The 57,671-nt window shown below is 72.0% G+C and carries 51 protein-coding genes and 4 pseudogenes (1 of these 55 running past the window's edge); 40 read left to right on the plus strand and 15 right to left on the minus strand.

What is annotated here, in order from left to right; genetic code table 11:
• Positions 1-145 precede the first annotated feature (145 nt).
• The 3 genes from P3T27_RS29535 (at position 146) to P3T27_RS29545 (ending at position 3,452) form a co-directional block, all read left to right on the plus strand.
• A complete protein-coding gene (locus P3T27_RS29535; protein WP_280683933.1) occupies positions 146-607 on the plus strand; it encodes a hypothetical protein in 462 nt (153 codons plus the stop codon).
• A 175-nt stretch (positions 608-782) separates the two neighbouring features.
• The gene (locus P3T27_RS29540; RefSeq protein ID WP_280683935.1) at positions 783-1,505 is read left to right on the plus strand and encodes a dihydrofolate reductase family protein; all 723 of its coding nucleotides are present in this window, start codon (positions 783-785) and stop codon (positions 1,503-1,505) included.
• 159 nt (positions 1,506-1,664) lie between these two features.
• On the plus strand, positions 1,665-3,452 hold the full coding sequence (locus P3T27_RS29545; protein WP_280683937.1) for a prolyl oligopeptidase family serine peptidase: 1,788 nt from the start codon (positions 1,665-1,667) through the stop codon (positions 3,450-3,452).
• On the opposite strand, the gene P3T27_RS29550 is transcribed toward P3T27_RS29545, so the two are convergent.
• Positions 3,430-4,764, minus strand: a complete 1,335-nt coding sequence (locus P3T27_RS29550; protein ID WP_280683939.1) for a helix-turn-helix transcriptional regulator — start codon at positions 4,762-4,764, stop codon at positions 3,430-3,432. The two genes, P3T27_RS29545 and P3T27_RS29550, sit on opposite strands and share 23 nt — an antisense overlap.
• A gap of 269 nt (positions 4,765-5,033) precedes the next feature.
• Between P3T27_RS29550 and P3T27_RS29555 the strand changes: the two genes are divergently transcribed.
• The 10 genes from P3T27_RS29555 (at position 5,034) to P3T27_RS29600 (ending at position 16,317) form a co-directional block, all read left to right on the plus strand.
• A complete protein-coding gene (locus P3T27_RS29555; RefSeq protein ID WP_280683941.1) occupies positions 5,034-6,014 on the plus strand; it encodes a hypothetical protein in 981 nt (326 codons plus the stop codon).
• A gap of 66 nt (positions 6,015-6,080) precedes the next feature.
• On the plus strand, positions 6,081-7,577 hold the full coding sequence (locus P3T27_RS29560; RefSeq protein WP_280683943.1) for an amino acid permease: 1,497 nt from the start codon (positions 6,081-6,083) through the stop codon (positions 7,575-7,577).
• Complete coding sequence (locus P3T27_RS29565) at positions 7,574-8,977, plus strand: glutamine synthetase family protein (RefSeq protein ID WP_280683944.1); 1,404 nt, start codon at positions 7,574-7,576, stop codon at positions 8,975-8,977. The genes P3T27_RS29560 and P3T27_RS29565 overlap by 4 nt, the downstream gene beginning before the upstream one ends.
• 89 nt (positions 8,978-9,066) lie before the next feature.
• Positions 9,067-10,584 carry a Mur ligase domain-containing protein gene (locus tag P3T27_RS29570; protein ID WP_280683946.1) on the plus strand — a complete coding sequence of 506 codons (1,518 nt, stop codon included), beginning with the start codon at positions 9,067-9,069 and terminating at the stop codon, positions 10,582-10,584.
• Positions 10,585-10,613: 29 nt separating this feature from the next.
• Positions 10,614-11,135, plus strand: a complete 522-nt coding sequence (locus tag P3T27_RS29575; protein WP_280683948.1) for a hypothetical protein — start codon at positions 10,614-10,616, stop codon at positions 11,133-11,135.
• Positions 11,132-11,383: a hypothetical protein gene (locus P3T27_RS29580; protein WP_280683950.1), complete on the plus strand. Its 252-nt coding sequence runs from the start codon at positions 11,132-11,134 to the stop codon at positions 11,381-11,383. Before P3T27_RS29575 ends, P3T27_RS29580 begins: the two co-directional genes overlap by 4 nt.
• Before the next feature lie 75 nt (positions 11,384-11,458).
• Complete coding sequence (locus tag P3T27_RS29585) at positions 11,459-11,797, plus strand: hypothetical protein (protein WP_280683952.1); 339 nt, start codon at positions 11,459-11,461, stop codon at positions 11,795-11,797.
• Between the two features lie 38 nt (positions 11,798-11,835).
• Positions 11,836-13,737, plus strand: coding sequence for a glycoside hydrolase family 15 protein (locus P3T27_RS29590; RefSeq protein WP_280683954.1), 1,902 nt, complete (start codon positions 11,836-11,838; stop codon positions 13,735-13,737).
• Positions 13,737-14,051 (plus strand): hypothetical protein, encoded by a 315-nt coding sequence (locus tag P3T27_RS29595; protein WP_280683956.1) that lies wholly within the window; start codon positions 13,737-13,739, stop codon positions 14,049-14,051. Before P3T27_RS29590 ends, P3T27_RS29595 begins: the two co-directional genes overlap by 1 nt.
• 70 nt (positions 14,052-14,121) lie before the next feature.
• Entirely contained in the window at positions 14,122-16,317 is a 2,196-nt protein-coding gene (locus P3T27_RS29600; RefSeq protein ID WP_280683958.1) for a DEAD/DEAH box helicase, read from the plus strand.
• A gap of 169 nt (positions 16,318-16,486) precedes the next feature.
• Here the strand turns inward: P3T27_RS29600 and P3T27_RS29605 are convergent, their stop codons facing one another.
• Entirely contained in the window at positions 16,487-17,635 is a 1,149-nt protein-coding gene (locus P3T27_RS29605; RefSeq protein WP_280683959.1) for a helix-turn-helix domain-containing protein, read from the minus strand.
• Positions 17,636-17,638: 3 nt separating this feature from the next.
• Complete coding sequence (locus P3T27_RS29610) at positions 17,639-18,070, minus strand: NUDIX hydrolase (protein WP_280683961.1); 432 nt, start codon at positions 18,068-18,070, stop codon at positions 17,639-17,641.
• Between the two features lie 177 nt (positions 18,071-18,247).
• Here P3T27_RS29610 and P3T27_RS29615 point away from each other — a divergent pair, with 177 nt between their 5' ends.
• The 18 genes from P3T27_RS29615 (at position 18,248) to P3T27_RS29700 (ending at position 36,139) form a co-directional block, all read left to right on the plus strand.
• Entirely contained in the window at positions 18,248-19,099 is an 852-nt protein-coding gene (locus P3T27_RS29615; RefSeq protein ID WP_280683963.1) for a TauD/TfdA family dioxygenase, read from the plus strand.
• A 105-nt stretch (positions 19,100-19,204) separates the two neighbouring features.
• Positions 19,205-19,375 carry an FxLD family lanthipeptide gene (locus tag P3T27_RS29620; protein ID WP_280683965.1) on the plus strand — a complete coding sequence of 57 codons (171 nt, stop codon included), beginning with the start codon at positions 19,205-19,207 and terminating at the stop codon, positions 19,373-19,375.
• Positions 19,376-19,631: 256 nt separating this feature from the next.
• Positions 19,632-22,496, plus strand: coding sequence for a lantibiotic dehydratase (locus P3T27_RS29625; RefSeq protein WP_280683966.1), 2,865 nt, complete (start codon positions 19,632-19,634; stop codon positions 22,494-22,496).
• A complete protein-coding gene (locus P3T27_RS29630) occupies positions 22,493-23,752 on the plus strand; it encodes a lanthionine synthetase C family protein (RefSeq protein WP_280683968.1) in 1,260 nt (419 codons plus the stop codon). The genes P3T27_RS29625 and P3T27_RS29630 overlap by 4 nt, the downstream gene beginning before the upstream one ends.
• Positions 23,753-23,767: 15 nt before the next feature.
• Complete coding sequence (gene fxlM, locus P3T27_RS29635; protein ID WP_280683970.1) at positions 23,768-25,855, plus strand: methyltransferase, FxLD system; 2,088 nt, start codon at positions 23,768-23,770, stop codon at positions 25,853-25,855.
• A 5-nt stretch (positions 25,856-25,860) separates the two neighbouring features.
• Positions 25,861-27,015 carry a hypothetical protein gene (locus P3T27_RS29640; protein ID WP_280683972.1) on the plus strand — a complete coding sequence of 385 codons (1,155 nt, stop codon included), beginning with the start codon at positions 25,861-25,863 and terminating at the stop codon, positions 27,013-27,015.
• 161 nt (positions 27,016-27,176) lie between these two features.
• A complete protein-coding gene (locus P3T27_RS29645) occupies positions 27,177-28,553 on the plus strand; it encodes an NUDIX hydrolase (RefSeq protein WP_280683974.1) in 1,377 nt (458 codons plus the stop codon).
• Positions 28,554-28,609: 56 nt separating this feature from the next.
• Complete coding sequence (locus P3T27_RS29650) at positions 28,610-29,056, plus strand: NUDIX domain-containing protein (RefSeq protein WP_280683976.1); 447 nt, start codon at positions 28,610-28,612, stop codon at positions 29,054-29,056.
• Positions 29,053-29,940, plus strand: coding sequence for an aminoglycoside phosphotransferase family protein (locus P3T27_RS29655; protein WP_280683978.1), 888 nt, complete (start codon positions 29,053-29,055; stop codon positions 29,938-29,940). Before P3T27_RS29650 ends, P3T27_RS29655 begins: the two co-directional genes overlap by 4 nt.
• A gap of 44 nt (positions 29,941-29,984) precedes the next feature.
• On the plus strand, positions 29,985-30,467 hold the full coding sequence (locus tag P3T27_RS29660) for an NUDIX domain-containing protein (RefSeq protein WP_280683980.1): 483 nt from the start codon (positions 29,985-29,987) through the stop codon (positions 30,465-30,467).
• A gap of 2 nt (positions 30,468-30,469) precedes the next feature.
• Positions 30,470-30,688: a hypothetical protein gene (locus P3T27_RS29665; RefSeq protein ID WP_280683982.1), complete on the plus strand. Its 219-nt coding sequence runs from the start codon at positions 30,470-30,472 to the stop codon at positions 30,686-30,688.
• 29 nt (positions 30,689-30,717) lie between these two features.
• Complete coding sequence (locus P3T27_RS29670) at positions 30,718-31,194, plus strand: GNAT family N-acetyltransferase (RefSeq protein ID WP_280683985.1); 477 nt, start codon at positions 30,718-30,720, stop codon at positions 31,192-31,194.
• Positions 31,191-31,703, plus strand: a complete 513-nt coding sequence (locus P3T27_RS29675) for an HIT family protein (protein ID WP_280683987.1) — start codon at positions 31,191-31,193, stop codon at positions 31,701-31,703. The genes P3T27_RS29670 and P3T27_RS29675 overlap by 4 nt, the downstream gene beginning before the upstream one ends.
• Before the next feature lie 2 nt (positions 31,704-31,705).
• On the plus strand, positions 31,706-31,954 hold the full coding sequence (locus tag P3T27_RS29680) for an NUDIX hydrolase (protein WP_280683989.1): 249 nt from the start codon (positions 31,706-31,708) through the stop codon (positions 31,952-31,954).
• Entirely contained in the window at positions 31,954-32,220 is a 267-nt protein-coding gene (locus P3T27_RS29685) for a hypothetical protein (RefSeq protein ID WP_280683991.1), read from the plus strand. The genes P3T27_RS29680 and P3T27_RS29685 overlap by 1 nt, the downstream gene beginning before the upstream one ends.
• Before the next feature lie 40 nt (positions 32,221-32,260).
• Positions 32,261-34,261 (plus strand): ABC transporter ATP-binding protein, encoded by a 2,001-nt coding sequence (locus P3T27_RS29690; RefSeq protein ID WP_280683992.1) that lies wholly within the window; start codon positions 32,261-32,263, stop codon positions 34,259-34,261.
• Positions 34,262-34,721: 460 nt separating this feature from the next.
• Positions 34,722-35,531 (plus strand): PIG-L family deacetylase, encoded by an 810-nt coding sequence (locus P3T27_RS29695; RefSeq protein WP_280684134.1) that lies wholly within the window; start codon positions 34,722-34,724, stop codon positions 35,529-35,531.
• 35 nt (positions 35,532-35,566) lie between these two features.
• Positions 35,567-36,139 carry a hypothetical protein gene (locus tag P3T27_RS29700; RefSeq protein WP_280683994.1) on the plus strand — a complete coding sequence of 191 codons (573 nt, stop codon included), beginning with the start codon at positions 35,567-35,569 and terminating at the stop codon, positions 36,137-36,139.
• A gap of 43 nt (positions 36,140-36,182) precedes the next feature.
• Here P3T27_RS29700 and P3T27_RS29705 read toward each other — a convergent pair whose 3' ends face one another.
• The 4 genes from P3T27_RS29705 to P3T27_RS29720 all read right to left on the minus strand — a co-directional run bounded on the left by P3T27_RS29705 (position 36,183) and on the right by P3T27_RS29720 (position 41,259).
• Entirely contained in the window at positions 36,183-37,778 is a 1,596-nt protein-coding gene (locus P3T27_RS29705; protein WP_280683996.1) for a serine/threonine-protein kinase, read from the minus strand.
• A 736-nt stretch (positions 37,779-38,514) separates the two neighbouring features.
• Entirely contained in the window at positions 38,515-40,296 is a 1,782-nt protein-coding gene (locus tag P3T27_RS29710) for a serine/threonine-protein kinase (protein WP_280683998.1), read from the minus strand.
• A 27-nt stretch (positions 40,297-40,323) separates the two neighbouring features.
• A complete protein-coding gene (locus tag P3T27_RS29715) occupies positions 40,324-40,632 on the minus strand; it encodes a hypothetical protein (RefSeq protein ID WP_280684000.1) in 309 nt (102 codons plus the stop codon).
• A 204-nt stretch (positions 40,633-40,836) separates the two neighbouring features.
• The gene (locus P3T27_RS29720; RefSeq protein WP_280684002.1) at positions 40,837-41,259 is read right to left on the minus strand and encodes a hypothetical protein; all 423 of its coding nucleotides are present in this window, start codon (positions 41,257-41,259) and stop codon (positions 40,837-40,839) included.
• Positions 41,260-41,380: 121 nt separating this feature from the next.
• Between P3T27_RS29720 and P3T27_RS29725 the strand changes: the two are divergent.
• Positions 41,381-42,469, plus strand: a pseudogene (locus P3T27_RS29725) (integrase core domain-containing protein); the annotation flags it as partial.
• 180 nt (positions 42,470-42,649) lie between these two features.
• Here P3T27_RS29725 and P3T27_RS29730 read toward each other — a convergent pair.
• Entirely contained in the window at positions 42,650-43,516 is an 867-nt protein-coding gene (locus tag P3T27_RS29730; protein WP_280684136.1) for a terpene synthase family protein, read from the minus strand.
• Positions 43,517-43,867: 351 nt separating this feature from the next.
• Between P3T27_RS29730 and P3T27_RS29735 the strand changes: the two genes are divergently transcribed.
• Positions 43,868-44,611, plus strand: a complete 744-nt coding sequence (locus tag P3T27_RS29735; RefSeq protein ID WP_280684004.1) for a phytanoyl-CoA dioxygenase family protein — start codon at positions 43,868-43,870, stop codon at positions 44,609-44,611.
• Here the strand turns inward: P3T27_RS29735 and P3T27_RS29740 are convergent.
• Positions 44,571-44,876, minus strand: coding sequence for an AAA family ATPase (locus P3T27_RS29740; RefSeq protein ID WP_280684006.1), 306 nt, complete (start codon positions 44,874-44,876; stop codon positions 44,571-44,573). The genes P3T27_RS29735 and P3T27_RS29740 overlap by 41 nt on opposite strands.
• A gap of 354 nt (positions 44,877-45,230) precedes the next feature.
• Positions 45,231-45,386 (minus strand): annotated as a pseudogene (locus P3T27_RS29745) (pirin family protein); the annotation flags it as partial.
• Between the two features lies 1 nt (position 45,387).
• Here P3T27_RS29745 and P3T27_RS29750 point away from each other — a divergent pair.
• Positions 45,388-46,227: pseudogene (locus P3T27_RS29750) on the plus strand (carbohydrate-binding protein); the annotation flags it as partial.
• A gap of 107 nt (positions 46,228-46,334) precedes the next feature.
• Here the strand turns inward: P3T27_RS29750 and P3T27_RS29755 are convergent.
• Positions 46,335-47,018 (minus strand): hypothetical protein, encoded by a 684-nt coding sequence (locus tag P3T27_RS29755; RefSeq protein WP_280684009.1) that lies wholly within the window; start codon positions 47,016-47,018, stop codon positions 46,335-46,337.
• Positions 47,019-47,224: 206 nt separating this feature from the next.
• Positions 47,225-47,887, minus strand: coding sequence for a hypothetical protein (locus P3T27_RS29760; RefSeq protein ID WP_280684011.1), 663 nt, complete (start codon positions 47,885-47,887; stop codon positions 47,225-47,227).
• Positions 47,888-48,079: 192 nt separating this feature from the next.
• On the opposite strand from P3T27_RS29760, the gene P3T27_RS29765 reads away from it, so the two are divergent.
• The 6 genes and pseudogenes from P3T27_RS29765 (at position 48,080) to P3T27_RS29790 (ending at position 54,856) form a co-directional block, all read left to right on the plus strand.
• Entirely contained in the window at positions 48,080-49,318 is a 1,239-nt protein-coding gene (locus P3T27_RS29765) for a cytochrome P450 (RefSeq protein ID WP_280684013.1), read from the plus strand.
• 301 nt (positions 49,319-49,619) lie between these two features.
• A complete protein-coding gene (locus P3T27_RS29770; RefSeq protein ID WP_280684015.1) occupies positions 49,620-49,865 on the plus strand; it encodes a hypothetical protein in 246 nt (81 codons plus the stop codon).
• Between the two features lie 760 nt (positions 49,866-50,625).
• Positions 50,626-51,717, plus strand: a complete 1,092-nt coding sequence (locus P3T27_RS29775; protein ID WP_280684017.1) for a YncE family protein — start codon at positions 50,626-50,628, stop codon at positions 51,715-51,717.
• 529 nt (positions 51,718-52,246) lie between these two features.
• Positions 52,247-52,867 (plus strand): hypothetical protein, encoded by a 621-nt coding sequence (locus P3T27_RS29780; protein WP_280684019.1) that lies wholly within the window; start codon positions 52,247-52,249, stop codon positions 52,865-52,867.
• 431 nt (positions 52,868-53,298) lie between these two features.
• Positions 53,299-54,417 (plus strand): annotated as a pseudogene (locus P3T27_RS29785) (penicillin-binding transpeptidase domain-containing protein); the annotation flags it as partial.
• A gap of 79 nt (positions 54,418-54,496) precedes the next feature.
• Positions 54,497-54,856 (plus strand): penicillin-binding transpeptidase domain-containing protein, encoded by a 360-nt coding sequence (locus P3T27_RS29790; RefSeq protein ID WP_280684021.1) that lies wholly within the window; start codon positions 54,497-54,499, stop codon positions 54,854-54,856.
• Positions 54,857-54,991: 135 nt separating this feature from the next.
• Here P3T27_RS29790 and P3T27_RS29795 read toward each other — a convergent pair whose 3' ends face one another.
• The 3 genes from P3T27_RS29795 to P3T27_RS29805 all read right to left on the minus strand — a co-directional run.
• The gene (locus tag P3T27_RS29795; protein WP_280684023.1) at positions 54,992-56,131 is read right to left on the minus strand and encodes a nucleotide disphospho-sugar-binding domain-containing protein; all 1,140 of its coding nucleotides are present in this window, start codon (positions 56,129-56,131) and stop codon (positions 54,992-54,994) included.
• 31 nt (positions 56,132-56,162) lie between these two features.
• On the minus strand, positions 56,163-57,518 hold the full coding sequence (locus P3T27_RS29800) for an ATP-grasp domain-containing protein (RefSeq protein WP_280684025.1): 1,356 nt from the start codon (positions 57,516-57,518) through the stop codon (positions 56,163-56,165).
• A 137-nt stretch (positions 57,519-57,655) separates the two neighbouring features.
• Positions 57,656-57,671: the 3' end of a PEP/pyruvate-binding domain-containing protein gene (locus P3T27_RS29805; RefSeq protein WP_280684027.1), read on the minus strand. The gene runs 2,150 nt beyond the window's last position; 16 of the gene's 2,166 nt are visible here — the last part of the coding sequence; the start codon falls outside the window, past its right edge; it ends in the stop codon at positions 57,656-57,658.

A 57,671-nucleotide genomic window follows, 5' to 3' on the forward strand; every position in this document is an offset into this window, starting at 1 on the left:
GACTCGCACCGGCTGGCTGCCTTGAGCTTGACGCCCGGTTACATCCGAACCTCCTCTCACCTGCTCGAATGCCCGAGCTGCTGGACGTACGTTTGTTCTTTAACCTCAGGCTGACAGCCCCCTGGTGATCGGCTAGGGTCCGGCCGTGGCGATCCCAGACCTCATACCGATTCAACACGAGCCGGACTTCCGCACCGAGACGATCGGCCGCTTCGACGGCGGCCTGTTCTTCGCCTGGATCACTGGCGGATTCCCACCCGGCTACAAGCACGGTCCCGACTGGGGTGATCACAAGCGCTGGTATGCCATCCTTCACCGCTTCGATCACAGCGGAAACTACGTCGACTCCGACATCTGGTGCCCGGGTCCCGGACCTGGCCATGGAGTGGATGAGCGGCTGGCTGAATGGCTGGATGCTCTGCCTGGCCGCGAGTACTGCGACATCGCCATCCGCCCCTTCCAACTCACGGTCGACGGGATCCTCTTCGGTTTGGTCCCTGAATGCCACGGTGAGTATCCCGACGGCGAGGAAGAAGACGACTGGGCCGAGTTCTACCCAGGTGGTTTGGGGTTCAGCCCGCCATGGGACGGTCTCTACGACACCTGAGCCCTGGGAGTGGCCAGGCTTTGGCTGACCACGGGGTTTTTTCCGTTCTCTGGACAACGGAACGGCCTTGGGGCGTCGGCACCAGCCGCGTCCCGTTCCGGTGTCGCGGCTTGCCGGCCAGCTCCATTCAAGGTCCGCCCAGTACTGGGCGGCACGGTGATCACCATGAAGTGTGATGACCAGAGCCCTGTTGTCCCGAGAGAACGGACCGCCGATGGCCTCCCGCCCCTTCGTCCTGTTGAGCGTCGCGACCTCCGTCGACGGTCACATCGACGACGCCTCCCCCGAGCGTCTGCTGCTGTCCAACGCGGAGGATTTCGACCGCGTCGACCAGGTCCGCGCCGAATCCGACGCCATCCTCATCGGCGGAAACACCCTGCGCAGCGACAATCCCCGTCTGCTGGTCAACAGCGACAAGCGCCGCGCCGACCGGACCGCGGCCGGCAAGCCCGAGTACCCGCTCAAGGTCACCATCTCCGCCAGCGGCGACCTGGGCCGGGACCTCAAGTTCTGGCACTTCGGCGACAAGAAGGTCGTCTACACCACCGACGCTGCCGCGCCGAAGCTCCGGGAGACGCTCGACGGCCTTACCGACGTCGTGAGCACCGGCCCCACCGTCGACTTCGGCGCGGTGCTCGACGATCTCGCTACCCGCGGGGTCGAGCGCCTCATGGTCGAAGGCGGCGGGCAGATCCACACCCAGTTCCTCTCCCAGGGGCTGGCCGACGAGATCCACCTCGCCATCGCCCCGCTGCTCGTCGGCGACGCCGCCGCACCACGCTTCCTCCACCCGGCGGACTACCCCGGTGGAAGCAGCCGACGGATGGGACTTCTGGAAGCCCGGACGATCGGCGACGTCGTGCTGCTGCGGTACGCCCCCAAGCCTGCGTCCAACTGATCTTCGGGTTCGTCACGCCGGTCGTTGAGCCCCCCGTGCGGGCGAGCCACCGCTGTTGGCTTCGAAGGGTTCCTCGGCCCACGGCCGGGTACGGTGGCTCTCCAGGCGGCGGATAGCCTACGAGCAGCCAGCAGCGCATGCTGAGAGGACCGCGACTGTATGACCGACGTCATCGGGCTCCCGCCCGAGTGGGTGGCCCGGAAGGTGGTGGCGTACGACGAGCTCCGGTCGGCGTCGGGCTCACTGTGGTGGCTGCAGTCGGATCCCGATCACGGCGGATGCCGCCGGGTCATGCGCGCCGACCGGTCGGGCACAGCCGTCGCGGTGACGCCCCCCGACCTCTCAGTCGGAGGTCAGCTCCACGCCTACGGTGGCGGCGCCTTCGCAGTGACATCGGAGGGAGTGTGGTTCGTCGGTGACGACGGTTCCCTCCTCCGGCACGCGGCTGGCCGCGTGCCGGAGCGGATCGACTCTGTCGTCGGGTCCACGCAGTACGGAGACCTCGCTCCGGCACCGGGCGGCGGTCTGCTCGCGATTCGCGGGGACGACACCGTGGACGAGATCATCGCCGTGTCCCGGGCCGGGCACCCCCGGGTCTTGGTTCGCTCCCGCGGGTTCCTCGGCTCTCCTCGGCTGGCGGCAGGAACCCTGGCGTACGTGGAGTGGCAGCGCGACCAGATGCCGTGGGACAGCACTCGCCTCGTGCTGGCCGACGTTCGATCGGACACCGTCGGGCCAACGCGCGTTGTGGCGGGCGGCTCCGGGGAGTCGGTGGTGCAGCCGTCGTGGGGACCGGACGGCCTGTTGTACTTCGTGTCGGACCGGACAGGGTGGTGGAACCTGTACCGGCTGCGCGATGCCGTGGTGGAGGCAGTCGCGCTGATCGAGGCGGACTGCGCACCGGCGCCCTGGGAAGGCGGCTACCAGTCGTACGGTTTCACCGGAGACGGCACCGTCGTGCTGACGGTGATGGACGGGCTTGCCACCGAGCTGCTCGCCGTCGACTCCGAGGGTCGTCGGCGGCGGCTCGGTTCGAATCTCACGTCCGTGAAGCCGTACGTCACCGTCGACGGCAGCCTCCTGGCCGTGGTCGGCTCCACGGCCAGCAGCCCACCGGCCATCTGGTCGGTCGACCTGGCAGCACAGACGGACGCCCATGCCCTCCCGATGGGTAAGGCTTCCGAGGTCCCTGTGCCCTGGAAGCCGGTTCCCCCCGCGGTTGAGACCATCGCGGGTCCGGGTGGGCCGGTGCGCTTCCTGCTGCACCTGCGACCCGGGGACACGCGACCGAGGCCTCTCCTCATCCGGGCCCATCCCGGTCCGACGGACGACGTCCCCCTACGGCTGGACTGGGTCACTCAGTATTTCGTCAGCCACGGCTTCATCGTCGCCGAAGTTCTCTACCGAGGCAGCACGGGTCAGGGACGCGTCTTCCGACAGTCGCTGCACGGCCACTGGGGCGCCTACGACGTCGACGACTGCGCAGCCGTCGCAGAGCATCTCCTGACGATCGGCCAGGCGACTCCTGGAGCGGTGTTCGTCAGCGGGGCGAGCGCGGGCGGGTACACGGCGCTCCAGGCGGCATGCCGTCCGGGACCGTTCACTGCCGCGACAGCCATCTCGGCGATCATCGACCCCGCGCGGTGGGAGCTGTCTGTTCCGGCGTTCCAGCGTCCGCACGCAGCTGTGCTGCGAGGCCCGGCCAGCGCGGTGAAGCCCGAGCGAGTCCGCTGCCCCGTGCTGGTGATCCACGGCTCCGCCGACACGATCACGTCTGCGGAGGAGGCCATGCACTTCGCCGAGGAGCTGGCCGGCCGAGGCGGTGACCATAGCAGCCTGCTGTTAGAGGGCGGCGACCACTACCTGTCGGCGCCCTTGGCACGGGAGCAGGCGCTCCGCGCCGAACTCGACTTCTACCGGCGCATCATGAGCCGCCTGCCAGCATGACCGCCAGCCTGTCGGCGTCCGGCAGCACGGCCCGGGCGAACTCGCGCAGTTCCCGGACCGCGACGTAGTCGGCGTGTGTCTGCAGGTCGGCCAGGATGCCGGCCACCCGCTCGATACACCGTCCTGATCCTGTCCGGGCGGCGTAGACGACGGCATCGCGGCCGACCGCGCATGCCTGGTCGACGTCCCCGCTGCGCAGCCAGGTCGCGGCGAGCAGAGCCGCGTCGATCGCGCGCCGACGGACTTTGTCCTTGCCGACGCCCCCGAGCGCGTCGGCGAGCTGGATCCTGGCGTCCGGCGCACGGCCGAGGTCGTGGAGGCAGTGCGCGGCCTCGTCCGCGAGGTAGGCGTGGGTGAAGTAGCGGATCCAGGTGGGTTCGTCTTCCACGCTGGCTGCGTCGAGGAGCTTCTCCGCTTCGAGGATCAACTGGGTCGCCTCGCCTTCCCTGAGCATTCTGGCGTTCGCCCGGGCGACGACGGCGGTGATGGCCGCCCGTGTGGCCGGGCTCGCGGCGGTACCGGCTGCGGCGCGGGCGGAAGAGGCCCACCGCAGGGCGGTCTCCGGGTTCCCACGGTGCAGGGCGAGGTGCCCGAGGTTCACTGCCACGAGGTAGGCACCGTACGCCCGATCGCCAGTTGCCGTCGTCAGGGCCAAGGCGCGCTGGTAGTACTCCTGGGCCCGGTCGGGGTTGCCGATGTCGACGGCCTGGTACCCGGCAAGCTCGCAGAACCCGACCGTGAGCTGGGCACGTTGAAGCGCGACCTGTTCATCGACGGCAGGCCGGCGCAGAAGGCCTTCGAGTTCGGTGTCGATGTAGGAGCTGACCTGCCGCCAGTGCTGACGGGCCCCGTGCGTGTGGTCGAGCTGGCGGAACATGCCGAGCATACCCTCCGCGACAACGACATCTTCATCCGTCACCCACAGCGACAGAGCGGGAGCTGAAGTCTTCGAGTTGACGGATGCCCAGTCGCCGATCAGGGCGTCTACCGTGGCGAGCCGCGGTCCAACATCGCCCACGTTGGACGTGGCTCCTTGCCCGCTGATACCTGGTCCTGGCAGCGAAAGCGCATCCGCCGCGAACTCGCCCCTCCCTGCCTCTACTTCCGATCGGGGAGCGCAATCAGCATCCGGGTTTCCGAAGACGGCGGAGCGCAACTCGTCCTGGGAGACCTCCAGCAGTCTGGCGAGCTTCGGCATCTGCCACGGGCGCGGCGTCGCCTTGCCATTCTCCCACCGGTGGATTGTCGTCCGGTCCACATCCATCGCCGTCGCCAGCTGTTCCTGGGTGTAGCCGGCAGCCCTGCGCAACACGGCGAGCCGTCCCCATCGCGTCATTACGCCCCCAGAGAATTTGGCTCGCTGACTTCGCAGGTCATGGGCAGATTTTCAACATCAACGCCACACGATGCAACAAGTCTGCACTGTCACACGGGCTTTGGCTGGTGGTTCCGTATGACCCGCCCAAGTTCGGCAGCGGCGGTCGGACCCGCCCATCGCACAGGCTCGGGCCCTCGGACTTGCCCAGCCCTCCCGCCCGTGTTTCCGGCGCGATAGGCATCACCTCAGAAAGGACCCCGGCCGTGAACACAGCTTTCACCCTTGATCCAGGTCGGTTCGTCCAGCACCCTGCCGGCCACGACGGCGAGCTTCGCGGGGCGGTGGAGGAGCTGCAGCGCGGCCGGTGGATGGCAGCCCGCGCCCTGTTGGCCGCCACGTGGGGCAACTGGCCGGCGTGGACCTCCCGCACCCAGATCCTCGCCTCGGTTGCCGCGCACACCGACGTCCTGGACCACTGGGCGGCGGCGGACCCGGCGAACACCGGCTTGGTGACTCTGCGGGCGCGGGTTGCCGTGGAGCAGGCCCTCATGACCCGGTCTCAGCCAGCGGACCCGCGAAGGGTCGCGTTGCTGGAGCAGGCGGCTAGGGAGATGTGCTGGTGGGCCGCCTCCACTCTCGCCGACGACCCGGTGCCGTGGATCGGCCTCCTCACGCTGGCTTCGCTCGACCCGACACAGATCCGTCCCGAGCACCGGGTTCCGGGGCCCGACCAGATGATCCCGCCGGGTCCGTGGGGCCTGTTCGACCAGGTCCGTCGGGCGGATCCGTGGAACCGGGAGGCGTTCCACCGCGTGCTCAGGGTCTGGCTCGCACGGGGTGAGAGCGGCGCCGCGACCAACTTCCTGGCGACCTACCTGACCGGCGCGCCGGAAGGCTCGCCTCTTCACGCCCTTCCGCTGTACCTGCATGTCGATCGCTACCGCCGGGCGGAGCGCAAGGACGCGGTCCTCCTGCAATGGACGGGGGACGACGTCGTCCGCTCCACGGTCCTCCAGGCCTACGAGAACTGGCGGGCGGCGCCCGGCGAGCAGGGCCGGTGGCCGGTGACGGACGAACACCACCTCGCCCACGCTCTCTGGGCCACCCGCCATCCCCGGCAGGCCGCCCAGGTGTTCGCGGCCCTGACGCCGTTCGTGTCCTCCCAGCCCTGGGTGAGCCTGGCGCCCCGGCCGAACGACGCCCTGCGACAGGCCATGGCCCAGTCGTTCGCCGCCACCCGTTGACCTCCTCCGCCCTGCTGGCCGGCCGGGCACTCCCAACACCATCGACTCTCCTACGGAGGTCCCCCCATGTCATGGTCCCACCGATCCGCCCCCGCCCGCGAGGACGACGACCATCTTCGGTCGCTGGGCTACGAACCCGAACTGGTCCGCCGGATGGGCGGATTCGGGAACTTCGCCGTCAGCTTCTCGGTCATCTCGGTGCTCAGCGGCTGCATGACGCTGTTCGGGTTCGGGCTGGTGACCGGCGGTCCGGCCGTGATGATGTGGGGCTGGGTTGGCGTCGGCCTGGCCGTGCTGCTGGTGGGCCTCTCGCTGGCCGAGGTCACCAGCGCCTACCCCACGTCCGGCGGCCTTTACTTCATGTCCCAGCGCCTCGGCGGCCCGCGCTGGGGCTGGGTGACCGGCTGGCTCAACCTGCTGGGGTTGCTGGGCGGGATAGCGGGCATCGACTACGGCGCCGCCTCGTTCATCGCCGCGTTTGCCGGGCTCCAGTGGGGCGTCGTGCCGACCCCGGGCCTGATCCTCACGATCTTCGCCGGGGTCCTGGTGCTGCACGCCCTGCTGAACGTGGTCGGTGTCCGGGTGGTGGGCCTGCTCAACGGCGTCTCGGTGTGGTGGCACCTGCTGGGTGTGGCGGTGATCGTCGGCGTGCTCGCAATCGTCCCCTCCCACCACCAGGACGCCAGCTTCGTGTTCGGGCACTTCGTCAACCAGACCGGCTGGTCGAACCCGGTCTACGTGAGCGCCATCGGGCTGCTGTTGGCCGGCTACACGTTCTGCGGCTACGACGCGAGCGCGCACCTTTCGGAGGAGACGAAGGAGGCGAGCCTGGCCGCTCCGCGCGGCATCGTGCGGTCGATCTGGGTCTCGTTGCTGGCTGGGTTCGTGCTGCTGGCCGGCCTGCTGTTCGCGGTGCAGGACTACTCCGGCACGGCGGGTGCGGCGGTGCCGCCGGCGCAGATCTTCCTGGACGCGGTCGGGACGACCGGCGCGAAGCTGCTGCTGCTGGTCGTGATCGGCGCGCAGTTGTTCTGCGGGTCGGCCGAGACCACGGCCGCGAGCAGGATGGTCTACGCGTTCTCCCGGGACAACGCGTTGCCCGGCTCGGCGACGTGGCGCCGCGTGTCTCCCGACGGGGTGCCGGTGGCAGCGGTGTGGCTCGCGGTGTCGGTGGCGTTCGTGCTGGCGGTGCCGTCGTTGTGGTCGCCGGTCGCGTACGGGGCGGTGACCGCAGTGAACGTGATCGGGATGACACCCAGTTACATCATCCCCGTGTACCTGCGGTTGCGGCAGCGGGACCGGTTCGTCCCGGGCCCGTGGAGCCTGGGGCGGTGGAGCCGCCCGGTCGGGATCGCCGCCGTGGCGTGGGTGGTGGTGCTGACGGTGCTGGTGTGCCTGCCGCAGCGCTACCCGGTGACCGTCGAGACGTTCAACTACGCGCCCGTCACGCTGCTGGTCGTCCTCGCCCTGGCGGGAGCGTGGTGGCGGATGGCCGGCTCGAAATTCTCCGTGCCGGTCGTCGAGGACCCGCACCTGGCCCGGATCGAGGAGCAGATCGTATGAGGCCCACGATGCCCACCGCCCGTCCCCCGGCGGACCAGTCCACCCACCCCGTCGGGCCGGTCGGCCAGCTGCCGGAGCTGGTGGAGGCCTTCGGCCTCGACACCGTGGTGCTGGCGGCCGTCGACGTGCAGGGACGACTCAAGGGCAAGGAGTTCGACGCCGGGGTGCTGCTGGCGCGCCTCGCGTCGGGCCGTCTCGCCCCGGAGATGTGCGGGTACGTGATCGGCACAGACCTGGGCATGACGCCCCCGGCCACCGGCGAGTTCTCGTGGGAGTCCGGCTTCGGCGACGTCGCGCTGCTGCCCGACCTCGACCGCGCCCGCGTGATCCCGTGGGAGCCGGGCACCGCCATCGTGTTCGCCCGCCCCGTCGACGGAGACCGGCCGCACCCGCTGGCCCCGGCCACCATCCTGGACAAGCAGCTCGCCCTGCTCCAGAACCTTGGCTACGAAGTGCGGGTCGGGATCGAGACCGAGTTCGTCGTCTACCAGGGCACGGGCACCGACTTGACCGCGGCCGACTGGCGGGGGCTGCGCCCGGTGACGTGGGACAACCGCGACTACGCCCTCGACCGGCCGGTGACGGCGGCCGGCTTCTCGCGGTCGCTGCGGCAGGCCCTGGCCGAGGCCGGACTGCCCGTCGAGGCGGTCAAGTTGGAGAGCGCCCCCGGTCAGATCGAGGTGACGTTCCCGTACGGTCCGGCCAGCGAGGCCTGCGAGCAGCACGTGCTCTTCAAACACGCCACCAAGGTGGTGGCGGAGCAGCAGGGGTTGGCGGCGACGTTCATGGCGGCCCCGGCGGCCGGTGTTGGTTCCGGGATGCACCTGCACCTGTCGCTCTGGTCCGCGGACGGCGAGGCTCTGCTGGTCTCCGCGGAGGACGAGCACGCCCTGTCGGTGCTGGGTGAGCGGGCCGTCGCCGGGCTGCTGGAGGTGCTGCCGCAGGTCGCGCCGATGTGGGCGCCGTACGTGAACAGCTACAAGCGCCTCGGGGGCGCGTTCGCGCCGTCCAAGCTCGTGTGGGGGCGCGACAACAGGTCCTGCGCGGTGCGGGTGGTCGGCCACGGACGCGGTCTCCACCTGGAGGTCCGCCTGCCCGGCGCGGACGCCAATCCCTACCTTGCCGTGGCCGCCGCCGTGGCCGGCGTCCGCCACGGCATCACCGGCGACCTCAAGCTCTGCGAGCCCGTCACCGGCAACGCCGACTGGGACGAGGACCTCCCGGTGGTGCCCCGCCACCCCTACTACGCCATCGACGTGTTCGAGACCAGCCGCGTCGCCTCCGAGCTGCTGGGCGAGCGCGTCGTCGCCCACCTGGCCTCGCTCGCCGACCTGGAGGTCGACCACCACGCCGCCCGCGTCACCGACGCGGAGCTGGCGCGCGGTTTCGCCCAGGCCTGAGCCCCGGGCCGGTCGCGGCGCCACACCCCCGGGCCCGCGACCGGCCCGGTTCCACCCCACCCCGTTCCTGACCATGCTGGAGGACTCTTATGGACACCGCCGTCCATTCCCGTGCGAAGAAGGGCGGGAAGACCGCCGCCGGGCCCGATCTGCTGGCCAAGGCCCACCTGGTCGGCGCCACCGCGTCCGGAGTGGAGGGCCTGGCGCTGTGGCTGGCCTCCCGTGGCTTGGACGTCACCGGCAGCATCGACCCCGCCGACCAGGACGGCCCGGCCGCCGACCGGCTGCGCTCGGCCGGCGTGGAGGTCACGGTCGGCTTCGACGCCGGGCACGTCCGCACCGACCGCACGGCCGTGGTGTGGCCGGGGGTGGTGGTCGCCCCGCACCCCGAACTCGACCGGGCCCAAAAACTTGGGCTGCCGGTGCTCGCCCGCGCGCACGCGCTCGCCGAGGTGTGCGCGGGCTTCGGGCGGCCGTTGGTGGCCGTCGGCGGCAGCCACTCCACGGCGACCGCGTCGGCGGTCCTGGCCGCCGCCCTGGACGACGGCCGCACCGGCTGGATCCTCAACGCCCCCGACGTCGGCGGTAGCCCCGGCCAGGGAGGAGGCCGTCGCCTGGTGGTGGACCTGTGCCCGGACACCGACGGCCACGAGGCCGCGCCCCCCGGGGCGTGGGGCCACCGCCCGCACAGCCCGAACCGGTACCGGCGGCCGTCCCCGTCGACGGTTCTGATCACCGCCACCGCGGCGAACGCCCCGCACTTCGCGGACAACATCGAGGCTCTGGACGCCGCCACGAACCTCGCCCGCGCCGCCGCCACGGTGGTCCTGCCGACCTGGGAGAAGGGCCCCAGGATCGTGCACGAGAGGCTCACCGACCGCCCCGGACCCGCGGTGGTCACCGTCGGCCTCGACGAGAGCGCCGACGTGTGGGTCCTCAAGCCCCGGTGGCTCGGCACCGGGTACCTCCTCACGCTGCGCCACCAGGGCGAGCAGCACCAGTTCGTCGTGAAGATCGCGGGCGACCATCACGCTCTGGCCGCCTGCGCCGCCATCGCCACCGCCCTCGTCGCGGGCGAGAGTGCCGAGGCCGTCGCCGAGCGTCTGGCCCGCTTCGGCGGCGTGGAGCGCTCCTTGACCGAACTCGGTACCCGGGCGCGGGTCACCGTGTGCGACTCCCGCGCCCGGCACCCCCAAGAGGTCGCCAGGGACGTCGAGGCCGCCCGGATGCTCACCGAGGGCTCGGTCGTCGCCGTCCTGGAACCGGATGGCATCGCCCGCACCAGCGCGCACGCCGCCGAGCTGGGCGCCGCCCTCGCGGCCGCCGACCGGGCCGTACTGCTGCCGGCCGCCACCCCTCTGACCGTGCTGCACCAGGCGGACCCGCTGGACGCCGTCGCCACCGCCGCCGTCGAAGCCCTGGGCTCCGACACGGTCCATCGGGTCCGCTCGGGCCCGTGCGAGCGGGACATCGAACAGCTCGTCACCGGCCTCGCCGAGCCCGGCGACCTGGTACTCGTCATCGGCACCGGTGACGCCGCCCGCCTCGGCCCCCGCCTGCTGGAACACCTCGCCCAGGCCGCTACCCCGACCGCTGACCGCCCGTGAACCGCCCGCCGGCCACCGAAGGTGCCGCCATGGCCACCGCCCTGCCCACCCACACCCTGTCCGAGCACCAGGTCCGGCTGCTCAGCCACATCGCCGCCGGCTCCCAGACCCGCACGATCGCGGCCGACCCCAAACTCGGCCTGGAGAACGCCGAGGTCGATACCGCCGTCGCCTCGCTGCTCACGGCCACCGGCACGCGCACCGTGCTGCAACTCGTCGCGTGGGGCGCCGCGCACAGCATCGTCACCGACACCGCCGAGCCCTGCGCCGCACTCGCCACCGCAATCCGGCTCCCGCCACGCCTTCACCGGGTTCTCGTGGGCTGGGTCGGCGGGCGGATCACGCCCGAGCTGGCGGCGGACTTCGGCGTCACCCCCGCCACGATGCGCGGCTACGGCCGGGATCTGCGCGCCTGGCTGGGTGTCCGCAGCCAGGTGCAGGCGAGCATCGCCGCCGTCCTGGCCGGCATGGTCCTGCTCAGCGACATCGACCCGTCCTGGCCCACCGAGCCGTTCCGCCGCACCACTCTGCCCCGCGGACAGGCGGCGTGAGCACCCACCGCACGCCGGGCCCGGCCGCCGTCGGAATCGTCTGCTTCCTGCTGGGAGTCCAGGTCAGGGCCGCCACCCTCTACCTCCTCCAGCACCGCGCCCAGCTCACCCAGCCGCTCTACCTGGCGGTCTTCGCCTTGGTCGGCTTCGCCACCTTGGTCGTCACCGACCGCCTGCTCGCCTCGCGCTCCACGCCGAAACGCCGCACCGGCCCCTCCCAGGAGGAGCCATCCCGGCCAGCCAACTGAGCATTCGCACCACCGCATCGACCCATGGCGGCCGTTCGGGCCTGGGCCGCACCCCTTCGACCACAGAGAAGAAGATTGAGCACTCCGCCACCCCCTACCGACGGTCTGGACGCCCGTGACCTGGACCGCCACCTGATCAACCGCGCAGGCATCCTCGTCGACGCCACCACGCTCGACGAGCTACCCGTCACCCGCCTGTCCGGGGCCTCCCCCATCCTCCTGGCCACGGGCTCCCCCGTGCCCGTCGGCGTCCCCGCACCGCTGCTGCGGCTACTGATGCGCACCAGCTCCATAGCGGTCCCGTGCGCCCTGGTCGCCGACCGCCCCGACTGGCAGAACGTCGCCGTCCGGTTGCTGGCCACCGTCGCGGCCGCGCCCGACCTCCTCCGGGCACCCACCCGCGCCGGCCGCTGACCCACGAACCCGGTTCCCACCCACGTCAGGACCACCCCATGCCCCGCACCCTGCCCACCCCGCCAATCGAGGACCACGCCCTCCTCGGCAACACCCGTTCAACCGCCCTCGTCACCCGCGACGGCGCGATCACCTGGCTGTGCTGGCCGCGCCCCGACTCCGAGGCGGTGTTCGCCGCTCTGCTCGGAACCGAGCAGCACGGCTTCTGGCGCGTCGCCCCCGCCCGCTACGACACCACCGCGCCCGCGCCCTGCGCCCGCCGCCGCTACCGCGGCAACTCCCTGATCCTCGAACAGGAATGGGACACCGAGAACGGCACGGTGCGGGTCACCGACTTCATGCCCGCCCCGAACTCGGCGGACCCGGCCCCGGCGCAGATCATCCGCGTCGTCGAGGGTCTCAGCGGCTTGGTGCGCGTCGCCTCCGAGTTCCGCCCCCGCCCCGCCTACGGCCGCCTCAACCCGGTCATCCACCGCGCCGAGCACCACGGCCGGGCCTGTCTCACGGCCACCTCCCTGCACGACTCCTACTGGCTCGACGGCCCCCGGCACAGCCCCGGCACCCAGGGCAGCTGCCGCGCCGACTTCGAGGTCGCCGCCAGCCAGACGCTCGTGCTCGCCCTCACCTGGCAGCCCGCCCGCAGCCCGGCCCTGCCGCCGCCCGACGGCCTTCGCGAACTCGCCGACACTGCCCGGTACTGGGAGACCTGGTCCTCCGGCTGCACCTATCAGGGCCCGCACCACGGCGCCGTGCTGCGCGCCGCGATCACCCTCAAGGCGCTGTGCCACATGGACGGCGGGATCATCGCGGCGCCCACCACCTCGCTGCCCGAGGCCATCGGCGGCGAGCGGAACTGGGACTACCGGTACGTGTGGCCGCGCGACTCCGCGCTGACCGCCGCCGCCCTGGCGCGGCTGGGCCACCTGGACGAGGCACGCGCCTGGCGCGACTGGCTCATCACCACCGTCGACCCCGCCAACCTTCAGGTGCTGTACGGGATCGACGGCGAGTACCCCGTTGACGAGCACGTCCTGCGCCACCTGCCCGGCTACGAGAACTCCCGTCCGGTGCGCGTCGGCAACGGTGCCGTCGGTCAGCTCCAGCTCGACGTTCCCGGCGAGATCGCCGACGCCCTGCTGGTCGCGGAGGACGCCGGTCTGAGGCCCGACCCGGGTGCCGACGCGCTGCTGCTCGCGCTGGCCGAGCAGGTGGAGAAGCGCTGGCGCGAGCCCGACGAGGGGATCTGGGAGGTGCGCGGCCGGCGCCGCCACTTCACCCACTCCAGGCTCATGTGCTGGGTGTTCTTCGACCGGGCCGCCACCCTGCTCGCCCGCCGCCGCACCGTCGACCCGGCCGTCGTGCGGCATCTGCGGGAGGTGCGCGACGAGATCCACGCCGATGTCTGCGCGAACGGACTCGACCCGCAGCGCGGGGTGTTCACCCAGTACTACGGCGGGCGGGACCTGGACGCCGCGCTGCTGCTCATCCCCGCTGTCGGGTTCCTGCCGGGCGACGACAAGCGCGTGATCGCCACCGTCGAAGCCGTCCAGCGCGAGCTGACCACCCGGGACGGCCTGGTCCACCGCTACCCCACCCACGACCGGGACGGCGCCAACGTCGACGGCCTCACCGGACACGAGGGCGCCTTCCTGCCCTGCTCGTTCTGGCTCGCCGACGCCCTCGCCGCGATCGGCCGCCCCGACGAGGCCCGCGAGCTCCTCGACCGGCTCCTCCTCCTACCCAACGACCTCGGCCTGCTCGCCGAGGAGTACGACCCCGTCAACGGCCGCCAACTCGGGAACTACCCACAGGCGTTCACCCTGCTGGCGCTCGCGGACTCCTGCCGGATCCAGGCCGGCCCCGCGCCGCTGCCCGCCCAGCGCACCGAACCCGCCACCACCACCGCCCGGGAGCCGGCGGCCGCGATGGTGGTGGCGTAGTGGAACACGGCCAGGTGGCCAACCGCGTCAGCGGCGGGCTGCGCGGCACCGCGGTGATGGCCGGGCACATCCACGGCGGCGTCCACCTCCACCCCGCCGCACAGCCCTGGCCCGCGCCCTGGCAACTTGTGGCCGTGCCAGCGGTGTTCACCGACAGGCGGGAGTCGCTGGCCGCCCTGGACGCCGCGCTCGCCGACCTGCCCGAGGTCGCCGCCAGCTGGCACAGCGCCAGCCAGGACCAGCACCGGAACCTGGGCAACAGCCGCGACGTGGAGCGTCTGCACGACCGGCTGCTCGCGCTGCTGCACCGGTGACCGATGCCCATGGCCCGCCGTCGGGCCCAGGACGCTCACCCATGCCCGTATCCCCTACCGCAGGACTGCCATGATCTCCACCCTCACCCATCCACGCGCCTTCGCCGGCTTGACGCTGTGGCCAGAGCAGGACGAGGCCGTGGACAAAGCCTGCGGGATGCTGACCGACGTCTCACGGGTCGTCATCCTGATGGCCTGCGGATCCGGGAAGACCGTGACCGCGGGCGCCATCGCCCAGGAGGTGGTCGACCCGCGCACCGGCAGTGTGCTGATCGCCGTACCCACACTGGATCTGGTCGCCCAGACCCTCACCCAGTGGCTGTGGGCCTTCGGTGCCGATGCCCTCGGCGAGGTCCTCGCGGTCTGCTCCGAACCACGCGTGCTCGATCGGTTCAACCGCGACACCGACGGTGTCCCCGCCCGCGTCCTCAGGGACCCCCGTGAACTGGTCGACCGTATGGCAGCAGGGCGACGGATCACCGCCGTCTGCACCTACCAGAGCCTGAACGCCGTGATCGCCGCTCATCGCGCCGGGGCCGGCGCCTGGAGCCTCGTCATCGCCGACGAACTCCACCGCGCGGACGGAAACAGCTGGGCGCAGATCCACGACGACCGGCTCGTTCCGGCGCGGCTCCGCGTGTCCATGACGGCCACTCTCAGGGACCTCGTGGGCAACGACGGCATCCTGGTCCGGCGCGACCGCTTCGGTCCCATCGCCCACCGTCTGTCCGTCGGCGACGCGATCGAACGGGACCGCCTCGCCGACTACGAGCTGGTCATCGCCGGCGCGGCCGACCGGGCTGTCACCGACCACGTGCAGCAGGAAACGTCCCTGGCTGTGGGCCCCATGCACGTCGAGGCCAGCGTTGTGGCGAAGGCGATCTCGATATTGCGCGCGGCGGCGGAGCACGGCGCCAGCCGGATGATCACCTATCACTCGACGGTGGCGGCCGCCCGTGCCTTCGCCCAGGTCCTCCAGCACGCGATGGAATACCTGCCGCCCGAGAAGCGTCCGTGCTCGCTGTGGACAGGGCACGTCAACGGACGGCAGGACCGCTCTGTCCGCCAGGGGATCCTCGACCGGTTCCGTACCAGCGCGGAGGGACTGGCAGTTGTCACGAACAGCCGGCTCTTGATCGAGGGATACGACGCCCCGGAAGCGGACGCGGTCGCCATCGTCGATCCACGCCGCTCGAAGATTGAGATCACCCAGATCGCCGGGCGGGCACTGCGCCGAGGCGACCCGAGCCGCCGCAAGGTCGCGGCCATCATCGTCCCGGCCATCGCCGCCGTCGACGCGGCCCAGCGCGCTGACAGCGGCTTCGACGCCGTCATCGCCACCATCGAGGCCATGGCGGCACTGGACGACCGGCTCCGCCGTCACCTCACCCGAATGCGCCGCCATGATCGCGCCACCCGCCCGGCCCAGGCGGCGTCACTGCTGCCGAAGTGGATCTCCTTCAGCGGGACCGAGATCCCCACGGGCTTCATCGACGCGATCACCACCAGGACCATCCTCTCCACCGCGTCCCGCAGGGAGCGCCACCTCGAGGACCTTAGGGTCTTCCACGCCGCGAACGGCCACCTTCGCGTCGACAGGGACTGGATCGGCCCCAGCGGAGAGAGGACCGGGCACTGGCTGAACAACGCAAAGTACCGACACCGCCACGGCTCCCTGCCTTCCTCCGTCACACGCCGGCTCGACGAACTGGGCGTGGTCTGGAACAGCAGGGACGCCGAGTGGGGACAGTTCGTCCAGGATCTCACCGACTACCAGGCCGAGAACGGCGATCTCCTGGTGCCCGCGACATACGTCACCACCGTCGGCCAACGCCCCCTCGGTGCCCAAGTCCGCGGCAAGCGAGTCCGATTCGCCTCTCTCAGCGCTGAGCAGCGCCAAGAACTGACCAGCCTGGGGTTCGTGGCCAACGTCGCAGACGCCCGGTTCAAGGACAACATCAAGCTGCTGAACAAGTTCGTGGCGGAGAACGGCCACGCGCGTGTCCCGGTGTCGGGAAAGGGCGGTGACCGCGACCGCCTTGGAAACTGGTTGAAGAACTGTCGGCAAATTGCCCGCAAGGGCACGCTCACCCCATGGCAACGTGTCGAACTCGCCGCGTGCGGCGTCGACCTCCCTCCGCTGGCCGATCGCGCGAACCCGGACACCACAGGCCGCACGGCGGAGAACCCACCGTTCTGCGGCCGTGACAGCCGCCCATGCCCTGGACCGCTACCGCCCGCACACCTCGCCAGTTCGACCGCATGAACCGTCTCTCGTCGCCGGCCCAACCCCCGGGTGCCGCACGGCACGGCGGGATTCCGACGTGCCGCACGGGCCGCCCGATGGCCTCGTCCAGTTCCCCGTCGGCCGGGGGCGTAGCCGCAGCAACCAGGCTTCTTCAGGGGAGCTCACCATGGTGATGACCACGCGTAGGTCAAGCCGCTATCTCAACCCTCAGCCGCGCCAGGGCGTCGTCCGCTTGTTCTCGGACTTCGGGCAGGCGGCGACCGGCCCGAACGACGCGCTGGAGCTGGTGCGGCAGACGGTGGAGGGTCGCCCCGTCGACCGCGGCGGTCAACTGCTGCGCGGCGCCGGTCGCATCTCCTCGCCGCAGCAGCACCTCGCCAGCGGTGATCGCCGCGATGATCCGCCACTGGGACGTCGCTACGAGTCCGGCCGCCGGTGCCTGGTCGAGCTGCCGGACCGCTTCCGCGACCCGGCCGGTGCACATGAGACCTCGAAGGCGGACCTCGTGGAGGGTGAACTCGGAGAACAGCGCGGTGGGCACCACTTCGCCCAGGAGCCGCCGGCCGTCCTCGACTGCCTCGTCGAAGACGACGGCGTTCCCGGCGGCTCCGGCGGCGCGGGCGAGCAGGACGATGGCCTCGGCGCGTTCGGTGCCGGTGCGAGCGGTGTCGCGGGCCTGCGCGAGCCGGTCCAGTGCTCGAAGGTGCAGGCCGGATTTGCGCAGTTCGTTGCCGTGGTGGCGCAAGGCGTGGGCGTGCAGTCCCGGATCGCCCAGGCGCCGGGCGACGCTGAGTCCTTTGCCAGTCCAGCGGGCCGCGGTGGCCAGGCGCTCCTCCGGCAGCACGTGGCCGAGCGCGACGCCGAGGCCGACGCGGGCCCGGGCGAGCAGGCGCAGGGTGTCGAGGTCGGCGTGGCCGTCGGTGGTGCGGGCCTCCAGGCGGGCGACCAGCGGCCACAACTCCGCGACAGCGGTGGTGGCCTGGCCGGCCTGACGGGCGATCTCGGCCAGGCGCAAAACGGAATCGGCGAGCTGGATCACGAGCTGGTGGTCTCCGTCCGCCTCGTCGGTGATGCCCAGGCAGTGCGGCGGAAGGCCGAGGCGTTCGGCGATGTGGCGCAGGGCGCCGATGTCGGTGATGGTGCGCGAGCCGGTCTCGATGCGGGAGACGTAGCTGGTGGAGTAGCGGAGCAGGCAGGCGAGTTCCTGCTGCGACAGGCCATGGAGTTCGCGGTAGAGCTGGAGGATCTCAGGCAGGGCGCGGCGACGCAGGATGTCCTGGGCCCTGGGCGTGGTCCAGTGCCAGCGGATGCCGCCGTAGGGGTCGATCCCGGCCACCGCTCAGACCCGGTCCCGCAATTCGTACCAGCGGGCGACGGAGTCCTTGTAGCCCTGCGGCATGACCAGGCCGGGCACCTCGTCGCGGCGGAAGAGGCCGGCTTCCTTGTGCTCGTGGCTGACGACCGGGGGCCGGTGTGCGTCGGTAGCGGTGCAGCCGTAGGTGACGATGAAGACCTTGCGGCCGGGGATCGGCTCGTACATCCACACATCCAGCAGCGGGCCAGCGGTCGCTGTCCAGCCGCTCTCCTCCTGAATCTCCGTGACCACCCGCTCCTCGGGGGTCTCCGTCCCCTCCAGCTTCCCGCCGGGCAGCTCCCACTCGGCCCTTTCGTTCTTCAGCAGCAGCACCCGCTGCTGCGGGTCGAGCACGACGCCCTTGATGGAGATCGGGAAGGCCGTTGGCACATAGGGCTGTTCTGTCTGTCCGGTCATCGCTTCTTCCGGGGTGCACGGGCGGGCACGGGCTCGTCGAACGTAGCAGTCGCACGGCGGCGCGACGTCCAGCTGTCCGGTGATCTCGCTTTGACAATCTGTCACTTTCCATCGGGGCGGTGGGGCGTGGAGAGTGTGTCGCCTCCCACCCACTCGGTCCTACGAGGGAGATCCACCATGCCGTCTTCCGACACCAACGGCACCAGCGGCGAGGAGTTCACCGCAGGCGTGCTGCACGGAGCAGTGCGCGAGCACGCCGGAGCGGTGCTGAGCGAGCACGGGGTGCTGCGGCTCGCCAGGCTGGGCGGGCGCGACGACGTGCTCATCGCGGCTGGCCGGCTGATGTCCTCGCTGTGGAAGCACCGGGATGCCGACCCGGACTCTCTGACCGTCATCCGCGACACCGGCCGCCACGACGGTCGGCCGGGCTTCGCCGGCCTGGGGCGCGGCACCCTGCCCCTGCACACCGAGTGCGCGCAGCACCCGGATCCGCCCCGTCTGCTCCTGCTGGCGTGCGCACGCGCCGGCGACACCGGCGGCGAGAGCCTGCTGGTGGACGGCCAGGCCGTCCTCGCCGAGCTGGCCGCCCACCACCCTGCCGCCATCGAGGCGCTCTCCGCGGAGCGAGCCGCCTACTTCGGCGGATCGGGCGGCCACTTCGCCCCGGTCCTCCAGCAGCTGCCCGCCAGCCGCTGGCGGCTGCGCCTGCGTCAGGACGGCCTCGCCCGGTTCTCGCCCGAAGCGGACGCGCACCTGCCCGCTCTTCGCAAGGCCATCGACCGCAACACCCGCCGGCTGCGGCTGGCCCCCGGGCAGGGTGTCGTGCTGGACAACCATCGTCTGCTGCACGGCCGCACCGCGTTCTCGGGCGAGCGGCTGATACTGCGCGCTCTGGGCGATCCGCACTCCGCGCTCGGCCTCGGCCCGGGCTTCCCCGCGCCGTGGTCCACGGCTCGCCCCACTGCCCTGCACGAGGTGACCCGCCGCGCGGGCGATCTCGATGAACAGCTGCTCACCGCACGCAGTTGACCGTCGGCGCGCGGCACTGCCGCCTCACCGTCTCCTGGTGACGCGGGGCGCGTCCCGCGCCCCGGCTCCAGGTCTCACAAGGAAAACCCTCAAGGAGGAGCCGCCATGGCTCAGAAGATCACGGCCGAGACCAAGGCCACCACGCCCGCCGCCGTCGGCGAGGAGTTCGACCTCGACGTCCGCACCGTCGAGACCACCGACGCGGCCAGCCTGCAGACCCTGACCGACGACGGCTGCGGCAGCACCTGCGGCGCCTGCACCACCGGCCTGCACTGACCCGACCGGCCGGTGCCCCGGGGACGACCTCCCGGGGCACCGGCCGCCACCACCGTCCCGTTCCGTCTCCGACTGCGAGGTCCGCGGCCATGCGCCCTCCTGCTTCCACGGCTCCCTACCGCTCCGCCGGCGTGGCGCTGGTGCGCGCCGTCGCCCACCCCGACCTGCAGGTTCCCGCCTGGCCCGACCTTGACGGCGACGCACCCGCGGCGACGCACCCGCGGCGACGGGCCAGCGAGCGCGATGGCTGCGCGCGGTGTGGGCGGACAGGCGGCTCGCCCAGGCCCTCGGCGTGGCCAGCCCGGTCCTTGCCCGTCGCGTCGCCCAGCTGACCGCCACCCCCTCGCCCGCGCCGCGAGACGTGCGGCGCGCTGTACTCTCCACCGCCCGCTACCTGGTTCGTGCTGCCGGCCGCCCCACCCCGTTCGGGCATTTCGCCGGCGTGCAGGCGGCGTCGTTCGGACCGTCCTGCGACCTGCGCTGGGGCGAGGGGCATCACGTTGTCACCCGCACCTCGGCGGCCCGGATCGCCCGGGCGATCGAGCAGCTGGAGCGCTGCCCCTCCGTGCTGGCCCGTCTGGACGTGACGGCGAACACCACCGTCCAGGTGCGCGGCGACCGTCTCGTCGTCTCCCACCGCCCGCTCGCCCGGCCCGGCGGCGGCACGTCTGCGGCCGAGACGACTCTGCGCCACACCCGCCCCGTCGCGTTCGCCCTCGCCGCCGCGCGCCGGCCGCTCCGGTTCCGCGGCCTTGCCGACAAGGTCCATGCCGAGTTCCCCACCGCGAACGCCGAACAGGTCACCGGCATCCTGTCCGAGCTCGTCGCCCAGCAGGTGCTCATCACGAACCTTCATGCCCCGGCGACCGAGCCCGACCCGCTCGGGCACATCCTGGCGTCCCTGGAGAACGCCGGCGCCGACGAAGTCGCCGTAGCGGCCGAGCCCCTGGCAGACCTACGCGCCACCAGTGCCTCCGGGCACGGCTTGCTCGTGTCGGCCGTGGACCTGCGGCTGGACGCCGACCTCGTCCTCCCTCAGACGGTGGCCGACGAGGCCGCGCGCGCCGCCCAGCTGCTCGCCCGGCTCAGCGCCGCTCCCAACGGCACGGCAGCGTGGCGGGCGTACCACCAGAAGTTCTACGAGCGCTACGGCCGCGGCGCGCTGGTGCCGCTGCTCGATGTGGTGGCGGACAACGGGATCGGCTGGCCCGACGGCTACCCCGGCGCCCGGCCCGCCGAGAAGCCGCGCTTCGACGAACGCGACGAACTGCTCGCCGCCCTCGCCCAGCGGGCCGCTCTCGACGGGGCGCGCGAGGTCGTCCTCGACGAGGCGCTGCTGGCCTCCCTCCATCTGGGCCCGGACGAGCCGCGCCTGCCTCCGCACCTGGAGATCGTCGCCCGCGTCCACGCCCTCAGCCAGGAGGCGCTCGACCGGGGCGACTTCCGGCTGGAGGTGGTCTCGGTGTCCCGGGCCGCCGGCGTCTCGGTCGGCCGTTTCCTCCACCTCCTCGAACCCGGGCACCGGACGGCGTTCACCGACCTGCTGACGAACCTGCCGACGATGGACGAGCACGCCGTCACCGCGCAGCTCTCGTTCCCTCCGCTGGACGCGGCTACCGGGCACGTCGCCCGGAGCCTGCCGACGGGCCAGCTGGTGATCAGCCTCGCCGAGCACCGCCCCGCTGGCGATAGCGTCCTCGGCCCCGAGGACCTGGCGGTGGGCTGCGACGGTCGGCGCATGTACCTGGCCGCGCCGGCGCTCGGCGTGCGGGTCGAGGCCGCCGCCACCCACGCCCTCAACCTGCGCACCCACACCCCGCCGCTCGCCCGGCTGATCACCGAGCTGTCCCGCGCCCAGACCGCGCAGGTCACCCGCTTCGACTGGGGTTCCCTCCGCACACTGCCGTTCCGGCCCCGGCTACGGCACCGGCGAGTCATCCTCTCCCCGGCCGCCTGGCGGCTCACCGCCGCCGAGCTCCCCGCAGGCAACGCTCCGCAGCAGCAGTGGGACGAGGCCCTCACGTCGTGGATGAAGCGGCGCCGGGCACCGCGGCGCGTGCTGCTGGCCGCCGACAGCCAGGGCCTGCCGCTCGACCTTGACCACCCCGGCCACCGGGCCCTGCTGCGCGACCACCTGCGCTCCGCCCCGCACGCGGTCCTCGTCGAGGAGCCCCATCCGGCCGACCTCGGTTGGGCTGGCGGCCGGGCCCACGAGATCGTTGTTCCCGCCACCGCCACCCGCTCTCCGGCCTGGCCGCGCCTGCCCAAGCCCACCCCGGCCCGGATCCTGCCGCGGGGCCACGGCGACGCCCCGGGCACCTCCCGGGTGCTCCTCGCCTCCCTCTACGTCGACCTGGAGCGCCAGGACACCGTCCTCACCCGGCACCTGCCCGACCTCCTGGACCGGCTCGGCAACCCGAAGTGGTGGTTCGTGCGCTTCCGCGACCCGCGCCAGCACCTGCGGCTGCGCATCGCCCTGCCCTCCCCAGCCGCCTTCGGCCCCGCCACCACCGCGATCAGCACCTGGACCGCCGAACTCCACCAGGCCGGACTGCTGTCCGAGGTCGTGTACCCCACCTCGTACACCGAGACCGGACGGTGGGGAGAAGGCCCGGCCTGGGCCGCGGCGGAGGAGGTCTTCCGCGCCGACTCCGCCGCCGTCCTCGCCCAGCTGTCCCAGCCCGCGCTGCCCGGCCGGCAGGCACTGCTCGCCGCCCACGCGCTCGCCACTGCGGCAGGGTTCACCGGCTCCACCACCGCCGGACTGCGCTGGCTCGTCGACAACGTCCCCGCCCAAGCCCCGGCCACGGTGCCCAGACCCGTCTTCCGCGAGGCCGTGCGCCTCGCGGACCCGGCCCGCAACTGGGCCGCGCTACGCGCCGAGCCCGGGGGTTCCGCCATCGCCGACGCCTGGGCTCGGCGCCACCAGGCCCTCGACGCCTACCGCCGGCACTTCCCCGGCCCCCACACCCAGGGCGTGCAGGCGGACGACGTCCTCGGCTCCCTCCTGCACTGCAGCTTCGTCCGCGCACACCGCATCGACTTCGACGACGAGGCCCAGGTCCTCTACCTGGCCCGCGCAGCCGCCCTCGCCCACCTCTCCCGGGACGGTGACCGATGACCACCCCGCACCCCGCTCTTCGGTTGTCCGACCGGATCGCCGAACTCCTCGCCGACCCGGCCGACGCGCCGGAGGCGTGGACGTCCCGTCCGCAGTGGCGCCAGTCCCTCGCCCACGGCGCGCCCGGCATCGCCCTGCTCCACATCGAACGCGCCGCCACCGGCCGGGGCCCGTGGGAGCCGGTACGCGCCTGGCTGTCGGTCGCGGCCGACGTCCCGGTGACGAGCGGAGCGGACAGCTACCTGTACTACGGCGCTCCGGCGCTCGCGCACGCCCTCGCCTGCGCCGCCCAGGCCCGCCTCGGCTCCCACCAACGCGCCCTCGACCACCTCGACCAGGCCGTGACCGCCGACGCGGTGCGCCGCTGCGACGAGGCCACCGCCCGGATCGACCACGGCGACCTGCCGGTACTCGCCGAGTTCGACACCATCCGCGGACTTGCTGGCCTCGGCGCCGTACTCCTGTGCCTGGCCCCCGACGGCGACGCGATCCGCCGGGTCCTGGGCTACCTCGTCCGCCTCACCGAGGACGTCAAGCACAACGGTGAGCTGTTGCCCGGCTGGTGGACCGCGAGCGGACCGTCCGGGAAGCCGGACGAGCGTTTCCCTGGCGGGCACGCCAACACCGGCGTGGCGCACGGCATCGCCGGTCCCCTCGCCCTGCTCGCCCTCGCGCTGCGGCACGGCGTAGAGGTCAACGGACAACGCGAGGCCATCGGCACGATCCTGGCCTGGCTGGAGCGCTGGCGAGACCATCACACCTGGCCGTACTGGGTCACACCCGCACACCTGACCGGCCCCACCCGCAGGCCAATGCCGCCGCAGCGGCCGAGCTGGTGCTACGGCACCGCCGGCGTCACGCGCGCCCAGCAACTCGCCGCCCTCGCCATCGACGACCCCCGCCTGCGCCACGACGCCGAGACCGCCCTCGCCACCGCGTTGGTCGACCCGAAGGCGCTCGCCGCGACCACCGACCTGTCGGCCTGCCACGGCTACGCCGGGCTCGCCCACATCGCCCACCGCGCCGCCACCGACGCCTCCCCGCGCGACGCCGCCCGGCTCCGCTCGGCCGCCGACCTGCTCCTGGACACCATCCACCCGCCGCACACCGACCCCGACGAACAGGCCCGCCGCCTCCTCACTACGGCAGGACCCGCGTTCCTGGAAGGCGCGGCCGGCACCGCCCTCACCCTGCTCGCCCCCGCCATCGGCACCACTCCCGCGACCCGCTGGGATGCCTGCCTCCTGATCGCCTGACCGAGGACCGATCCGATGACCACCGACTGGATCCAGCACACCATCACCCCCGCCCACCGGGAAACACCCGAGCGCCTCGCCGCCGAACGCCTCGCCCCCGTCCTCAACGCCGCCCAGGACTCCGGCGCGCTGGACGGCTGGTGGTACATGCGCAAGGAGGGCCTGCGGCTGCGCTACCGCGCCGCCGCGCCCGAGCCCGCCGTCACCGCGCTGCTGGACACGCTCGTCGAGGGGGGACTCGTCGAGGGCTGGGCCACCGTGATCTACGAACCGGAGACCGAGGCATTCGGTGGCCCCGAAGCCATGGAGGTCGCCCACCGACTCTTCCACGCCGACAGCCGGCACCTGCTGGCACGGGCAGCCGAGCCCGGCCCGCCCGCGCTCGGCCGGGCCGAGACCGTCGCCGTCCTCGTCTCCGCCATGCTCCGCGCCGCCGGACTCGACTGGTACGAACAGGGCGACGTCTGGGCGAAGTTCGCCATGCTCCGCGACGCCCCCGCCCCCGTGCCGCCCGAGCGGGCGGCCACCCTGACCGCCGCCATGCAGCACCTGATGCACCTCGACACCTGGGCACTCACCCGCGACACCACCCCGCTCGCCCACCACGGCGGCTGGGTCCACGCCTTCCAGCAGGCCGGGCAGGACCTCGCCCGCCTCGCCCGCGACGGCGTTCTCACCCGCGGGCTGCGCTCCGTCCTCGCGCACCACCTTCTCTTCCACGCCAACCGCTCCGGCCTGCCGGTCGACCATCAAGCCGCCATGGCCGCACGGGCGTTGGACGCCGTCTTCCACTCCGACGAGGGCCCCGCGCCCTCGGCTTCCACCATCCACGCCACCACTAAGGTCGCCCACATGACTACCCTCGGCAACGAAACCGATTCCGCCACCCCGGCCGCCGAGCAGCTGCGCGCCGCCCTCACCGACCGACTCCTCGACCAGGGCGCCATCCGCACCGCCACGGTCGAGGCCGCCTTCCGCGCCGTGCCCCGCGAGCCCTTCCTGCCCGGCTTCCCGCTGGAGGTCGCCTACGCGGACAACCCCATCTACACGAAGACCGACGGCTCCGGAGCCCAGATCAGCGCCGCCTCCCAGCCCGCGATCGTCGCCATGATGCTCGGACAGCTCGGCGCCCAGCCCGGCGAGAAGATCTTCGAGGCCGGGGCCGGTACCGGTGTCAACGCCGCCTACATGGCCACCATCGTCGGTCCCAGCGGGCACGTGGTCGCCGTGGACGTAGACGAAGACCTCGTCGACGGCGCCCGCAAGCACCTCTCGGACTCCGGCATCACCAACGTCGACGTGGTTCTCGGCGACGGCGCGCTCGGGTACCCCGACGGCGCCCCGTACGACCGCGTCATCGCCACGGTGAGCACCAGCGAGATGCCCACCGCCTGGCTTCAGCAGGTCAAGCCCACCGGGCGTATCGTCCTGCCACTGCGCCTGCGCGGCACCGCCAGCCGGGTCATCGCCTTCGAGCGCCACGGCGACTCCTGGGCGTCCGTCAACGACCGGCTCGCCGTCTTCATGCCACTGCGCGGCAGCATGGACGACGCCCGCCGCACCGTCACCCTCACCGGCGAGGGCGACGTCACCCTCCAGGTCCACAAGGACCAGGACGAGGCGGTCAACGCCGAACTCCTGGCTGGCGTCCTCGACGGCGAGCGCTACGACGCCTGGAGCGGCGTGACCATCCCGGCCGGCACCACCTACGAGTACCAGGACCTGTGGCTGGCCCTCCGGCTCCCGACCTCCCTCATGCGGATGAGCGTGACCGGCAACGCCCGCGACCGCGGCGTGCACCCCATGTTCGGCTGGGGCGCTATGGCCACCATCCACGCCGACTCCCTCGCCTACCTCACCCTGCGCCCCGGCGAGCCCGATGCCGACGGCCGTAAGACGTACGAGACCGGCGCCATCGGCCACGGCCCCGCCGGCGAACTGCTCGCCGACCTCGTCGCCGAGGAGATCCGTACCTGGAACGCCGGCTTCCGAGGCCGGACCCTGCGCTTCGAACTCCCCGACAACCCTGCCACTGCGGACCCGGGCGCTGGCCGCTTCGTCCTGGACCGCCCCAACCACCCGATCACCGTCATCTGGGAGTGACCCACGTGCACCCGACCGGATCGACCGCCCAGCGCTTCCCGCTGGTCGCACGCCACCGGCCCGCGTGCCTGCCCCTGAACTCCCGTGTCGGCCGGCTCTGCGAGCTGGCCGACACTGCCGCCCGGCAGGCCGACCCGGGCCTCGCGTCCACCGTCTTCAACCAGGCGGCCCTCCTCGCCTCCGACCTCGCCCTGACCGACTACGCCCGCGAGCTGTGCCACCGCCACGCCGCCCTCTACCTCACCCGCGGCCCGCTCCCCGCGATGAGCGCCATCCGCGGCCTCGAACCCGTCGTCAACATCGCCCGCCTCCACATCCGCGCCGGCTACCCCCAGCACGGCTACCGCCTCCTCCGCGACCTCTACCGCGCCGTCATCAACGACACCGAGACCTCCCTCGACGGCATCGCCGTCCCCGCCCACCTCACAGAGACCGACGAGCAGCGCGGCGAGGTCCGCCAGTGGCTGTGGCGCGTCGTCCTCGCCGACGGCACCCGCGCCCTCACCTCCGCCGGCCGCTGGAACAGGGCCCTGCGCCACATCAAGGAGCATCGCGGCATCGGCCGGCGCATCCTCGACGGCCGCCAGGTCGCCGTCCTCGCCCGCGCCACCGCCGACGACCTTCCCGGCGCCCTCGCCCTGCTGGCCGCCACCGAGCCGGGCGAGGCGTGGGAGGACGCCGTCACCGCGGTGCTCACCGCGCTGTGCTACCCCGGCGACCAGCGTGCCGCCGAGGCCGCGATCGACCACTGCCTCGCCTTCGAACCGGACGAGGGCCTGGCCGTGTTCACCACCCGCCTCGCCCTGAACGCGCTCGACGCCGTCGGCCCGGACACGCCCGCCGCCCGAAACCTGATCGAGCAGCTGTCCAGCCGAACGGGTGAAATGGGCGACGGCTACGCGCTGCGCGACCTCCTCGGCCACCCGGGCGTCCGCGACCACCTCGAACCCGGCCGAACGGCCGAGCTCGAACAGGCTCTCGCCGCCTGCGCGCTGGGCTCCGCCACCCTCCCCGAGCCCGTCCGCGGCCAGCTGGAGGACGCCCTCGCCCGCGCCCGGGAGGTGCTCGAAACCTCCCCGTTCGACCCGGGCTCGCCCGGAGGTAATCCGCTTGAACGCCACACTCGAACAGCACCATCATCGGAGGCCGCCAACCTCTAGGCCGTTCCTTAACTCAGTTCCACAGAAAGCAACTTGGGTGCCGGAGCGCCCTGGCTCAGTGCACTTGCCCGCCCGCGCGCCGGCTGTGTCCGCAGGAGCCACGGCGAAGACCAGCGCCGGCTGGCGGGCTGTGTCCGCCCGAGAGACCGAGGAGTCAACCGGTGATCGACTTCGACGTGCTGACCGACCTCGCCTTCCGCGAGGGCGCCGATCGGATCGGCGTCGGTGTGGTGGTCCGCGACACTTCCGGCCGGATTCTGATGATCCGCCGGGCCGCACACGACGTCCTGCCCGGCCTGTGGGAGTACCCGGGCGGTGGTCGGGAGGACGGCGAACCCGTCCCGGCGGGTGCGGCACGGGAGCTGGCCGAGGAGACCGGGCTCACCGGCCTGACGCTGGAGTACGCACGGCACCTGGACTTCACCAACCAGCGCGGCTTGCAGGTGAGGCAGTTCGTCTTCACCGCCGTCGTGCCGGAAGGCACCCCGGTCGTCCTCTCCGGCGACCACGACGACCATCAGTGGGCTCCCTCCGACCGGCTGCCCACGACCAGCGACGGTCAGCGCGCGGTGATCGAGTGGCTGACCGGCCGCCTGGCGATCCCCGGCTGGCGGCCGGTCGGCGGCTACCTGACCACCATCGCCCGACCCAGCGCCTACGGCTCGTTCCTCGTCACCGATCCGCACGGCCGCGTGCTGGGGATGCGCTCCACCATCAACCCCGAGGTGTGGAACTTCCCCGGCGGCAACGTCGAGCACGGTGAAAGCCCCTTCACCACTGCCTTGCGCGAGGCCGAGGAGGAACTGGGTCTCGACCTCGCTGCGGAGAACCCGGAGATCATCGCCCGACGGCGCCTGGTCGCCGTGATCCACACGCAGGCCGACGCCGACTACCCGGTCCCGGTCGCCGGCTACGTGTTCGACGGCGGCACGCTGACCGCGGAGCAGCAGGCCCGGATCCGGCTCGATCCGGCCGAGCACACCGAGTTCCGGTTCGAGACGGCCCACGACTGGCGCTCCCGGATGACCTCCGCCCACTACCAGCGGCTCCGGCAGGTGCTGCGCGCCCACCGCTGCGGTGTCCCGCTCTACCTGGAGCGCCCCGCCCCGGATGGCGACGACTTCGAGGGCGTCCTGGTCTTCGTCACCGACCGCGCGGGTCGACTGCTGATGCACCTGCGCGAAGACAGGCCAGGCATGGCCTGGCCCGGCTACTGGACTCCGATCGGCGGCTGGCGCGAGGCCGACGAGAGCGCCCGGGAGAGCGCGGTGCGCGAGGTCCGCGAGGAGGCCGGCGTCGAGATCACCGGGCTGCGGCCCCTCCCCGGCCCGCACCACGACCTCGGCCTCCCGCTCACCCGCGTCCTGCACGCCGTCTGGGACGGCCCCGACAGCGACCTGCGCCTCGGTGACGAGGGCCTGGCCGTACGCATGGTCCCCCTGGCTGAGGTGCTCGACCTAAAGGTCCCGCCGTACATGCAGCACTACCTGCCCCTGCTGACCGACGCGGCCGACCCGCCGTCGAAAACCACCTCTTGAGCCGGCTCCACAAAACCCACCCGCCAACCGCTCCGGCGGGAGCCAGGGAGATCCCCATGACCAGCCGCTACCGCAGCGTCGTCGATGTCTACGTGCTCCTGCGCAGGGCCGACGGCCGTGTACTCCTCATGGAACGCGCCAACACCGGCTACGCGGACGGTCAGCTCTGCCCGCCCAGCGGGCACCTCGAACAAGGAGAGTCCGTGATCGCCGGCGCGATCCGCGAGGCCGCCGAGGAGGTCGGCGTTGAACTCGGCGAAGCCGCGCTGGCCTTCGCCCACGTCGTCCATCACCGCAGCCCCGAAGGGGAAGGACGCGTCGGCTTCTTCTTCCTCACCGACAGCTGGCGCGGCGAGCCGGTCAACCGCGAGCCCCACAAGTGCGCTCGGCTTCTCTGGGCAGATCCGACGAACCCTCCGGAGAACACCGTCCCCTATACAGCCGCCGCACTCGCGCAGGTCTCCAAACGCCAACCGTTCTCACTCGACGGCTGGACCTCATGACCGTCCCCGCCGTCCCCGCCGACGTCGACCTGCTGCTTCGCCGCACCGCCGGACCGTACGAGGCGCTGGCCACCCGGTCGGTCGACCGGCAGGGCCGCGCGGCGGTGTGGGAGATCCTCGCCGCCGACGGCCGCCGGCTGTTCGCCAAGCGGCACAAGAACACGCTCATGCACCACCGCGAGACCACCGCCTACCGGCACCTCGCACCGGCCCTCGGCCCCGGCCGCGCTCCGACGCTGCTGGCCGAGGACCCGCAGGCGCTGCTCGTCATCACCACCGCCGTGCCGGGCACCCCGGTCATCACCAGCGCGCTCACCGAGGCCGACGAGCTGGAGGTGTACCGGCAGGCCGGGCAGCTCGCGGCCCGCATCCACACCCAGCCCACGGCGGACGCCCCCGTCGGGGAGCGGCTGCCGTGGGTGCGGGAGCGCGAGCGGGCGCTGGCCCGCGCCCGCGAGGCCCGCCTGCCCGAGGCCGACGTCGAGGTGCTGGCCCAGGCCACCCGCACCGAGCCACCGCACGTCTCCCCGGCCTGCTGCCACGGCGACTTCGGTCCACGCAACTGGCTGGTCCGCCACGACGGCGGCACCCTGGTGGTCGGCGTGATCGACTTCGAGCGAACCCAGGTCGAGGAGCCGGTGCGGCGCGACCTGATGCGCGTGATGCTCCAGCTCACCCCGCACCGCCCGGACCTGCGAACGGCGTTCCTCACCGGGTACGGGCGCGCGCTGAGCAGCGCGGAGTGGGCGGCGTGCCGGGCGTGGGCCGCGATCGACTGCCCCGCGGCGCTGCGCTGGGCTCTGGACCACCACGGTGACGAGGAGATCCTCGGCTATGCCCGCACCGTCCTGGAGCTGCTGCGCGCACCGGCGTCGGCCCCGTGAAGTCCCCAAGTCCCCTTTCGTCGAGTGTCCTTGGAGGTAGTGCTGTGGAGAGTCTGCGACAGGCGGTGGCCGTCATCGTCCACGACCGGAGTGGCGGCCGGGTCGCGACGATCAACTACGCGACGAACAGCTGGAACGAGACGCCGGTGTGGACGATCCCCGGCGGCAAGGTCGAGGTCGGCGAACGCCTGGACGAGGCCGCCGCCCGCGAACTGGCGGAGGAGACGGGGCTGGTCGTCGACCCGTGCGACCTGCGGCTGGTCCACACGATCCAGGTCCGCCAGGGCTGGGACGGCAAGGGCCCCTTCCTGCTGTCGGTGTTCCTCGCCACTGCGTGGCAGGGCGAGTTGACGAACACCGAGCCCGGCAAGCACCTCGCCGTGGTGTGGTCGCCCGAGAGTGGGCTGCCGCTGCCGATGTTCCCGTCCTCCCACGCCGCGCTGTCCGCGTACCTGTCCGGTGGCCGCGGGTTCTCCACCCACGGCTGGGCCGAGGGGGCCGATCCCCGCGACCTGGTCCAGGGCTGAGGATGGCCGGCCGCCACCGCCGCCCGCCCGAACCGCAGCTGCCGGCCGACACCGACGCCCGGCTGCGGGCCATCGCCGAGCGGCGGCCCGTCGTGGAGGAAGGCATCGTCACCTTCCCCACCAGCCAGGTCCCGTACGCCTACCGCACCGTGCACCGGCCCGACGGCGGCACCGACCAACACCTCGTCCGCCTCGACCTCCCCGGACAACCACCCGAGTGACCCACCGAACCCTGGAGGCAGCAGCCCACATGACCGGATCCCCCGTACGCCCCGCCGGCCCCGAGGACGCCGACGAGCTGCTGCGCCTGCGCGTCGCGGTGCTCGACGGCGCCCGGCTCACCGACGACTGGCGCACCACCTTCCGCGACGACATGCGTCACCGGCTCGGCACCGACCCGAACCTGCTCGCCTACGTCGTCCCCGCCGACGACGGCACGCTGGCGTCCTGCGCCATCGGCATCGTCTACCGCGGCTATCGGGGCCCCACCCACCCCACCGGCCGGTGGGCCCGGATCCACACCGTGGCCACCGACCCGGTCCACCGACGCCGCGGACACGCCCGCGCCGTCACCACCGCCCTGGTCCAGGCACTCCAGCACAGCGGCTGCGGCTCGATCGAGCTGCGCGCCACCGAAACCGGAGCCCCGCTCTACCGCACCCTCGGATTCGACCCCGTCGACGGCTACATGACGCTCCGCCCCGGCTCGGAAGGCTGGACGCGGTGACCGCCATCGACCTCGACGCCTACAACGAGCGGGCCCGCGGCGGCCCGTGCTTCATCTGCTCGATGCTCGCCGGTGAGCCCGGGTACGAGCACCGGATCGTTCTGGACGACGGCGTCCACGTCGCTTTCCTCGACCGCTACCCCACCCTGCCCGGTAAGCTCCTGGTCGCCCCGCGCGCCCACGTCGAGGACACCATCAGCGGCTTCACCGAGGACCAGTACCTCGCCCTGCAATTGGTCGTGCACCGCGTGGCGACCGCGCTCGCCGCGACCGTCCCGACCGAACGCCTCTACGTGCTGAGCCTGGGCAGCAGGCAGGGCAACGCCCACGTCCACTGGCACATCGCCGCCCTGCCGCCCGGCACCCCGTACGAGCAGCAGCAGTTCCACGCGCTGATGGCCGAGGGCGCGGGCGTCCTGCCCGACGACCCCGGCCGGGCCGAGCGCCTCGCCGCCGACCTGCGCACCCGGCTCGGTCATCCCAGCCGTCACGACCAGCGAGGAGCCTGACCTTGGTCTTCGTCCCGCCCGAGCGGTTCGTCCCCACCCTGCCGCACGGCGTCGCCTACGCCGGCGTGTTCTTCACCGACCGCCACGACCGGCCGCTGCTGCTCACCTCCGTCCACCACCCGGGCGAATACCAGTACCCCGGCGGCCTCCTCGACGACGGCGAGGATCCGTGGACGTGCGCGCTGCGCGAGACCGCCGAGGAGATCGGCTTCGTCCCCGCCGCCCTCGACGACGCCCCCCCCGCCTCCTGATGCTCTCCTTCACCCCGCCGGAGCCACCGTGGCCCTGGAAGATCGGCGTGACCTTCGACGGCGGCCGGCTCACCGACGAGGAGATCGAACGCATCACCCCCGACCCCGCCGAGCACAGCGGGCTCGCCGTCCGCACCGTCGAGGAGTGGGAGCGCATCGTCACCCCGCGCCGACTGCGCACGCTCCGCGCCTCGCTCACCGCCCGCCGCACCGGCGTCGCCGAGTACCTCGTCTCAGAACCCCGCCGGCCGGGCGAACCCGGATGACGACCCCGCCCGACCCCGACCGCACTGTGGAGGAGACCGCTTGAAGTCCCGCCCGTCCGAACCCACGCCGTCCGACCACGTCTCCGACAGTGAGCAGTTCCTGTTCGGCGGACGGCTGCTCCCCGACTGGGGGTTCACCTCCCATGAACAGACCATGCTCAGGATCAGCTTCCTCACGGTCGCCCGCCAGATCCCCGGCATGCTCCGCACCGCCCTGTGCCTGGCCTGGCAGGCCGACCGGGTGGCCCTGGTGGCCATCGCCGTCGCCGAAACCGGACGGGCGCTGGCCGCCGCCTTCGGCCTGCTCGCCACCAACCGCGCCCTCGCCTCCCTGTTCGCCTCCGGCAGCACCGACCAACTGCTGCGCGCGGCCCTGCCGGCCGCCCTCGCCATCGGCGGCGCCCCCGCGCTGTCCGCGGTCCTGGGAGCGGTCTCCTCCTGGGCGGGAGGCCGACTGGAGCCCAAGACCGAGCGGGCCGCGACCGTCGCCTACCTGCGCCGCGCGGCCCGCGTGGAGCTGGCCGCGGTGGAGGACCCCGAGTTCAGCAGACTGCTGGAGTCCGCCAGGTACGGCACCGCCGCCGTGCGGCGCCTGATCGGCCAGAGCATCGCCGTCCTCACCGCCCTGCTCGGCATGGTGGCCGCCGGCGGCGTTCTACTCACCCTCGACCCGGTGCTGCTGCCCATGCTGGTGCTCATCGCCGCGCCGAAGGGGTGGGGCGCGGTCCGCTCCGCCCGGCGCCGCTACGGCTCCGTGATGGCCTGGCTCCAGCACCACCGGGCCGCCAGTCTGCTCGCCCAGCTGCTCACCCAGCCTCACTCCGCGCCCGAGGTCCGCGTCCACGCCATCGGCCCGTTCATCCTGGGCCACTACATCGCGATGGCCGAGGCGTCCGAGCAGGAGCAGAACCGCCTCGCCCGCGCCACCGCGACCACCTCCCTGCTCGCCTCCGTCCTCTCCGGGCTGGCCGCCGCCGCGACCTTCGCCGTCCTGGGCTGGCTCGTCCACGACGGGCAGATGGCGCTCGCCGTCGCGGGCACCGCCGTCGTCGGCATCCGCACCGGCGCCGCCGACATCACCTCCCTCGTCGGCACCGTCAACAACCTGTACGAGGAGGCACTGTTCGTCACCGACCTCGACCGCCTCCAGCGCGAGGCCGACCGGCGCGCCATCCCCGCCGGTGGCACCGATCTCCCGCACCGCCCCACGGCCATCACCCTGGAGGGAGTAACCTTCACCTACCCCGGCCGCACGCACCCGGCCCTGTCCGACATCACCCTGCGGATCCCGCGCGGACAGGTCGTCGCCCTGGTCGGCGACAACGGGTCCGGCAAGTCGACGCTCGTCAAGATCCTCACCGGCCTCTACCTGCCCGATGCCGGCCGGATGCTGTGGGACGGCGTCGATGCCGCGACCGCCGACCGAGACCAGCTGTTCGCCTCCTCCGCCGTCCTCGAACAGGGCTTCCAGCAGTGGCCGCTCACCCTGCGGGCCAATGTCCTGATCGGCCGCCCCGAGCACGGCGACGACCCGGCCCTGCTCAAGCGCGCGGCCGACTACACCGACCTGCACCCGATCATCGAGGCCCAGGACAACGGCTGGGACACCCTCGCCGCCCGCGGCTTCAAGGGCGGCGTCCAGCTGTCCGGCGGCCAGTGGCAGCGCGTCGGCATGGCCCGCACCCACCACCGGGCCACCACCACCGGGCCCGGTGGACGCCCCACCCACCTCGTGATCGCCGACGAGCCGACCTCCGCCCTCGACGCCCGCAGCGAGATCGCCGCGTTCACCCGCATCCGTGAACTCGCCGACCAGGGCCTGACCGTCATCCTGATCACCCACCGCCTCGCCGCCACCGCAGGCGCCGATCTCATCTACGTCCTGCGCGAGGGCCGGCTCACCGAACAGGGCACCCACGCGCAACTGATGTCCGACCCGAACAGCGGCTACCGATCCTCCTACCTCCTCCAGGCCCGCCAGTACGCCACCGAGATCCCCGACCAGCGGAACATGACCGCACCCGCCGCCGATCTCGCCTGACCACGCACCCGAAACGGAGCAGCCGATGCCCACCTGGGACGAGATGTGTGCCGCCGCAGGCGAAGTGCGCGACCTGTACGACGAGACCAACCGGCGGAAGCTGGGCCGTACCTGGGGCCTGTCGGACTTCGTCCTGGGTTTCACCGGCGACGTCGGCGACCTCGCGAAGCTGGTCATGGCCCACCAAGGCCACCGTGCCGACGTGGCCGCGAGTGCCGGGGCCATCGGCCACGAGCTGTCCGACTGCCTGTTCTCGCTCATGGTCATCGCCCAGGAGACCGGCGTCGACCTCGCAGACCGGTTCACCACCGACATGGCCGCCCTCACCGCCCGTCTCCGCCCCTCCACCTACCCGCGGCAGCCAGGTGAATCCGCGCCCGGCCGGACCGCCGCAAGCCTTCGACCCGGGTTGCCGTCACCAGCCGCTCGCCCGGCGCCCGCCGAACAAGGAGGACCTGCCATGCCAGCACTGCCGTCCCTGCTCGCCGTGCTCGCGCACCCAGACGACGAGTCGCTCCTCGTCGGCGGCATCCTCGCCCAGCACGCCGCGTCCGGGGCCCGGACCGCGGTCGTCACCGCCACCTGGGCCGAGGACAGCCACCGCGCCGCCGAACTCGCCGAGGCCCTGGAAATCCTGGGCGCCGGCGGACCGCGGATGCTCGGCTACGCCGACGCCCGCGTCCCGCAGTCCGCTCCCGGCCAGCCGCGGCTGTGCGACGCTCCCGTCGACCGCGTGGTCGAGGACGTCGTGCGGCACATCCGCGCGGTCAGGCCCGACATCGTGCTGACCCACGACGCCTACGGGCAACTGACCGGCCACCCGGACCACCGGCAGACCCACCGGGTGACCCTGCTGGCCATCGCCGCCTCCGGACTCGAACACCTCTACCCGGACGCCGGGGAACCCTGGCAACCCGCCGCCGTCCACATGGCCACCCACCCCCACTCGGCGATCGCCGACCTCGGGCCACTCCTGGGCCAGGTCGGCAAGTCCGTGCTGAGCGTCCCGGACAGCCTGGCCAACGTGACATGCGATGTACGCCAGTGGCTGGACCGGAAATGGGCCGCGATCACGGCCCACCGCAGCCAAGTCGAGGGAGAGCGCCCGCTCCCCGGGATCCTGGCCCGCCTGCCCGAGGACGTCAGGCACCGGATCCTCGGAACCGAGCACTACACGTCGCTCACGGCACCGTCCCAGCCCTCCCCGGCTCCGGAGGGGATCGGCCTGACGAACCGACAGGCACCAGGATGCAGCCCCCGATGCCAGTAACCGCCCAACCCGCCCCGACCATGAGGAGCCAGCCGGTGATACGCATCGCCAATCTCAACGCCTACAAGCTGCACCCCCGCGACGTGGGCACGGAGGGGTGGAGCGCCCGGGTCACCGCGATTCGCGAGGTCTCCCCGGACATCCTGTGCCTGCAGGAGGTCCTCGTCGACGATGACGCGCCCGAGGACACCGACGCGGACGGCATCGTCGACGAGACGAAGAGGCTGCGCCGCTGGGACAGCCAGGCCACCACCGTCATCGAACGCCTGGCCCGCGAGTGCGGCCTCACCGCCACGATCGTCCGCTCCGACGGCAGCGCCGGCGCAGTCGCGATGGCCCGCAACGCCCACCGCCCCTGGTACACGGCCGTGCTGTGGCGTCCGGAAACGGTCACCCCGGTGCCCGGCGGATTCCGTGCCTACGGGTCGCCGGGCCTGTTTGTTGCGGCAGTCACCGTGTCCCACGTAAGGCGTGTCGCACTGAATGGCTGCGCAGGTGCAGCCCGAGTCACTACCGTTCGGGTGGGCAAGTGTCCCATTTCGATGCGCAGACGGCCCTTCCGTAGTGATGGGACTCACAGGCCGTCAGGCAAGGTCGGCTCCTGCTAACTGGCCTTGAGGGTGCGGTATCCCCCGTGCTGTGGGGCGGACTCTAGGAACTGGACAGCTTGAGTGGACGATTACCGGGTCGCCAACGGCTGCCGGCGTAGCGGGCGATGGTTTTGGTGAGCTCGGAGTACTGCTGCTCGGAGAGCGGGCCGAGGACGCAGAGCGGGAGTGTGTCGTCCCAGCTGGTGTTAGGACGGTTGCGGTAGAACCAGCCCGCGGGATAGACGCTGTTAGCCTTGGACTTCTGGATCAAGCGGATGCGTAGTCCGGTATAGGTGTACGCCGCCTTTTCTGATGTTATGCGGTCCACAGTGACCGTCTGCATTAGGTCCCAGGTCACCGTGCGGCCGAATGAGCCCGTGGTGACGATGCCCTGCGAGGCGACGGTGAGGGACCATGGAGTTCGGTTCGGGAGCATGCGTCGGTGGTGCCTCTTCGCTCCGCTCACGCTCGCCACGGCGGCGATGCCCACGAGCGTTCCCGCCATGGCGATGATCCACACCACGCCCAGGACCCCCCAGAGGCCGTCCCCCACCCCGTTCTCGCCCTTCGACCCGAAGGGAAAGGCTCCTGCCCCGGCCAGCGCGAAAGAGTCGGCTGCCCAGATCGCGCCAGAAATCACCGCGAGGGGTGTGGACACGGAGGCCTGCCAGATCGGGCGAGCGTAGTCGGTGACCGGCTCCTGGCCGGTCCAGGCGACCTCAAAGGCATCGCCGTGAGCAGGCTCCTGCCTGATAGGCGGCGGAATGAGAGTGCGACGTGGTCCGGCGGTCACGGTTGTCGCGTCAGAGATGCCAGGAGTGCCATTCAGAGAGGACCGGAGTCCGACCAGCCGTTCATGGACCGCCACGGCCGTCTGGGGGCGCCGGTCCGGGTTACGTTCCAGCAGGTCGGACACCAGCTGGGTCACTGCCGGCGGCACGTTCAGGCCGAGCGCGTCGAGCCGCGGAGCCTCCTCAACCAGTTTCCGCTGCGCGATCGCGAGACCATTGTGACCCGTGAAGGGCGCCCGGCCGGCCAACAGGGCGAAGAGAACGCTGCCCAGGGCGTACAGGTCAGAGCGTGCGTCGCCGCGCTCGGTGAGGAACTGCTCAGGCGCGCCGTACTCCGGAGTGCCGGCAGGGGCGAGTTGTGACGAACGGGCAAGGGTGAAGGCACCCTGGATGAATCCGGCGATGCCGAAGTCCACGACCTTGACCCTGCCGTCCGGGGTGATCATCACGTTGTGCGGCTTGATGTCGTAATGGATGACCTGAGCCTGGTGTGCAGCGACCAGGGCCGCACAGATGTCCTGGGCGATCTGAAGCGCGCGCGCCACGGCCATCGGCCCCTCGTCGCGGATGTGTTCAGCGAGATTGGCTCCCTCGACCCGCTCCATGACCAGGAACCACAGATCCTCGTGGAACCCGCGGTCGTACAGGGCGACCACGTTCGGATGACCGATCTGCGCGGCGGCCACCGCCTCCCGCTCAAAACGGCGCGGCAGATCCACCTGCACCCCGTCGTCAAGCACCAGTATCTTGACGGCCACATCCCGGTGCAGCACCCGATCCCTGCCGGCCCACACCTCCCCCATACCGCCCCGTCCCAGTCGCTTGATCAGCTCGTACCGCTCCGCGATCAGCTCACCGCGCTCCACGCACCACCTCCGATGACGAAGCCATGCCGACCATCAGCCTATGACCAGGGCGGCCGCCCTCGAGGAGATCCAGAGAACCCCCTGCGATCCGACACCTCCGAGCTGCTCACATGGCCCGAGCCCGGCCAACTACCGTTCGACATGGCCAGGTATCGGTCGTGCCTGGTCGCACGAGGCATCCTCGCCGAACCCGAACCCGGCCTGTTCACTCAGCCCCGCGCCTGACCACCGACCCACCCCGCCGACCAGGGACCCTCACCCAACTCCAAGCCCGAAACGGGCATTACCTCGCTTACCGCACTCTGAGTGGGCGTTTAGGGATGGTTTGCGGTGCTAAGTCGCCTCGATAGCCAACATCTTCGACATGATTCGCACCTTACGTTCACCTTCGCCGCCTTCCGGGCGCCAGCCCGCGTGACCGTTTGATCCGCTTCTCGACGCTGGATCCCGTCTGGTTTAGCAATAGAGGGAAATGTTCCTTCCAGTGCGGAGCTTCCGGACATTTCGCGCCATGCATCTTGGCGACGAATGCGACAAAGCCGATCAAAATACTCGTCGCAAACCATCTCTAAACGCCCACTCATACCTACTCATACTCCCAATCTGCCGCGCGACCGGCTGCAGCGATGGCGGACCCCGCTCGCGGCCGGGCCCGCACGCTCGGTACGGCCACCCTGCTTCAGCACTGCCGGGTGCAGGATCGCCAAAAGCATGCTGGTCCCAGCGGATTGGCCGGCTACGGGGCGTCCCAGAGGGTCACCGATAGCTCGAAGGTGGGGTTGAGCTGCTGGCGCAATCCCACCTTCACCGGTGGTCCGGCCTTGGTGAAGACCAGTTTCGCCACCCGCAGGTCCGTGGTGATGACGCACCAGGTGGTGCCGGGCTTGAGGTCCTTGACCGGCGCGGGCATGGTGACCTGCCGTTCCCGCGCTGCGGCCTGGCAGGCAGCAGCGGTGGTGACCGAGGCGTCGGCGAGGCCGACTTTCACGTTCGAGCTGTAGGGATTCGGCTCAATCGCTCCTGAGCCGCCGTCCAGAGCGATCACACAGCCCTGATAGCTCAGGTCGGCAGTGGCGGTGCTCTGCCGATCGTAGATCTCGCCGGTACCGAAGGCCGGCTGGTCGAGGTCGAGCCAGTGCGCCTGGTCGCAGTCGGACGCCGCCCAGGTGAGCACCTTGTCCTGGTAACGCACGGTGGCTGCGGGCTGCGCGCTGGACGGTGCCGCGCCGGTGGGGGCGGCGGCCGGCGTCGAGCTGCCACTCGGCGCGACGGTGGGTGCGGGCCGCGGGGACGGGTCGGAGCCGGCGTATGCCCCGCCGACCCGCGCCAGGAGCAGGGCTCCGCCGATCACGACCGGGACCAGCAGTAGCGAGCGCTTGCGGCCTGGCTCGCCCGGTGGCGTGCCATAGCCAGTGCCGGCATGGCCGATGGTGGCAGTGGCCGGTCCGAAACCGCCGCCCTGCGGCGGCGGGAAACCCAGTCCTTGCGTCGGCTCGTAGGCCGTCGCACCGCCGACCGCGGTCGGCGTCCACCCCGGCGGCGATCCGGCAGCCTCACCGACAGGCCGCCCAGGCACGGCCCCCACGGTCCGCGCGTCGATCTCCGTGCGGATCAGCTGCGGCAGCCAGTCCACCCCGCGCCGCAACGCTTGCGGTGCCACCGCCGAGCAGGCGGCGATCACCTCAGTCGTCCCCGGCCGCCGCGCGGGGTCCTTCGCCAAGCACCACGCCACGAGGCTTCGCAGCTCGGCCGGACAGCTGGCCAACTCCGGCTCCTCATGCACGATCCGGTACGCCATCGCGGTCTGGTCACCCTCGCCGAACGGGTGCTCACCAGTGGCCGCGTAGTGGGCGAGCAGCCCCAGCGGAAAGACGTCCAGAGCCGGCGTCAGCTCCCGGGCGCCCTTTATCTGCTCCGGCGCGCTGAACGGGTAGGTGCCCAGGAACTGCCCGGTCCCGGTGAGCGAGCTGCGGTGCAGTGCCGCCGCAATGCCGAAGTCCAGCACCCGAGGACCGTCCGCGGTCAGCAGCACGTTCGAGGGCTTCAGGTCCCGGTGGATGATCCCGGCCGCGTGAACGGCATTCAGGCCTTCCGCCACCCCCGCGACCAGCAGCAGCACTGTCTCCAGCGGGAGCGGGCCGTGCCGGCGCACCGCGTCCTCGACCGAGAGGCCGGCCAGGTAGCCGCCGGCCAGCCAGGGCCGCGCGCCGTCGGTCCGGCTGTCCACTACCGGGACGGTGTAGCCGCCCTGGACCAACCGGGCCAGCTGCACCTCCCGCTGGAAGCGCTCCAGGAAGCGCGGGTCGGCCGAGTGCTCCTGGCGAACCACCTTGAGCGCCACCGGCTGGCCGGCCGGCGAGTACGACAGGTAGACGGTCCCCATGCCACCCTCGCCGATCTTGGCATGCAGCCGATAGCCGTCGATCTCGGGGGCGTTCGGGTCCGCCCGGTCCACCGGCGTGAACGGCAGTCCCGACGCCGCCCGGCCGTTCAGCGGCTGCTCATGATGTGCTGGCATCCGCGTAGCCTACGACCTGACCGAGCGTCACCCGACGCCGCCCGCCGTCCTTCCGGGACAGATCGCGTTCCACAGTCCAGACGGGAACCGCCCGTTGCTCGAACACCACGCGCCGGAAGAACAGTTGGGAATGGACTGCGAGGGCCGCAAGCCACCGCCGGGGCGACACCCGACCAGCGCGATGCTGATGCCGACGGCGGCCGCCACGACGGCCACGGCTATGCCAGCGATGACGGTCTTCCTGCGGCGGGACGCGGCCCGCTCCTGGCGTTCGCGCTCGGCGCGCATCCGCTCACGGGCGGACTTCTTGGCCGCCTGGTCGTTCCTCTTGCTCATGATGGTCTCGTCTCCCGTCTCGCGGCCCCGGGTGCGACCGGCACGGTCGTGCGCCAGGGCCCGGACGTCTCCGTGCAGGGTGGGGACACGGGCAGGCGCGCGCAGTGCACGGCGCGGCGGGCCCGGCGGGCTGCGGAAGACGCTGGGTGCTTGTCGGTCCCGGGGCGGCCGTGCTCACACGAGCGCTGCGCGTCGACGGTCCGGTCAGCCGGTCAGCGCCGGGACGGGGGACGGCGGGCCGCGCCGCCGGGTGCCGCGCCGCAGGGCCTCCTGCGGACCGCGGTGCTCCTCGTCGGGAAACGCCCGGGCAGGCCCGGCGGGGCGGGGTTCGGCGGGCAGCAGGATCCGCACCGGCCGCATCGTGCGCGAGGAACACCACGGTCGGCTGGGCGCCGGCGAGCTGCCCCGGCAGGACGGGGACGGGCCCGAGGCCCTGGACCGGCGCACTGCCGCACCGCCGCACAGCAGATCGGGCAGCAGGCCGCCGCCCTGTCCGCGACCGGTTTCACAGGAGGCCTGGCCCGCGTTATAGACGGCGTTCAATGCCAGTTCGAGCGGGACCAGGACGGCAGTGATCTGGCCGAAGCCGCGCTCGTTCCCCGACAGCAGCAGCGCTGTAGGTGCCAAGAACCACGTCCGTGCTGGTCAGTTGACGTACGGGCACTGTCGCAAGGCAGACCGGTCGAGTGACAGCGGAGGTCTCGCTCGGTGATTGCCAGCTGGCTCCGGCTGGCTCCAGGATGGTCCGGTGTTACTGCGACTGCCCTACCTGGCCTTGACAAGTGTGTTCACCTTGATACGGCTCCTGCCCATGAGCGACCGCGACAAGGACACCGAGATCCTCGCGCTACGCCACCAACTGACCGTGCTACAGCGACAGACCGACAAACCGAAGCTCACCTGGCCCGACCGCGCGCTGCTCGCCGCACTCCTGCACCACCTCCCCCGGACACACCTTCGGCAACTCCAGCTGATCGTCTCCCCCGACACGCTCCTGCGCTGGCACCGCGACCTGCTGCGCCGCCGCCACGCCAAGGCCTCCCGCCCCAAACGTCCCGGCCGACCACGCACCCCGCACTCCGTCCGCGCCCTCGTGCTCAGGCTCGCCGACGAGAACCGCACCTGGGGCTACCGGCGCATCCACGGCGAACTCGCAGCCCTCGGCATCAAGGTCGCCGCCTCCACCGTGTGGAACATCCTCAAGGAACACGGCATCGACCCCGCACCCGAACGCGACCACACCACCTGGGCGACCTTCCTCCGCTCCCAAGCCCACGCCATCCTCGCCACCGACTTCTTCGAGACCAGGACACTGACCGGGGCGACCGTGACCGTCCTGGCGGTGATCGAGCACGCCACCCGGCGCGTGCGGGTCCTCGGCGCGACCGCCCACCCCACCGCGGCCTGGATGACCCAGCTCGCCCGGAACATGGTCATGGACCTTCAGGACACAGGCACCAGGGTGAAGTTCCTGATCCGCGACCGGGACGTCCGCTACCCGGCCGCCTTCGACGCCGTCCTGCACGCCGAGGGAATCGAGGTCGTCCAGACCGGCGTCCGGATGCCGCGCATGAACGCCATCATGGAGCGCTGGGTGCGATCCTGCCGAACCGAGCTCCTCGACCGCACCCTCATCTGGAACCAGGCCCACCTACTCCACGCGCTACGCGAGTACGAGCAGTTCTACAACACGCACCGGCCCCACCGCAGCCTCGCCGGCGCCGCGCCCCTCCGCCAACTGGCCGAACCCATCACCGAACCCGACCGGCTCACCCACCTCGACGCCCGCCGACGCGACCGCCTCGGCGGCATCCTGCACGAATACCAACATGCAGCGCGACCAGCACGGACGTGGTTCTTGGCACCTACAGGGTTGTGGCGGCTGCCAGGGTGCTGGGGAACTCGGTGCGGGGCCAGCGGGTATGGTTCGCGTGCAGCGGGGCGAGTCTCATCAGGGTCCGTCCTGGTCGTCTCGATCGGCCCGCCGTCCGGGGCCCGGGGAAGTCAAGCGCCGCCGTCAGGGCAGGGGGTGTCGTCCGGGCTGCGGTGCCGCCGGGTCTGGGTGCACGGGCGCCTGAGGGTCGGGGGTGAAGCGGCCGGTGACGGCCAGCCAGTGCAGGGTGGAGGCCATGAACGTCTCCACCAGATCCACGTAGCGGCGCAGGTCGTGCAGGCGGTCCGCCGGCAGAACTGGCGTCGCACGCAGTGACGCGGCGGTGGCCCCGAAACCCACTCGGCGCTCCTCGATCATGGCGGCTACCCGCTCACGGGCCTCGGCCGTCGAGCAGCCCTCCTCACGAGCGAGCAGCACGACCAGGTTGTCCTGACCGGCCGCCTCGTCGTCCGCCGCCGAGGCCAGATCGTTCGCCCAGCCCGTGACATCCGCCACCGCCCTGCGCAGATCCCGCACCTGGTCGTCCACCCGTGGCTCCTCCACCAGACGGGCGTGACCGACGCACTCCAGCACGTCCAGCATCGGCAGCACGGTGATCGTGCGCCCCCGCAGTTCGCGGTAATCCGCCAACGGCAGCCGAACCCCCCTGCGGCGCAACGCCACCTCCCGCTCACTGGCATCCAGGAACTCGAAGTAGTCGGAAGTGAATCGCTGCCGCCAACGGGCCGCCATACCCGCAGCCGTGCACTCCCACAGCCGCGCCAGCGCCACCGCGTGCGGCGTGCTCGGCACGGCGTCCGAACCGGCAGGCGCCAGCACCTGACGCAGCGACCCGGTGAACTCCTCCAACTCCCCGGGCACCGAGCCCAAACCCCGCCGGTCGATCTGGTCGTCCACCCAGCAGATGAAGGCTGCCCACCGGGCCATCAGTGCCACCTCCGCCGCAGCTCCCTGCGGCAGGGTATGCGCGGCCAGCATCTCCAGGCGCATCGCCACCAGGCGCCGCTCCTCACGGGCATCCGCCACCAACCCCGCGCTCCGCGCCCAGCGCAGCACGGAATCCGGTCCGAGAACTACACCAGCTGATGAGGAGTCAGTCATACGCGGATCTTGTCAGAGCACCGACAGTCACGTACGCCGAACATCGAACGCTCGAGGCTGTCCTGCCGCTGCGGCATGTGCACCTCACCCGGCACCTGTCCATGCGCCAGCCGACACACCCGCCACGAGCAGACCGTCTGGGAAACGAGCGATTCCGGAAACGGGAGGCCAGGCCGTCTGATGATCCAGCCGCGCGGAAATCCCGTTGCCCGAGCTGCCCCCAACCGCTTCCATGGCCTGATGGAGATGACAACTCCCAGTACTACCAGCGCATTTCGCCGTGACGGCTACTGCGTGCTGCCCGGCTTCCTCACCGTCGGGCAGGTGGGCCGTTGGCGCTCGCTGCTCGATCGGCACCTCGTGTCCCAACCGCCCGCCCCGGACCACACCGGCCCGTACTTCCTCTGGCCGGAACTCGCCGACGAGACCGACCTGCGCACCCTCTACGAGGACAGCCGCATCGCCGACGCCGTCCACCCTCTCCTGCGCGCCGGGCTCGGCCTACCGACTCCCGAGGTCGCCCAACTGGCGTTCACCCTGCCGCCACACCCGCACCACCCCGGCGCCCCGCACATCGACGGCCTCACCCCTACCGAGGACGATGGCCGCCCTGGCACCTTCACCGTCCTGGCCGGCCTGCTGCTGACAAACCAGAGCCAGCGAGACCGCGGCAACCTGTGGGTCTGGCCCGGCAGCCACCTGCGTACCGGCACCTGGCTGCGCGCGCACGGAGCGGACGCCCTGCGCAACGCCATCCCGTACCCGCCCGTCGAGCTACCCACCCCGCGCCAGGTGACCGGCCCGGCTGGGAGCCTGGTCCTCCTCCACTACCTGCTCGCCCACAACATCGGCGGCCACTTCGGCACCGACACCGACGGGCGCCGGGAGACCGTGTACTTCCGACTGCACGCCGACGGCCACCGCGAACGCTGGCGCGCGGCGGTCACCGATCCGCTGCTGGAGTTCGCCGCACCAGCCCCTTGAGGCTGAGGCTCACGGGGATGTTCTCGCCTCTATGGAGCTGGGCGACGTAGGTGCCGCCCATGTACTCCCAGAGGAACTTGTGGAGGTTCTCGGCGGGCTGGTTCAGGTCGGCGTCGAGGATGGCGGCTGCGGCGGAGGTGGCGAGCGGAACGACACGCCGCCCGGCCTGGGCGGCGACGTGGGCGTACGCCTGCTTCGCGGTGGTCTTGCCGGAGCCGGCCGGGCCGAGGCCTGCGGACAGCTCGGTCTCGAAGCGGAGCTGCATCCCTCCGCGATGGTGGCTACACGTCGGTGCCAGCGACGTGCGAACTCACAGCGCGGCGCAGCGCCGCCGTGCGAGCGCACGGTGCGAACAGATCGCCCGGCTCCATGTGCCGTGGTCTCAGGAGGACCGGGCGAGTCAGCTGATGGCCCATCAGAAAAGTCAGCAAAAGGTCAGCATCGATCCGATTAAAGGCTGTCACACCGTCCCAAACACGCGACTCGACGTGACATCCCCGCAGGGCCCTTTCACTCAACCAGCGCGCCCCACGCCCTCCTCAACCCGGCACACCGCATGATCCGGATCCACCTCTGGAGAGGACCGCAGGCGCGTGCCTCACGAGCGCATTTCGCCAGGTCAGCGCACCCGCCCGCGCGCCTTCAGCGGGAGGTCGGGGAGCTCCGGAGCCCGCAGGCGGGCGCCGTCGTAGCCGTGCACGTCACCGAAGCGCGGGCTCTTTTCCCAGTCGTTTCATGCTTGTACGATCTCCTCACCGGATCGGCCGATGAAGTTCTACTACAACTTCGACATGGTCGGCTCGCCCAACGCCGGCTACTTCATCAACAACATCACCTCCTCCGCGTCCGCCCCGATGAAGGCCTACTGGGACTCGCTCAACCTCCAGCCGGAGGAGAACGTCGAGGGCCAGGGCCGCTCGGACGACTACTCCTTCCAGCAGGCCGGCATCCCGACCTCGGGCTACGCGGCCGGCGCCGACGCCGTCAAGACCTCGGGCCAGGCGTCCAAGTGGGGCGGCTCCGCGGGCCGTTCGTACGACTCCTGCTACCACCAGTCCTGCGACACCACCGGCAACATCGACGCCACCGTGCTGAACCGCAGCGCCGACGGCGTGGCCTACACCATCTGGAAGACCTCCGTCGGCGGCACCACCCCCGCCAACGACTTCTCCCTCTCGGTGAACCCGGCCACCGCCACCGTCGACCCCGGCGCCTCGGCCACCGCGACGGTCTCCACCGCCACCACCTCCGGCTCGGCCCAGACGGTCACCCTGACCGCCTCGGGCGCCCCGGCGGGCGTGACGGTCTCCTTCAGCCCGTCCTCGGTGCAGTCCGGCGCCTCCGCCACGCTGACCGTCTCGACCGCCGCCTCCACGGCGGCCGGCACCTACAGCATCACGCTGACCGGCAGCGGCTCGGCCACTCACAGCACCAGCTTCTCGCTGGTCGTGGGCAACGGCCCGACCAACCCCGGCGGCACCTGGGCGGCCGGCACCACCTACCAGGCGGGCGACGTCGTGACCTACAACGGGGTCAGCTACCGCTGCCTCCAGGGCCACACCGCCCAGGTCGGCTGGGAGCCGCCGATCGTCCCCGCCCTGTGGCAGGCCGTGTGACCCGTAGGGCACCGGCCTGCCACCGCATGAGCCGCTGCGCCGCGGTCCGTCGAGGGGGACGGATCGCGGCGCAGCTGTGTACGGGGGCGCAGCCCGGGGGCGGGGGCTCAGCCCGGGTGGAAGGCGACCCGGACGGTGGCGTCGAAGGGGACGATCAGCCCGTTGCCCGTCTCCCAGGTCCAGTCGCGCGGAATGAGGAACATCCGGCCGCCGGAGTGGGCCAGCAGCCGCAGGCCCTCGTAGCGGTAGCGGAACCGCGCCCCCTGCTCGACGTCGGGCAGCAGCGTCTCCCGCACCCCGGCCCACCCCAGGTGGAGGCGCTCGGAGGTGTCGACGACGACCGCCGGACGCCGGTAGAGGTGGTGCGCGAGGTCCTCGGCGTCGGCCGTCCCCTTCTGCTGGGCGTAGCCGTCCACCGCCCAGAACGAGCAGAGCACGGTGATCGCCACGCTGATGCCGAGCGCCGCGCGCTCCCCGGTGAGCGGGTGGTCCGCGCCGGTGCCGCGCACGTACATCAGCCGCGCCAGGACCCCGAGCAGCAGCGCGCCGCCGATCAGCAGCGGGGTGCCCATGGGGCCGGCGTCGATCACCTCGAAGCCGGCCAGGAAGCCGAGCACCAGGAGGGGGACGACCAGTGCGGTGACGGCCAGGCAGACCCGCCGGACCGTCCGGGCGGCGTCCCCACGGCCCCCGGCCGCCCTGGTGACGAGGTGGTAGCCCAGCGCACCGGCCAGCGCCCCGCCCAGGGCGACCCCGGCCGGGACGTAGAGCGCGGGAGAGCTGCGGAGCAACAGGTCCTGGGTGGCGAAGCCGATCGTGCCGGCGTCGATGCCGAAGTAGCTGTAGAGCGAGCTGGTGTAGGCGTAGCCGAAGAAGAAGAGCAGCGCGGTGAGGAGGGTGGTCGGGGCGACCCAGGTGGCGAGTTTGCCGATCCAGTCGGTCCAGGGCCGCGGCTCCGGCTGCTTCGGCCCGCGCCGGAGCTCTTCCTCGGCAGGGCTCAGGGGTTGCTCCCCGCGCCGGTCGGGGCACCGGTGGAGGCGCTGCTCTTCGGGCTCGCCCCGCCGCCGGGGGTCTTGCCGTTGCCGGGAGTGCTGCCGCTGCTGGAGGTGGCGCCGTTGCCGGGGGTGCTGCCGTTGCCGGGAGTGATGACCTCCACGGCGCCCTCCGCCTGGATCCGCTTGCTGGACCCGTCGACCGTCACCGTGAGGCAGATCGTGCGGCTCGCGGCACCCGACGTCGGCTTCGGAAGGGTGAACGTGACCTGCCGGCCCTTGCCGTCGGTCACCGGGACCTGCCGCGAGGCGGGGGTGGCGTACGTCGAACTGCCGCAGTCGGCGACCTTGCTGATCGTGGCCTCGAAGCTGGTCTTCGACGGGAACGACAGCATGATGAAAGCGGTTTCGTCCGAGCCCTGAACACCGGCGGAGGGCTCGCCCGCGGTCCGGAACCCGCCCTGGTTCCCGGCGTCCTTGGTCCGCTGCCCATCGGATTGCCCGCCGCTTCCGCCCTGGCCGTTGTCGCTCTGCCGGGCCGAGCCCGAGCCGCCGCCACCGCCGCCGCCACCGCCGCAGGCCGCCAGGACCGGAACGAGCAGGGCGGCTCCCAGCCACCGGGCCGCTCGGCGGCCCCTGCCGTATCCGATGTGCCGGGTCCCGGGCATGCCTTCTCCCATCCGCGCAGCGAGCAGGGGCCGGTCGGCCCCACCGCAGGATACCCGTTCGCATACGGCCCGATGGGCTGCCGCGCGGACCCCGGCCGGGCCCGCCAGCCGTTCGGTGCAGCCCGGCCGGCCCCCCGCGCTGGCATAGAGTCGGGGCGGACGCACCGTCAGCAGCCCGGAAGGAACCGACCAGTGAGCACGGACCCCCGCCCGGTACCGGAGTTGGGCCCCGAGGTCGTCGAACAGTGGCGGGCCGAGGAGGCCGAGCTCATCGAGTTGCTGGCCCGGGCGCAGCGAGGCATCGGCGGCGTCGCCGCGTTCCGGCTCGGCCCCACCCCGACCGTCCTGGTCACCGACCCGGGCGCGGTGCAGCACGTGCTCGGCCGCCACCCGGACCGGTACGTCAAGCGCTCGCACCGCGCCCGGATGCTCGTCGGGGACGGCGTGCTGTCCGCCACCGGGGATGCCTGGAAGCGTCAACGGAGGCTGCTGCAGTCGCAGTTCACCGGAACCGGGATGCGACGCTACGAACAGCGGATCGCGGCGGCAGCGCGCCGGACGGCGGCGCGCTGGGAGGGCTACCTCCGCACCGGGGAGACGTTCGACGTCGGCGAGGAGATGCGGCGCTTCGCCCTGGACACCGTCTGGCGCGCGCTCACCGGGCTGCCGCTGGACGACCGGACGGATCACGAACTCCGCGCGGTGGAGCGGGTGGTGGCCGCGATGCCGACCCTGCCGACCAACGCGGCGGACGCCCGGGACGCGGTCGCCGGGGACCTGGCCCGGGTCGACGCCGTGGCGCATGCGGCCATCGCGGCGGCACGGTCGGGCGGCCCGGTGGAGGAGCCTGGCGTGCTCCGGGTGCTGCTGGACACGGGCGGCCAATCCCCGGACTACACCGATCGGTTGATCCGCGACGAGCTCGTCACCCTGCTCGTCGCCGGGCACGAGACCACCGCCACCACCCTCACCTGGCTCTTCCTCCTCCTCGACCGCCACCCCGAGGCGCGCGGCGCGGACCCGCAGGCCCTGGTCAGCGAGACCCTGCGGCTCTACCCCTCGGCCTGGCTGCTCCCCCGGCACGCCGTCGAGGACGACGTGATCGACGGCCACCGCATCGCCGCCGGCACCGACGTCCTGGTCTGCCCCTACCTCACCCACCGCGACCCGGCCCTGTGGCCGGACCCCGAACGCTTCGACCCCACCCGCTTCGCCGCCGCCGGCACCCGTCCCACCCAGCTCGGTTCCTACGTCCCCTTCGGCCTCGGCGCCCGCGCCTGCCTGGGCACCCAGTTCGCCCTGCGGGAGACCACGGCGCTGCTGGAACTGCTGCTGCCACTGGGAGAATTGGCGTTCCGGTCCAAGCCGACGGGCGCCGCCTACAGCATCACCGTCCGCCCCGACGGGCCGACGCCGGCGGTGCTGCGCTAGCCGCAATGCCGGTGAGTTAGTGCGTTTCTACAGGTAGAGCGCATGCCGGTGGCCGATTTGGGCGGATGGATCCCCTCCAGGCATGGGGAGGTTCACCGCGATCTGATGGTCCGCCAGGTGACCTCGGGGCACAGAAACGGAGCCCCCGGTAGGGCAGAAGATCGACCAGGAAACCCGCAGATCAGGCTGATGGCGTTGACCGAATGCGGCACCCACGCTGGTCGACGGTGCCTTCGACGGGGTGGCGCGGGCCAGTGAGCACGCGCTGGCCCGCCAGGTTGTCGCCAGCCTTCAGCCGGACATGCTTCTGCTAGCTGACCGCGGCTTCAACGGCCACGAACTGTGGGGCCATACCCGGGCGACGGGCGCTCACCTGGCCTGGTGGATCAAGAGCAACCAGGTATTCGTGCCTCTGCGGGTCCTGTCCGACGGCTCGTTCATCTCGGTCATGCCGACCCCGAAGGAGACCGTCCGGCACGGCCAGGTACGTGCTGCCGGCCGCTCCCTGGCCCAACCACCAGAGGGCCACACCGTGCGGATCGTCTAGTACACCGTGAGACGGCACATCAACTACCAGCCAGGCAACGACTGGTGAGAGCCCCAGCCCGGCTGGCGCCATCCTCCATCCCGCAGGCCGGCGGCACCCTTTCGGCCGTCTGCCGGCGCGCACCACCAACTGGCAGGTCGCGATCGCGGTGAACAGGCTCCGGCGGCTCCGGCATCATGGTGAGGCAACTGGTCATATCCGCCGTGGAGATGACCGACGACTACCGGAACATCCTGCTCGGCGTCGCGCACACGCCGAGCTTCGCCGGCCCGGCCCGCTCCACGGGCACGGCCGGCACAGGGGCATGGACCCGGAGCCCGGATCCCGTGACGGCCGCGGTCAGGAACGTCTTCGGGCCGGTACGGACGGGCGAGGCAGCAGCCACGGCACCGTTGGGTCATAGTGTCCGCTACGCCGGCAGCAGGGGGCTTTCCGCTGTTGAGGACCGGATGGATGTTTCGGTACCCCTCAGCGTGGGGAAGTGCCTCGCACCGAACCAAACGGGCTGCCCATCCCTCTCGGGGTGCGCAGCCCGCTGCGTTTTCGTGACGTGGCTTCTGTGATGGTGGGTTGTGGCAGCCCGGACAGGGAGCGCTGGACCTGCGTGCTCCCATGTGGGAGCTTGCCGGGCCGAGGGCGGCCCCCTTCCGAAGGGGTCCGCATGAGTACCACCCTCCAGACAACGCAGCAGGAAGTGCCACCGCTTCTTTACCTCCCCGGCCAGGCGTGGCCGCCCGCCGGGGCGGGTGAGGTGAGCCGAGTGGCAGCCCCGGCGCTCACACTTCTGACCATCCCGCCGATCCCCGTCGGGTCCAACCCGGTCGGGCTGGCGTTCACCCCCAGCGGCGACCTCTACGTCACCAACTCCGGGTCGGCCAACGTGTCGGTGATCAGCACCGCCACAGACGCCGTCGTCGGCGCCCCGATCCCCGTCGGCGGTACGCCGGTCTGGCTGACCGTCGCCCCCAACGGCAACGCCTACGTCCCCAACAGCGGGTCGAACAACGTGACGGTGATCGACACCGCCACCAACACCGTCGTCGGCGCCCCGATCCCCGTCGGCAACCAGCCATGGGGAATCGCGGTCGGCCTCAACGGGATCGCCTACACGGCTAACCGGGCGTCGAACAGCGTGTCGGTGATCGACACCGCCACCAACACCGTCACCGGCGCCCCGATCCCCGTCGGCAGCGGACCGATCGCCGTGGCGGTCGCCGTCAACGGCAAGGCCTACGTCAGCAACATCAATTCGAACAACGTCAGCGTCATCCAATTCGCCCCGACGCTGACCAGCATCAACCCCATCCACGGGCCCACCACGGGCGGCACGGTCGTGACCATCATCGGCACCAACCTGACCGGGGCGGGCGTCGACATCGGCGGCAACCCCGCCACCGGAGTGAGCGTCAACGCCGCCGGCACGCAGCTCACCGCCACCACACCGCCCGGCGCGCTCGGTCCCGCGACGGTCACCGTCACCACTCCTGGTGGCAGTGCCAGCCTGGTGAACGGCTTCACCTACGTCCTGCCCGTCCACGCCACCTCGCTGACCGCGACCCCGGCGCTGGCGAAGCTGTTCCCGCCGCACGTGTACTTCCCGTTCCTGACCGCCACACTGACCGACCAGGCCACCGGCCTTCCGGTGCCCGGCCAGACCATCATCTTCAAGATCGGCAGCAACCTCCTGGGCGTCGCCGCCACCGACACCCAAGGCATCGCTCGGTTCAACGAGACGCTCATCCTGACGCTCATCCTCGCCAACGGCGGCTATGACGTCTCCTTCGCCGGCGGAAGCACCCCGTCAGCGATCCTGTCGCCGTCCAGCGACCACGCGGGAGTCATCGAACCCTGACCCCCGCCCGGCCACCGGCGGACCCGGCGGCACCGACGGGCGCAGCCCGAGCACCGTGCCACACCGCGCCCGAGCAGTCGGCGGGTCACCAGGGCAACCGCCACCATTCCGTGTGCTCTCAAGACCAGGAGCACACGGAATGCCCTCCTCCTCAGCGAGGTCCTGATGTCCCCACTCACAGTCGGCGGCACGGCGACCCTCCGGCCAGCGAGAGCGGCCCTCGGTTCCCTTCACGGGCGTCCAGCACCGTTCACGAACCCTCTCAGCGCCGGCTCTTCCGCAGGTCAGGAACCCCCGCCCCGGTCCCCGACGAACCTTTGGAAAGCGGGTTGGCAAGCACGCCGACACTGAGCGGTTGCACCAGCAATCCCGCCTCGGGTACCCACGCGCCCCCTTCTTCCGCCAGCCTCAACACCCGGGTCGCGTTCGGGCAGGTCGGGCCACTCGCGCCGGTCGCCGGATGGGGCCAGGGCACCGTCACCGTGCTCGGGCTGCTGCCCCCGCTGTGCATGGGCCTGTTCGCGTGTGCATGGGCCTGTTCGCGCCCCTCGGCGCGCTCGCCCGGCGCCGGATCGGCGAGGAGCGCGGGCTGTTCTGGGCGAGCGTGCTGCTCGTCGCCGGAGCGGCGCTGCGGCCGGCGGGCCTGCCCGGGCTGTACGCGGGGACGGTGCTGGTCGGCGTCGCGGTGGCGGTGGCGGTGGCGGTGGCGGTGGTGAACGTGCTGATCCCGGTGTTCGTCCGGGCCCGCTTCGCGCCGCAACGGATCGGCACCATGATGGGCGTCTACGCCCTCTCCATGGGAGCCGGGTCGGCCGTGGTCGCCGCGCTGGTCGCGCCGGTCGCCAGCGCGCCGGTCTGGGCCGGCGTCCTCGGCATCGGCATGGGCGGCGGCCAAGCACTGGCCGGAGTGCTCTTCGTCCGCCGGGGCACCGACCACGACCACGTCGCCGCGCTCTCCACGATGGCCCAGACCCGCGGCTACCTGCTCGCCGCCACCGGCCCCGCGCTCGCCGCCGCCCTGCACGGCGCCACCGGCACCTGGACGACCCCGCTGCTCGCCTTGGTCGCCCTGCTCCTGGCCGGCTCCGTCCTCAGCCTGCGCGCGGGCCACGCTGTCACAGAGCCGTACCGCGATCCGTCGAACCGGTGACCGCACGGTTCACCTCAAGAGGAGCGGACTCCCCTTCCGGACGGACGGCCGGTCGGACGGACGGCCCGTCGGAAGCCCCGACGGGCTGGCAACTTCGGCTGACGACCTGCCTGCTGTCGATCTGTCACGCCTCTCCGCATAGGCTGATCCGCGCCCGAACGGATCGCCACCAGGCCGTCCGGGCGGCGGGCCGGAATGCCGGAGGGGGCGGGCCCGCGTCACACGGAGTACGCAGGGGGGACGGAAGCATGCGGGACGAACAGGAGCACGACGGGTACGCCGGGTACGCCGAACTCGGCCACGAATACGCCGAGTCGGCGGACGAGGAGGACGCCCCGCGCCGCCCGGCCGCGAAGCGGGTCCTCCTGGTGACGGCGGGCGGGGTGTTCGCGGCGCTGTTGGCGGTCGGCGGGTACGGCGCCTACACCATCATGAGCGCCGTGACCGGCGGCGACGCCCCGGGCACCGGCGGCCGACAGGGGGCTGCCACCGCCTCGCGGGCCCCGCAGGAGTTGGCCACCGCCGAGCAGGCCGCGTCGGTGGCGACGGAGTTCCTGGCGGCCTGGAGCCGTGGGGACGTCGCGGCCGCCGCCGGTCTGACGGACAGCCCTGAGACGGCCCGCGCCGCGCTGACGGCGTTCCACGAGCAGGTGGGGGCGCGCTCGCTCGCGCTGACCGGGACCGGCCCGGCGCCGTCCGGCACAGTGGGCGAACCGGCCCTCGGTTTCCGGGTGAAGGCCGAGTTCGAGGGCGCGGCGGACGCCTGGGAGTACGACAGCGCGCTGAGCGTCGTCCGGGCCCAGGACGGCCGGGCCGTGGTGCGCTGGGTGCCGACCGTGCTCCACCCCCACCTCACTCCGGGCAAGGCGATCGGTGTGAAGCCGCTGGCCGGCCCGGTGACCAAACCGACCGACCGCAACGGCAAGGCGCTCGACGGGTTCCCGTCGCTGCGCACGGCACTGCCCCAGATCGCCCCCGCCGACGGCGCGGCCGTCGTCACCGGGCGGGCCGTGGTGATCTCGGGCGGCACCGCGAAGGAGCCCGAGCAGCTGTTCGTCCTGACCCCGCCGAGCGCGCCGCAGGTCAGGCTCACGCTGGACGCCGACCTCCAGCAGGTCGCCGAGGAGGCCGTGAAGCAGCAGTCCGCCGACGGCAAGCCGGCCTCGCTGGTGGCCGTCCAGCCGAGCACCGGCCACATTCTGGCGATGGCGTACGCCCCACAGGGCGGGTTCAACCGCGCGGTCGCGGGCGGCCAGCCGCCCGGCTCCACGATGAAGGTGATCACCTCGGCCGCCCTGCTGGAGGCCGGGGTGTCCCCGGACGCCGTGGTGCCGTGCCAGGACACCACCTACTCCCCGCGGTCCTGGCACAACGACGACCGCGGCGACTTCCCCTCGTACACGCTCACCGACGACTTCACGCACTCCTGCAACACCGGCTTCATCGACAAGGCCCTGGAGAAGCTGCAGCCCGGCAGGCTCACCGAGGTGGCGCGCGAGCAGTTCGGCCTCGGTCTGGAGTGGCACATCGGCATTCCGAGCCGGGATGCCACCATCCCCATGCCGGGGAACAAGGACGAGGCCGCCGCCGAGTACATCGGCGGGCCAGATCCAGGTCAACTCGCTGGTGATGGCCTCGGTCGCCGCCACCGTGCAGAGCGGAACGTTCCGCCAGCCCGTCCTGCGCGGGGACGCCAAACGCGTGACGGCGCCCGGCAGGCTCCCCGCCGACGTCGCCCGGGACCTGCGTTCCATGATGGCCAAGACCGCCACCCAGGGCACCGCCCGCGCACCGATGTCCGGTCTGTCCGGCCAGATCGGCGCCAAGACCGGCACCGTCGAGGCGGGCTCAGGCCAGGCCACCAACAGCTGGTTCATCGCCTACCGCGGTGACCTCGCCGTCGCCGCCGAGGTCGAGGGCGGCGGCCACGGCAACAGCGCGGCCGGCGTGGCGGCGGCCCAGGTCCTGAAGGCGGGCGGCAAGGGCTGACGGACCGGCCCCTCCCACCCGGCCGCCGGACCGTGTTCGAGAGCCGATGAGGCCGGCCGGGGCGGGGTGGCACCCGCCCCGCTCCGACGGGCTGTCAGTGGTAGCCGGTGAACGGGGAGCAGGGGCGGCCCGGCCTCAGCCGGCGATGGCGCCGAGGGCGGTCAGCCGTTGCGCCAGCTCGCGCGGGCTCGGCATCGTCGCGATCTCGGCGCTGACCTCGCGCGCGGCCCGGGTCAGCGCGTCGTCGGTGAGCAACCGGTCGAGCAACGCGGGCCCGATCTCCTCGGCGCCCGCGCTGAGCCCGGCTCCCCGCTCCCGTACCGCGTCCGCGGTGATGAAGCGGTCGGACCCGTCGGGCAGAACGAGCTGCGGGATGCCCGCGTCCAGTGCGCCGAGCGCGCTGCTGCTGCCGCCGTGGTGGATCGCGGCCGCGCAGGTCTCCAGCAGCGCCCGCCACGGGACCCAGCCGTACGGGCGGACATTGTCCGGCAACGTGCCGAGCGTGCCGAGGTCGAGCTCGCCGGTCGCCAGCACGAACTCCGCGTCGACGTCGGCGGCCGCCGCGATCACCCGCTCGATCCTGGTCAGGCCGTCGGTCTTGGGCGGAACGGTGCCCAGCGTCACCGCCACGCGCGGGCGGTCGGCGGGCACGGCCAGGTCATCGGGGACTTCACCTTCGCCGTTGTAGGCGACGGGCCGCATCGAGCTGCCGTACCGTTCCTCCCCGGCCATGCTCGGTGGCGCGAGGTCGATGGTGTCCGCCGGCTCGGGCAGCCGGTCGATTCCGTGCCGGGCGAAGGTGTCCGCCATCTCTGCGAGCATCAGCGCGCGCAGCTTCGGGGTGCGGACGAATCCCAGGTCGTGCTGGACCGCGGGCACGCCCAGGCGGGCCGCCGCGAGCAGGGCCACCGGGAACTGGTACTCGTACACCACCAGGTCCGGCCGCCACCGCGTGGCGAGCTCGACCATCGCGTCGGCCACCCGGCTGTTGACATGGGCGGCCAGCGGGACGAACGCCTCGCGATCGGCCGAATTGCTCTCGACCACCCGCCGCATCAGGTCGGGCCGCCGGGTGCGGCCGGCCTCCCTGATCTCCTTGCGCCAGTCCACGCCCGGCGCGATGGGCAGGTACGGCAGCCCTGACCCGGCGACCGGCTCGCCGCCGTCCATCGAGGCCACCGCGACCTCGTGGCCGAGCTCGCGCATCGCCCTGGCCAGCGGGACCAGCGGGAAGAGGTGGCCGAAGCCGGGCGCGCCGGCGAACAGTACACGCATGAAGGAACCTCGATTGTTCGGGATGGGGGGATCAGGAGGCGGCCCGGTGCAGGGCGGCCTCCAGGCCGTTCAGCACGGCGTTGCAGTCGCGCTGCAGGGTGACGGCGTCGACGGCGCTCAGCAGGTAGACCCCGAGCCAGTTGCGCGATCCCGCGGAGGGGTCGAAGGCGGGCACCGGCTGTCCCGCGGGCATGGCGAAGGCGGGTACGGCCTCGATCGTGCTGCCCGGTGACAGCAGGCTCTGCCAGTCCACGGCCTGCGGGTTCCAGACCGGCCTGGTGCGCCAGGGCACGCCGAACGCGTCGGCGGGGACGACGGCCACCGACGCGGCGGCCCGGACCCCGTCGGTGAGCATGACCTCGGGGTAGTCGACCCGCTCGCCCAGCAGTTGCCGGACCAGCATGCCGATCGGGTCGAACCCGAACACCTCGTGGACCTGCCGGGTCGTCAGCAGGCCGCCGAACCGGGCGGCGGTCTCGATGACCACCAGCTCGCCGTCCTTCATCAGCTTGAGCTCGGTGTGGGTGCCGCAGTTCTCCAGCCCGAGCGCGTCGACGGCCTGCCGCGAGACCTCCTCGATCCGGCGCTGCAGCGGCACCGGCATGACGGAGGGCGAGGTGCTGGCCACCTCGACGAAGGACGGCACGGTCGGCAGCTTGGCGGTGATGGCCAGCGGACGGTAGACGCCGTCCGCGACGATGCCCTCCACGCTCACGTAGTCGCCGTAGCCGGGCTCCTGGTACCAGCCCTCGGTGGAGCCCTGGGCGATCTCCTCGACCAGCCGGTCCCGGTCGGTGTCCGCGGCGTAGAGCTCGTTCATGCCGACCCGGCTGCCGGCCCGGAGGCCGCGCTCGATCTCGCTCCACGCGGGGGCGGCGTCCGCGGCCGAGTCGAGCACGATCTGGGCGACCGACCCGGCGCCCCAGGCCGGCTTGAGCAGCAGCGGGGGCGTGAACTCGGCCAGCGCGGCGTCCAGGTCCGCGAGGCTGTCGACCCGGCGGAACCCGGGGATCGGCACGCCGGCGGCGGCCCACGCCTCCCGCATCAGCCGCTTGTCCCTGGCCCGGACGATCCCCTCGCCGGCCCCGGCCAGGCCGAGCCGGTGCGCGGCGTGGGCGACGGCCAGCACCGCGAATTCCGAGAGCGTCAGTACCGCGTCGGCCCCGATGGCCTTCGCGTACTCCACGATCAGCTCGACCAGCTCCTCGCCACGCGGCGCCTCGGGCACCAGCTCGATGCTGGTGCAGCTGGGCCGCCATGCGTCCGCCGCGGTCGTGGGCAGTGGCGCCAGTGCGAGGACGTGCAGTTCCCCGCAGGCGGCGATCCGCGGGAAGGCGTACTCCAGCGGGGCGCCGCCCTTGACGTAGACGTACAGAATCCTGTTCAACGTGCTTTCTCCTGAAGGAAGTTCACTCGGCCCGTGTCGCGTTCGGGCGATGTCGCACCCTGCTGGGTGCCACTCGGCCGGTGCCACCGGGCGGTGTCACTCGGTCGGTGCCACCGGGCGGTGTCACTCAGCCGGTGTCACCCGGCGGTGCGG

Origin of the sequence: Kitasatospora sp. MAA19 (assembly GCF_029894125.1) — a bacterium.
Classification (GTDB): domain Bacteria; phylum Actinomycetota; class Actinomycetes; order Streptomycetales; family Streptomycetaceae; genus Kitasatospora.

Excerpts from the sequence above, each read along its gene's own strand:
- P3T27_RS29540 (WP_280683935.1), top strand. The coding sequence starts at position 783 with ATGACCAGAGCCCTGTTGTCCCGAGAGAACGGACCGCCGATGGCCTCC.
- P3T27_RS29545 (WP_280683937.1), top strand. The coding sequence starts at position 1,665 with ATGACCGACGTCATCGGGCTCCCGCCCGAGTGGGTGGCCCGGAAGGTG.
- P3T27_RS29560 (WP_280683943.1), top strand. The coding sequence starts at position 6,081 with ATGTCATGGTCCCACCGATCCGCCCCCGCCCGCGAGGACGACGACCAT.
- P3T27_RS29565 (WP_280683944.1), top strand. The coding sequence starts at position 7,574 with ATGAGGCCCACGATGCCCACCGCCCGTCCCCCGGCGGACCAGTCCACC.
- P3T27_RS29570 (WP_280683946.1), top strand. The coding sequence starts at position 9,067 with ATGGACACCGCCGTCCATTCCCGTGCGAAGAAGGGCGGGAAGACCGCC.
- P3T27_RS29575 (WP_280683948.1), top strand. The coding sequence starts at position 10,614 with ATGGCCACCGCCCTGCCCACCCACACCCTGTCCGAGCACCAGGTCCGG.
- P3T27_RS29590 (WP_280683954.1), top strand. The coding sequence starts at position 11,836 with ATGCCCCGCACCCTGCCCACCCCGCCAATCGAGGACCACGCCCTCCTC.
- P3T27_RS29600 (WP_280683958.1), top strand. The coding sequence starts at position 14,122 with ATGATCTCCACCCTCACCCATCCACGCGCCTTCGCCGGCTTGACGCTG.
- P3T27_RS29610 (WP_280683961.1), bottom strand. The coding sequence starts at position 18,070 with ATGACCGGACAGACAGAACAGCCCTATGTGCCAACGGCCTTCCCGATC.
- P3T27_RS29615 (WP_280683963.1), top strand. The coding sequence starts at position 18,248 with ATGCCGTCTTCCGACACCAACGGCACCAGCGGCGAGGAGTTCACCGCA.
- P3T27_RS29620 (WP_280683965.1), top strand. The coding sequence starts at position 19,205 with ATGGCTCAGAAGATCACGGCCGAGACCAAGGCCACCACGCCCGCCGCC.
- P3T27_RS29630 (WP_280683968.1), top strand. The coding sequence starts at position 22,493 with ATGACCACCCCGCACCCCGCTCTTCGGTTGTCCGACCGGATCGCCGAA.
- fxlM (WP_280683970.1), top strand. The coding sequence starts at position 23,768 with ATGACCACCGACTGGATCCAGCACACCATCACCCCCGCCCACCGGGAA.
- P3T27_RS29650 (WP_280683976.1), top strand. The coding sequence starts at position 28,610 with ATGACCAGCCGCTACCGCAGCGTCGTCGATGTCTACGTGCTCCTGCGC.
- P3T27_RS29655 (WP_280683978.1), top strand. The coding sequence starts at position 29,053 with ATGACCGTCCCCGCCGTCCCCGCCGACGTCGACCTGCTGCTTCGCCGC.
- P3T27_RS29665 (WP_280683982.1), top strand. The coding sequence starts at position 30,470 with ATGGCCGGCCGCCACCGCCGCCCGCCCGAACCGCAGCTGCCGGCCGAC.
- P3T27_RS29670 (WP_280683985.1), top strand. The coding sequence starts at position 30,718 with ATGACCGGATCCCCCGTACGCCCCGCCGGCCCCGAGGACGCCGACGAG.
- P3T27_RS29685 (WP_280683991.1), top strand. The coding sequence starts at position 31,954 with ATGCTCTCCTTCACCCCGCCGGAGCCACCGTGGCCCTGGAAGATCGGC.
- P3T27_RS29695 (WP_280684134.1), top strand. The coding sequence starts at position 34,722 with ATGCCAGCACTGCCGTCCCTGCTCGCCGTGCTCGCGCACCCAGACGAC.
- P3T27_RS29710 (WP_280683998.1), bottom strand. The coding sequence starts at position 40,296 with ATGCCAGCACATCATGAGCAGCCGCTGAACGGCCGGGCGGCGTCGGGA.
- P3T27_RS29715 (WP_280684000.1), bottom strand. The coding sequence starts at position 40,632 with ATGAGCAAGAGGAACGACCAGGCGGCCAAGAAGTCCGCCCGTGAGCGG.
- P3T27_RS29730 (WP_280684136.1), bottom strand. The coding sequence starts at position 43,516 with ATGCGCCTGGAGATGCTGGCCGCGCATACCCTGCCGCAGGGAGCTGCG.
- P3T27_RS29735 (WP_280684004.1), top strand. The coding sequence starts at position 43,868 with ATGGAGATGACAACTCCCAGTACTACCAGCGCATTTCGCCGTGACGGC.
- P3T27_RS29740 (WP_280684006.1), bottom strand. The coding sequence starts at position 44,876 with ATGCAGCTCCGCTTCGAGACCGAGCTGTCCGCAGGCCTCGGCCCGGCC.
- P3T27_RS29760 (WP_280684011.1), bottom strand. The coding sequence starts at position 47,887 with ATGCCCGGGACCCGGCACATCGGATACGGCAGGGGCCGCCGAGCGGCC.
- P3T27_RS29770 (WP_280684015.1), top strand. The coding sequence starts at position 49,620 with ATGCTTCTGCTAGCTGACCGCGGCTTCAACGGCCACGAACTGTGGGGC.
- P3T27_RS29780 (WP_280684019.1), top strand. The coding sequence starts at position 52,247 with ATGGGCCTGTTCGCGCCCCTCGGCGCGCTCGCCCGGCGCCGGATCGGC.
- P3T27_RS29790 (WP_280684021.1), top strand. The coding sequence starts at position 54,497 with ATGGCCTCGGTCGCCGCCACCGTGCAGAGCGGAACGTTCCGCCAGCCC.
- P3T27_RS29795 (WP_280684023.1), bottom strand. The coding sequence starts at position 56,131 with ATGCGTGTACTGTTCGCCGGCGCGCCCGGCTTCGGCCACCTCTTCCCG.